Origin of the sequence: uncultured Nostoc sp. (assembly GCF_937863485.1) — a bacterium.
In the GTDB taxonomy this organism is placed as follows: domain Bacteria; phylum Cyanobacteriota; class Cyanobacteriia; order Cyanobacteriales; family Nostocaceae; genus Nostoc.
The window spans coordinates 1-57,671 of the sequence record NZ_CALMFY010000219.1 but is presented as its reverse complement, the minus strand read 5'-3'; the positions used below and the strand labels follow the sequence as shown (position 1 = coordinate 57,671).

At 42.2% G+C, this 57,671-nt stretch carries 57 protein-coding genes, 1 pseudogene and 1 riboswitch (1 of these 59 running past the window's edge); of the genes and pseudogenes, 19 read left to right on the top strand and 39 right to left on the bottom strand.

What is annotated here, in order from left to right:
* A protein-coding gene (locus Q0541_RS30360) for a pentapeptide repeat-containing protein (protein WP_298919940.1) crosses the window boundary here: on the top strand, window positions 1-448 show its 3' portion. 209 nt of this gene lie to the left of the window's left edge; the window shows 448 of its 657 coding nt (coding positions 210-657); the start codon falls outside the window, past its left edge; its stop codon occupies window positions 446-448.
* Between the two features lie 110 nt (window positions 449-558).
* Here Q0541_RS30360 and Q0541_RS30355 read toward each other — a convergent pair whose 3' ends face one another.
* From Q0541_RS30355 to fraC, 3 genes are all read right to left on the bottom strand, one after another.
* A complete protein-coding gene (locus tag Q0541_RS30355) occupies window positions 559-1,338 on the bottom strand; it encodes an ABC transporter permease (RefSeq protein WP_298919938.1) in 780 nt (259 codons plus the stop codon).
* Window positions 1,339-1,581: 243 nt separating this feature from the next.
* Window positions 1,582-2,589 carry a septal junction protein FraD gene (fraD, locus tag Q0541_RS30350; protein WP_298919936.1) on the bottom strand — a complete coding sequence of 336 codons (1,008 nt, stop codon included), beginning with the start codon at window positions 2,587-2,589 and terminating at the stop codon, window positions 1,582-1,584.
* A 52-nt stretch (window positions 2,590-2,641) separates the two neighbouring features.
* Window positions 2,642-3,181: a filament integrity protein FraC gene (fraC, locus tag Q0541_RS30345; RefSeq protein ID WP_298919934.1), complete on the bottom strand. Its 540-nt coding sequence runs from the start codon at window positions 3,179-3,181 to the stop codon at window positions 2,642-2,644.
* Between the two features lie 236 nt (window positions 3,182-3,417).
* Between fraC and Q0541_RS30340 the strand changes: the two genes are divergently transcribed.
* The gene (locus Q0541_RS30340) at window positions 3,418-4,554 is read left to right on the top strand and encodes a cob(I)yrinic acid a,c-diamide adenosyltransferase (protein WP_298919932.1); all 1,137 of its coding nucleotides are present in this window, start codon (window positions 3,418-3,420) and stop codon (window positions 4,552-4,554) included.
* Window positions 4,555-5,807: 1,253 nt separating this feature from the next.
* On the opposite strand, the gene Q0541_RS30335 is transcribed toward Q0541_RS30340, so the two are convergent.
* Window positions 5,808-6,044, bottom strand: coding sequence for a hypothetical protein (locus tag Q0541_RS30335; RefSeq protein WP_298919930.1), 237 nt, complete (start codon window positions 6,042-6,044; stop codon window positions 5,808-5,810).
* Between the two features lie 642 nt (window positions 6,045-6,686).
* On the opposite strand from Q0541_RS30335, the gene Q0541_RS30330 reads away from it, so the two are divergent.
* Entirely contained in the window at window positions 6,687-7,673 is a 987-nt protein-coding gene (locus Q0541_RS30330) for a cyanophycin synthetase (RefSeq protein ID WP_298919961.1), read from the top strand.
* A gap of 68 nt (window positions 7,674-7,741) precedes the next feature.
* Here Q0541_RS30330 and Q0541_RS30325 read toward each other — a convergent pair whose 3' ends face one another.
* The 4 genes from Q0541_RS30325 to Q0541_RS30310 all read right to left on the bottom strand — a co-directional run bounded on the left by Q0541_RS30325 (window position 7,742) and on the right by Q0541_RS30310 (window position 9,770).
* Window positions 7,742-8,089, bottom strand: coding sequence for a hypothetical protein (locus tag Q0541_RS30325; protein WP_298919928.1), 348 nt, complete (start codon window positions 8,087-8,089; stop codon window positions 7,742-7,744).
* A gap of 513 nt (window positions 8,090-8,602) precedes the next feature.
* Window positions 8,603-9,049: a PIN domain-containing protein gene (locus Q0541_RS30320; RefSeq protein WP_298919926.1), complete on the bottom strand. Its 447-nt coding sequence runs from the start codon at window positions 9,047-9,049 to the stop codon at window positions 8,603-8,605.
* Window positions 9,046-9,345 carry a hypothetical protein gene (locus tag Q0541_RS30315; protein ID WP_298919924.1) on the bottom strand — a complete coding sequence of 100 codons (300 nt, stop codon included), beginning with the start codon at window positions 9,343-9,345 and terminating at the stop codon, window positions 9,046-9,048. Before Q0541_RS30315 ends, Q0541_RS30320 begins: the two co-directional genes overlap by 4 nt.
* A 272-nt stretch (window positions 9,346-9,617) precedes the next feature.
* Window positions 9,618-9,770 carry a hypothetical protein gene (locus Q0541_RS30310; protein ID WP_298919922.1) on the bottom strand — a complete coding sequence of 51 codons (153 nt, stop codon included), beginning with the start codon at window positions 9,768-9,770 and terminating at the stop codon, window positions 9,618-9,620.
* Window positions 9,771-9,900: 130 nt separating this feature from the next.
* On the opposite strand from Q0541_RS30310, the gene gatB reads away from it, so the two are divergent.
* A complete protein-coding gene (gene gatB / locus Q0541_RS30305) occupies window positions 9,901-11,376 on the top strand; it encodes an Asp-tRNA(Asn)/Glu-tRNA(Gln) amidotransferase subunit GatB (protein WP_298919920.1) in 1,476 nt (491 codons plus the stop codon).
* 594 nt (window positions 11,377-11,970) lie between these two features.
* Window positions 11,971-13,284 (top strand): bifunctional ornithine acetyltransferase/N-acetylglutamate synthase, encoded by a 1,314-nt coding sequence (gene argJ, locus Q0541_RS30300; RefSeq protein ID WP_298919918.1) that lies wholly within the window; start codon window positions 11,971-11,973, stop codon window positions 13,282-13,284.
* 553 nt (window positions 13,285-13,837) lie between these two features.
* On the opposite strand, the pseudogene Q0541_RS30295 reads toward argJ, so the two are convergent.
* Window positions 13,838-14,542: pseudogene (locus tag Q0541_RS30295) on the bottom strand (TonB-dependent receptor plug domain-containing protein); the annotation flags it as partial.
* A gap of 549 nt (window positions 14,543-15,091) precedes the next feature.
* Between Q0541_RS30295 and Q0541_RS30290 the strand changes: the two are divergent.
* Entirely contained in the window at window positions 15,092-16,417 is a 1,326-nt protein-coding gene (locus tag Q0541_RS30290) for a DUF58 domain-containing protein (protein ID WP_298919916.1), read from the top strand.
* Between the two features lie 87 nt (window positions 16,418-16,504).
* On the opposite strand, the gene Q0541_RS30285 is transcribed toward Q0541_RS30290, so the two are convergent.
* The gene (locus tag Q0541_RS30285; RefSeq protein ID WP_298919914.1) at window positions 16,505-18,103 is read right to left on the bottom strand and encodes a calcium-binding protein; all 1,599 of its coding nucleotides are present in this window, start codon (window positions 18,101-18,103) and stop codon (window positions 16,505-16,507) included.
* Window positions 18,104-19,046: 943 nt separating this feature from the next.
* Between Q0541_RS30285 and Q0541_RS30280 the strand changes: the two genes are divergently transcribed.
* Window positions 19,047-19,505 (top strand): M67 family metallopeptidase, encoded by a 459-nt coding sequence (locus tag Q0541_RS30280; protein ID WP_298919912.1) that lies wholly within the window; start codon window positions 19,047-19,049, stop codon window positions 19,503-19,505.
* Between the two features lie 135 nt (window positions 19,506-19,640).
* On the top strand, window positions 19,641-20,813 hold the full coding sequence (gene moeB / locus Q0541_RS30275; RefSeq protein ID WP_298919910.1) for a molybdopterin-synthase adenylyltransferase MoeB: 1,173 nt from the start codon (window positions 19,641-19,643) through the stop codon (window positions 20,811-20,813).
* A gap of 322 nt (window positions 20,814-21,135) precedes the next feature.
* Here moeB and ftsH4 read toward each other — a convergent pair whose 3' ends face one another.
* Both ftsH4 and Q0541_RS30265 read right to left on the bottom strand, forming a co-directional pair.
* Window positions 21,136-23,007, bottom strand: coding sequence for an ATP-dependent zinc metalloprotease FtsH4 (ftsH4, locus tag Q0541_RS30270; RefSeq protein WP_298919908.1), 1,872 nt, complete (start codon window positions 23,005-23,007; stop codon window positions 21,136-21,138).
* A gap of 92 nt (window positions 23,008-23,099) precedes the next feature.
* Complete coding sequence (locus tag Q0541_RS30265; protein WP_273768049.1) at window positions 23,100-23,285, bottom strand: DUF2949 domain-containing protein; 186 nt, start codon at window positions 23,283-23,285, stop codon at window positions 23,100-23,102.
* Between the two features lie 607 nt (window positions 23,286-23,892).
* Here Q0541_RS30265 and Q0541_RS34660 point away from each other — a divergent pair.
* Window positions 23,893-24,102 (top strand): LCCL domain-containing protein, encoded by a 210-nt coding sequence (locus tag Q0541_RS34660; RefSeq protein WP_366941945.1) that lies wholly within the window; start codon window positions 23,893-23,895, stop codon window positions 24,100-24,102.
* 215 nt (window positions 24,103-24,317) lie between these two features.
* Here Q0541_RS34660 and Q0541_RS30260 read toward each other — a convergent pair whose 3' ends face one another.
* Entirely contained in the window at window positions 24,318-24,761 is a 444-nt protein-coding gene (locus tag Q0541_RS30260; protein ID WP_298919905.1) for a molybdopterin-binding protein, read from the bottom strand.
* A gap of 348 nt (window positions 24,762-25,109) precedes the next feature.
* On the opposite strand from Q0541_RS30260, the gene Q0541_RS30255 reads away from it, so the two are divergent.
* Window positions 25,110-25,907 carry a hypothetical protein gene (locus Q0541_RS30255; RefSeq protein WP_298919903.1) on the top strand — a complete coding sequence of 266 codons (798 nt, stop codon included), beginning with the start codon at window positions 25,110-25,112 and terminating at the stop codon, window positions 25,905-25,907.
* Between the two features lie 29 nt (window positions 25,908-25,936).
* On the opposite strand, the gene Q0541_RS30250 is transcribed toward Q0541_RS30255, so the two are convergent.
* From Q0541_RS30250 to Q0541_RS30240, 3 genes are all read right to left on the bottom strand, one after another.
* Window positions 25,937-26,020: a DUF4351 domain-containing protein gene (locus tag Q0541_RS30250; protein ID WP_298919959.1), complete on the bottom strand. Its 84-nt coding sequence runs from the start codon at window positions 26,018-26,020 to the stop codon at window positions 25,937-25,939.
* Window positions 25,993-26,178, bottom strand: a complete 186-nt coding sequence (locus Q0541_RS30245) for a DUF4351 domain-containing protein (protein WP_298919901.1) — start codon at window positions 26,176-26,178, stop codon at window positions 25,993-25,995. The genes Q0541_RS30250 and Q0541_RS30245 overlap by 28 nt, the downstream gene beginning before the upstream one ends.
* A gap of 127 nt (window positions 26,179-26,305) precedes the next feature.
* Entirely contained in the window at window positions 26,306-26,860 is a 555-nt protein-coding gene (locus Q0541_RS30240; RefSeq protein ID WP_298919899.1) for a cupin domain-containing protein, read from the bottom strand.
* A 289-nt stretch (window positions 26,861-27,149) separates the two neighbouring features.
* On the opposite strand from Q0541_RS30240, the gene Q0541_RS30235 reads away from it, so the two are divergent.
* On the top strand, window positions 27,150-28,595 hold the full coding sequence (locus Q0541_RS30235; protein WP_298919897.1) for an FAD-binding domain-containing protein: 1,446 nt from the start codon (window positions 27,150-27,152) through the stop codon (window positions 28,593-28,595).
* 140 nt (window positions 28,596-28,735) lie between these two features.
* Here the strand turns inward: Q0541_RS30235 and Q0541_RS30230 are convergent, their stop codons facing one another.
* The 8 genes from Q0541_RS30230 to Q0541_RS30195 form a co-directional block, all read right to left on the bottom strand.
* Complete coding sequence (locus Q0541_RS30230) at window positions 28,736-29,674, bottom strand: ABC transporter permease (RefSeq protein ID WP_298919895.1); 939 nt, start codon at window positions 29,672-29,674, stop codon at window positions 28,736-28,738.
* A 75-nt stretch (window positions 29,675-29,749) separates the two neighbouring features.
* On the bottom strand, window positions 29,750-30,811 hold the full coding sequence (locus Q0541_RS30225; protein ID WP_298919893.1) for an ABC transporter permease: 1,062 nt from the start codon (window positions 30,809-30,811) through the stop codon (window positions 29,750-29,752).
* Window positions 30,812-31,035: 224 nt separating this feature from the next.
* Entirely contained in the window at window positions 31,036-32,532 is a 1,497-nt protein-coding gene (locus Q0541_RS30220; protein ID WP_298919891.1) for an ABC transporter ATP-binding protein, read from the bottom strand.
* A gap of 97 nt (window positions 32,533-32,629) precedes the next feature.
* Window positions 32,630-33,685, bottom strand: coding sequence for a BMP family protein (locus Q0541_RS30215; RefSeq protein WP_298919889.1), 1,056 nt, complete (start codon window positions 33,683-33,685; stop codon window positions 32,630-32,632).
* A gap of 70 nt (window positions 33,686-33,755) precedes the next feature.
* Window positions 33,756-34,733, bottom strand: coding sequence for a hypothetical protein (locus Q0541_RS30210; RefSeq protein ID WP_298919887.1), 978 nt, complete (start codon window positions 34,731-34,733; stop codon window positions 33,756-33,758).
* A 142-nt stretch (window positions 34,734-34,875) separates the two neighbouring features.
* The gene (locus tag Q0541_RS30205) at window positions 34,876-36,096 is read right to left on the bottom strand and encodes an MFS transporter (RefSeq protein WP_298919885.1); all 1,221 of its coding nucleotides are present in this window, start codon (window positions 36,094-36,096) and stop codon (window positions 34,876-34,878) included.
* A 720-nt stretch (window positions 36,097-36,816) separates the two neighbouring features.
* Window positions 36,817-37,626: a hypothetical protein gene (locus Q0541_RS30200; protein ID WP_298919883.1), complete on the bottom strand. Its 810-nt coding sequence runs from the start codon at window positions 37,624-37,626 to the stop codon at window positions 36,817-36,819.
* A gap of 1,217 nt (window positions 37,627-38,843) precedes the next feature.
* Window positions 38,844-39,002 carry a hypothetical protein gene (locus Q0541_RS30195; protein ID WP_298919881.1) on the bottom strand — a complete coding sequence of 53 codons (159 nt, stop codon included), beginning with the start codon at window positions 39,000-39,002 and terminating at the stop codon, window positions 38,844-38,846.
* Between the two features lie 116 nt (window positions 39,003-39,118).
* Here Q0541_RS30195 and Q0541_RS30190 point away from each other — a divergent pair, with 116 nt between their 5' ends.
* Together Q0541_RS30190 and Q0541_RS30185 are read left to right on the top strand one after the other, a co-directional pair.
* On the top strand, window positions 39,119-39,364 hold the full coding sequence (locus tag Q0541_RS30190; protein WP_298919879.1) for a hypothetical protein: 246 nt from the start codon (window positions 39,119-39,121) through the stop codon (window positions 39,362-39,364).
* Window positions 39,345-39,626, top strand: a complete 282-nt coding sequence (locus Q0541_RS30185) for a hypothetical protein (RefSeq protein WP_298919877.1) — start codon at window positions 39,345-39,347, stop codon at window positions 39,624-39,626. Before Q0541_RS30190 ends, Q0541_RS30185 begins: the two co-directional genes overlap by 20 nt.
* Before the next feature lie 205 nt (window positions 39,627-39,831).
* Here the strand turns inward: Q0541_RS30185 and Q0541_RS30180 are convergent, their stop codons facing one another.
* Both Q0541_RS30180 and Q0541_RS30175 read right to left on the bottom strand, forming a co-directional pair.
* Window positions 39,832-41,049 (bottom strand): glycosyltransferase family 4 protein, encoded by a 1,218-nt coding sequence (locus Q0541_RS30180; RefSeq protein WP_298919875.1) that lies wholly within the window; start codon window positions 41,047-41,049, stop codon window positions 39,832-39,834.
* A 163-nt stretch (window positions 41,050-41,212) separates the two neighbouring features.
* Entirely contained in the window at window positions 41,213-41,662 is a 450-nt protein-coding gene (locus Q0541_RS30175) for a DUF1636 domain-containing protein (RefSeq protein ID WP_298919873.1), read from the bottom strand.
* Between Q0541_RS30175 and Q0541_RS30170 the strand changes: the two genes are divergently transcribed.
* Window positions 41,661-41,873: a hypothetical protein gene (locus tag Q0541_RS30170; RefSeq protein ID WP_298919871.1), complete on the top strand. Its 213-nt coding sequence runs from the start codon at window positions 41,661-41,663 to the stop codon at window positions 41,871-41,873. The genes Q0541_RS30175 and Q0541_RS30170 overlap by 2 nt on opposite strands.
* 160 nt (window positions 41,874-42,033) lie before the next feature.
* Here the strand turns inward: Q0541_RS30170 and Q0541_RS30165 are convergent, their stop codons facing one another.
* The 7 genes from Q0541_RS30165 to Q0541_RS30135 form a co-directional block, all read right to left on the bottom strand.
* The gene (locus tag Q0541_RS30165; RefSeq protein WP_298919869.1) at window positions 42,034-43,251 is read right to left on the bottom strand and encodes a hypothetical protein; all 1,218 of its coding nucleotides are present in this window, start codon (window positions 43,249-43,251) and stop codon (window positions 42,034-42,036) included.
* 38 nt (window positions 43,252-43,289) lie between these two features.
* Complete coding sequence (locus tag Q0541_RS30160) at window positions 43,290-43,481, bottom strand: CbtB-domain containing protein (protein WP_298919867.1); 192 nt, start codon at window positions 43,479-43,481, stop codon at window positions 43,290-43,292.
* A gap of 18 nt (window positions 43,482-43,499) precedes the next feature.
* Window positions 43,500-43,690, bottom strand: a riboswitch (cobalamin riboswitch).
* Between the two features lie 83 nt (window positions 43,691-43,773).
* Window positions 43,774-44,250 carry a heme-binding protein gene (locus Q0541_RS30155; protein WP_298919866.1) on the bottom strand — a complete coding sequence of 159 codons (477 nt, stop codon included), beginning with the start codon at window positions 44,248-44,250 and terminating at the stop codon, window positions 43,774-43,776.
* A 364-nt stretch (window positions 44,251-44,614) separates the two neighbouring features.
* Window positions 44,615-45,247 (bottom strand): response regulator transcription factor, encoded by a 633-nt coding sequence (locus Q0541_RS30150; RefSeq protein WP_298919865.1) that lies wholly within the window; start codon window positions 45,245-45,247, stop codon window positions 44,615-44,617.
* Entirely contained in the window at window positions 45,244-46,080 is an 837-nt protein-coding gene (locus tag Q0541_RS30145; RefSeq protein WP_298919864.1) for a trypsin-like peptidase domain-containing protein, read from the bottom strand. Before Q0541_RS30145 ends, Q0541_RS30150 begins: the two co-directional genes overlap by 4 nt.
* A gap of 456 nt (window positions 46,081-46,536) precedes the next feature.
* Complete coding sequence (locus Q0541_RS30140; protein WP_298919863.1) at window positions 46,537-47,448, bottom strand: trypsin-like peptidase domain-containing protein; 912 nt, start codon at window positions 47,446-47,448, stop codon at window positions 46,537-46,539.
* 397 nt (window positions 47,449-47,845) lie between these two features.
* The gene (locus Q0541_RS30135) at window positions 47,846-48,688 is read right to left on the bottom strand and encodes a hypothetical protein (protein ID WP_298919861.1); all 843 of its coding nucleotides are present in this window, start codon (window positions 48,686-48,688) and stop codon (window positions 47,846-47,848) included.
* A gap of 102 nt (window positions 48,689-48,790) precedes the next feature.
* Here Q0541_RS30135 and Q0541_RS30130 point away from each other — a divergent pair, with 102 nt between their 5' ends.
* Complete coding sequence (locus Q0541_RS30130) at window positions 48,791-49,660, top strand: uroporphyrinogen-III synthase (protein ID WP_298919858.1); 870 nt, start codon at window positions 48,791-48,793, stop codon at window positions 49,658-49,660.
* 103 nt (window positions 49,661-49,763) lie between these two features.
* The gene (locus Q0541_RS30125) at window positions 49,764-50,063 is read left to right on the top strand and encodes a ferredoxin (RefSeq protein ID WP_298919856.1); all 300 of its coding nucleotides are present in this window, start codon (window positions 49,764-49,766) and stop codon (window positions 50,061-50,063) included.
* Between the two features lie 322 nt (window positions 50,064-50,385).
* Here the strand turns inward: Q0541_RS30125 and Q0541_RS30120 are convergent, their stop codons facing one another.
* Together Q0541_RS30120 and Q0541_RS30115 are read right to left on the bottom strand one after the other, a co-directional pair.
* Entirely contained in the window at window positions 50,386-50,523 is a 138-nt protein-coding gene (locus tag Q0541_RS30120) for a hypothetical protein (RefSeq protein ID WP_298919962.1), read from the bottom strand.
* 113 nt (window positions 50,524-50,636) lie between these two features.
* On the bottom strand, window positions 50,637-51,050 hold the full coding sequence (locus Q0541_RS30115) for an Hsp20/alpha crystallin family protein (RefSeq protein ID WP_298919854.1): 414 nt from the start codon (window positions 51,048-51,050) through the stop codon (window positions 50,637-50,639).
* A gap of 447 nt (window positions 51,051-51,497) precedes the next feature.
* Between Q0541_RS30115 and Q0541_RS30110 the strand changes: the two genes are divergently transcribed.
* A complete protein-coding gene (locus tag Q0541_RS30110; protein WP_298919852.1) occupies window positions 51,498-51,815 on the top strand; it encodes a multidrug efflux SMR transporter in 318 nt (105 codons plus the stop codon).
* Window positions 51,816-51,981: 166 nt separating this feature from the next.
* On the opposite strand, the gene Q0541_RS30105 is transcribed toward Q0541_RS30110, so the two are convergent.
* Window positions 51,982-52,401 carry a hypothetical protein gene (locus Q0541_RS30105; RefSeq protein WP_298919850.1) on the bottom strand — a complete coding sequence of 140 codons (420 nt, stop codon included), beginning with the start codon at window positions 52,399-52,401 and terminating at the stop codon, window positions 51,982-51,984.
* A gap of 244 nt (window positions 52,402-52,645) precedes the next feature.
* The gene (locus Q0541_RS30100) at window positions 52,646-53,269 is read right to left on the bottom strand and encodes a 4Fe-4S single cluster domain-containing protein (protein WP_298919848.1); all 624 of its coding nucleotides are present in this window, start codon (window positions 53,267-53,269) and stop codon (window positions 52,646-52,648) included.
* 193 nt (window positions 53,270-53,462) lie between these two features.
* Here Q0541_RS30100 and Q0541_RS30095 point away from each other — a divergent pair, with 193 nt between their 5' ends.
* Together Q0541_RS30095 and Q0541_RS30090 are read left to right on the top strand one after the other, a co-directional pair.
* Window positions 53,463-54,656 carry an NAD(P)/FAD-dependent oxidoreductase gene (locus tag Q0541_RS30095; RefSeq protein ID WP_298919847.1) on the top strand — a complete coding sequence of 398 codons (1,194 nt, stop codon included), beginning with the start codon at window positions 53,463-53,465 and terminating at the stop codon, window positions 54,654-54,656.
* 458 nt (window positions 54,657-55,114) lie between these two features.
* The gene (locus Q0541_RS30090; RefSeq protein ID WP_298919845.1) at window positions 55,115-55,762 is read left to right on the top strand and encodes an HAD family hydrolase; all 648 of its coding nucleotides are present in this window, start codon (window positions 55,115-55,117) and stop codon (window positions 55,760-55,762) included.
* 68 nt (window positions 55,763-55,830) lie between these two features.
* On the opposite strand, the gene Q0541_RS30085 is transcribed toward Q0541_RS30090, so the two are convergent.
* Window positions 55,831-57,090 (bottom strand): hypothetical protein, encoded by a 1,260-nt coding sequence (locus Q0541_RS30085; protein WP_298919843.1) that lies wholly within the window; start codon window positions 57,088-57,090, stop codon window positions 55,831-55,833.
* Window positions 57,091-57,467: 377 nt separating this feature from the next.
* Entirely contained in the window at window positions 57,468-57,626 is a 159-nt protein-coding gene (locus Q0541_RS30080; protein WP_298919839.1) for a hypothetical protein, read from the bottom strand.
* Window positions 57,627-57,671 lie beyond the last annotated feature (45 nt).

Below are 57,671 nucleotides of genomic sequence, written 5' to 3'. Positions count from 1 at the left end.
GATGCAAGCTAGCTTGCGTGAAGCTAATTTGTATGAAGCATCTTTGTGTGAAGCTAATTTGATTAATGCTGATTTAACACGAGCAAATTTGTGCGGAACTTTCTTATGGCGGGCAAAATTCACAAATAGTAATCTTTGGGGTGCTTCTTTGTGTGATGTAGATTTGAGAGAAGCAGACCTAAGTGAAGCCAAATTAATTGAAGCATCACTGATTGAAGCTAACTTAGTTAGAGCAAATCTCACAGGAGCAAAGCTATGTGGAGCAAAATTACTAGAAGCTAATTTAACTGAGGCCAACTTAACTGGTGCAGACCTGACATGGGCAAATTTAACCAAGGCAAACTTGAGTAAGGCAAACCTTTGGGAAACAAACCTGATTTATGCGAAGTTCCGAAATACTATCATGCCTGATGGCACAATTAAGCAGCCTCAGATAGTGATTTATTAAAAGAGTTAGGAGTGATTCAATTTTAGATTTTAGATTTTTCCTTCAATTTAAAATCTAAAATTAGCAGAGTTAGGAGAGAATAACTTTCTATTTGTTCTTCTGCCCAATGACTAAAATTCGCGTTGTGAAAAGATAAAAATAGCGATCGCTAACAACATGGCACTATAAAGTAAGCCATAGCCAGCATTCATAATCAGTGCAGTTGTATCAGGTAGTGCTTGCAGACCATAAACAGCATCATTTTTCAAATCTAATCGAGATAAATCTGGTAAGATGAGAAACAAACCTTGAGTTAGACGTTCCATACCAGGGTTGTGACTAAGACGACCAAGTTGTACTAAATCTTGAGTAATATTTCCGATTAAATATACTGCAAAGGTTAAAATAGTCGCTAGCAAAGAAGCAGTAAAAACACCAAAGGTAATAGCTATAGCAGTGATTAATGATAACTGCAAAAATAAGAAAATTGCCGCAATTAGAATGCTCACCGTTGGATGAGGAATGTTACCAAATTGCAGAAATATCAGATAAATTGCTGTCATCGTGGCGATAAGTACAGCTAGTACTGCGGATAAACCCAAGTATTTGCCGACGATAATTTCGCTGCGGCTGACAGGTTTAGCAATTAACATTAAGACAGTGCGTTTTTCAATTTCTTTATTAACCAGTCCCGTACCAACAAATATCGTCACAATTAACCCGATGGCATTCATCGCCGCCATCCCAAAGTCTAAAAACATTTTGTCTTCAGTCGTAGCCGCAAATTCAGGAAGGACGCGGAAAGCAGTGGCAAGTATTAAGGCATAAAAACCAATAATATATAGGATGCGATCGCGTACCACTTCCTGAAACACATTCTTTGCCAATACAAAAATTCTGTTAATAGTCATTTATCATTTTTCCCTCATCTTCTCATCTCCCTCACCGAAGTTTAGATTTTAAATTTTGGATAATGGAATTGAATAATTCAAAAGCATTCGACTGAGCGCTCACGCCGTATCCCTACGGGGATCTTGCTACGCGTAGCGTTCCGCAGGAAAGTCAAAGAATTTAAAAATGTCTGTCCCTTACGCGTCTTGTAAAAGTTGCCCCCAAATTTTAATGCGAGAACAAATCTAAAATCCAAAATTGAGTCACTGCTGCGGAGGCGGTGATCCAGCAATTAATTTATTGATGCGATCGCATTCAATTTCTGCAACTGTAATCTTATTCCCTGAATTGTTAGTTGCTGCAACCGGTTCAATCCGACAAGATTTTTTCAAGTAATAGCCCCGTGGGTTAGAACTCGGGCCTATCCAAATACTTAATAAATCTAATATATATCCAGACTTAGTATTAGCTACACGCGGTTCAACGTGCCATAGTTCCCTCTCTTCATATCTCCCCAGGTTTTTTTGAATTACTTCCTTACCCAGAGTTCTTACCCGCTGTTTCGCATCTAGCAACCATTTTTCTACTTCAGACCAAGGTCTTTGAGCTATTTCTTCTACTACTCTTGGTTGAATTTTTTCTAGAATTACAACACCGTTTTGCGGTATTTTTGCTCGTTCTTCTGTTCTGACAACAAAGGCACTACGTTTAAAAGTATCTGCCTGCAAACTGGGATATTGTTGGAACCAATTATCCATCACAAAGAAAAACTGAATCCAGCAACTTAGCAGCATACTACTAGCAACTAAAATTATGATTCTTTGGCGGTCTTCTGGCTTAGGAATTCGAGCTTTAGCGTCGGTGTCATTTCCTTCAATAAATTCTGGTATTGCTGTAATTAGTGCTGAAATTGTCGGCCAAAAAACGATTGTTCTTGATGTAATTACATCCTGTTGATTTCCAAAGGCAAAAACGCTAACTAAGAATCCAGTGATCACTGCCCCGACTGGCATAAAAGTACCAGGAACCCTCAAAGGATCTTCAGTTGTATACCAAGATGTGCCAGCAATCAAAAATAACCAACCGAAAAAGGCAATTATATCTTTGATATAACCTGTAGCACAATATGAAAGTACCCAAGAAAAAATACTCAGATAAATAAATGTCTGCCAGGAATAAGCTTTGGGTGGAACTAATACCTTTCTAATTCCCGCATAAAGCCCTTCAGCAAATTTAAAAACCCCAAATACATCTTTAAATAGCGTATTCATATTCCTCATCACACCTGATTAATCACTATTCTTCCTTTGAAGTAAATTCTTCCTACTTTGAGCGAAACAATAAAATAATGGTGATAGCACTATAACTCACAGAATTCGCAATTAAGGTAGTAGTGACTAAATTGGTACTTTGTAATCTCAGATTGCTAAAACTCCGCCAACGTCGCCGTTGAAATGTTTGAACTTCCTCTTCTTTTTTAGCAAATGATTCATTTAATAATAATAGTAATCCTCTTAAAAGGAAAAATTTCATCAAAAAAGTAGCAAAGAAAACTCCAAAAGCAGTTAAGATGATTAACGTTTGTGCTTTAGGTGATTGAAAATTATTAAAAAACATATAGTTAATTAATTCTGATTTCACCTGGATCGGCAACATTGGTTCTGATACAAAAAATATGATCCAACCAATCACACTAGAAAACAGATTGATAGAAATGGCATAAAAAGTACTGGATTTTTTGTCAAATTTTAGTCGATTGTGGAAAACATATGCTTCGATGGGGATGGCAATCAGTACAAATAAAAAGTCAAACAGAATTCCACCAATGGGAAAAATCCTGGGAAGTATCCAATTTTCAGGCATAAATGGTCAACGGTAAGGGTTAACTGTAGAGAGTATAACTGGGATAGTGAGGGTGATGGGGGAAATTATCACATTGTTCTTGTCCTTTACCATGTTGGTGTGCCAGTATTCCTTTATTGATATTGTTAATATATCAAGCTGATGCTTGTACGGGCGTGGTAGAGGGGCAGTTTCTCAGATGAGAGGACAAGACGTTAGGTAAGATTAAAGATTGCCACGTTATAGCTTTTCGAGAGATGACAAGGAACGGTATTGGTATTCGCACGGCGCAAGTGCGTCAGGAGCGGCTCATTGGTCAAATTCACGTCTACGATGGCGTGGGTAAAGGTAAGTCTCAAGCGGCTTTGGGAGTGGTTTTGCGCTCCATTGGCTTGGGGATAAATACGCCTAGCAATTCTAACCGGGTTTTACTGCTGCGGTTTTTAAAAGGTCCGGAACGTGATTATGATGAAGATGGCGCGATCGCAGCTTTGCAGCGCGGTTTTCCCCATTTAATTGACCAGGTTCGCACTGGCAGAGCCGAATTTTTTGGGCATGAGGAAATTATCCCCTTTGACCGAAATGAAGCGGAGCGGGGTTGGGATGTAGCTAAAGGTGCGATCGCCAGTGGTTTATATTCAGTTGTGGTTTTAGATGAAATTAACCCTGTTCTGGATTTAGGTTTGCTACCAGTGGATGAAGTGGTACGGACATTAAAATCCAAACCCCAAGAGTTAGAAATCATCGCCACCGGACGCGCTGCGCCGCAAAAGTTGCTCGATATTGCAGATTTGCACTCAGAAATGAAACCTCATCACCACCCAACAGCTAAAGCCCTCTTCCTTGAAGGGATTGAAATTTATACCGGTGCTGGGAAAGGCAAGTCTACCAGTGCTTTGGGCAAAGCTTTACAGGCCATTGGTAGAGGAATTAATCATCCCGGGTCTACCCGTGTGTTGATTATGCAGTGGCTTAAAGGTGGTAGCGGGTATACAGAAGACGCAGCGATCGCTGCCTTGCAGCAGTCATATCCAGAAGTCGTGGATCATCAGCGCTGCGGTGGAGATGCGATCGTCTGGCGAAATTCCCGGCAAGAATTAGACTACGTAGAAGCCGAACGGGGTTGGGAAATCGCTAAAGTTGCGATCGCCTCTGGACTCTATAAAACTATCATCCTCGATGAGCTTAATCCCACAGTTGACTTAGAACTCCTCCCCGTTGAACCTATTGTCCAGGCTTTGCTCCGCAAACCCCGCGACACCGAAATCATTATCACTGGTCGCTGCCAAAATCAACCAGCGTACTTCGACTTGGCTAGCGTCCACTCAGAGGTTTATTGCCACAAACACTATGCCAATCAAGGAGTAGAACTCAAACGGGGGGTAGATTTTTAGGCGTTGCTGATAAAGAGTATAAATTTAGTCTTACGCAAAGGCGAGGCAATAACAAATTTATTTACTTCTGGGTAGTAGAATATTTTGCACAAAGCGATCGCGTCCTGCTGCCTTTGCTTGATACAACGCCCAATCCGCTGCGGAAATCATTTCTTCCAAGTCAGAATCTGGCTAAGAAATTTCTGTCGTAAACTCGACACTAATGTAGGACTTACGCAAAAAACCTCTCAAACTCTCATTCCTCCGTGTCGCGCCAGTTGCTTCTCCTAAGGGAGACGCTGCGCGAACAAGTCGGGGAACCGCATCGCCCTTGGCGTCTCCCCTTGGGAGAAGGGCGCACTGGCTTCTCTGTGTCTGGAGTGGTAGCCTGCGGCAAGCCGCTTTGCGTCTACGTTCTTTCATGACCCATGCGTAAGTCCTGAATATCTTTAATGGCTTTAGCAATTTCTTGAAGACAGCGATCGCTAATGTACGGCTGATGCGAATAAACTTGAAGTTAATGACTCACCAACATAAACGCGCAAAGGCTTACTGTTTGGTAAATTATTAAGGGTGGCTCATAAACTTGGATTTGGAAAGGTAGAATACAAAGGTCAATATGCTCGTTGGCAACATCCAGAATTTTTAAGTGAAGCGTCAATCAATTTTAGATTTTAGATAATAGAATTTAGATTGACCCCAGCAATCAAGTTACTTACTTGTCAATTAATTTTAGATTTTGGATAATAGAATTATTCTCGCGTTTAAATTCGCCTGCTCTCAAAGATGCATTAAATTTTGGATTTTGAATCTTCTCTACCAGAGGCTCCGCCAACAATTCCATTATCCAAAATTTAAACATCGTAAATTTGGTGAATTGCAATCTGGAGTTGTAAGCGATGTCTAAGGGCAGGCTACGCCTACGCATTTTTAATTCTTTTATCATGCCCTAACTTTACTATAAGTGCGTGTACGCCGAGAGGCAGACTTCTTGTACCGCTACTTTTAAGCAAGCTACGCCCATGATCACAACAAAAGGGTAGTGGAGATTAAGAGCAAGGGTTATAGGGATTGAATTTTCCTTTCCCCCTTAACCCTTCCCTTTTCACCACAAGAGTGCAAAAGTGCCTTTTGCAAGAGACGCTCATGAACAGAGTCAGGACAAAGCACCCTCTACGCGAACACAATTTAGAACGAAAATCTCTTTCCCTGTTCCCTATCACCTGTAAGCTGTTCCCTATTTTCAAGATAGGTTTATTGCCTATACTTGTACTTTAAATGACAGCTTCTTGGTGTTGACAATCAAAAACAACCATGTAAGAAGCATTTGGTATTTCCTGAGGGAGGTGCCGCATATAGCCATCGGCATCAGAACGGCTGCGGAAGCGAGCAACAATTTCCCGTTGTGTATTAGGAAGTAGACGAGCGATCGCCCAAGAATTGAGGCGTTCTTTATAGGCAATAGCCTGATTGTCTGATTTGGTAGCTTTGTTATCCGTATTTTCTGGCATAATTCTGTTATCCGTATGAAGTTTCATCAAGGGCGTCAATTAGTTTCTAGGTAGGAATGCACTAACGCTTTTTTTTAATGCTGCTGCCACCTTGTTATTCGATTATTTATAGATTGTCAACACTTAACGCTATATTTTAGACCAACTAAGTTGGAATTTTCAGGTGGCTATGAATCTCAAAACCTTAATTTGCAATTGTTTCCAGGACACAACAAAGCTCAAGCAGAAAGTTTAGCTATTGGGTTTGCATGATTTGTATGCATACACAAAAGTAAAGTCCGTATCAGTGGTAAAGCCAACATTAATGTCTGAAAAAGTACTCTTGAAACTCAGCTGAAAATGAACAATAACGTGCCTAATATTAATGGGCGCAGACACACTGTTAAATTTTCTATAAGTGCGCTCAGTAAAGCCATATTGCGGACATTTACGTTTTTTATAGTTAGTTTATAATACTTAGATTTTAATGGTTTCTTTTAATATTAAAAAAATAAATTTTTTCTCAGGTTTTTACCAGAGTTTTAGAGACAATACATAGTGCAATTGTTTAATTTAGAATATCTTGACTAATTGCTATAAAAAAGTTAACATTTCCCCAAACAAATTATAGTTATGATAATGTAAACACCATTTGTAACATCAATAATTCAAAAAGTAGCAGAGGAAATAGGAGCAATAGTTTTAGTAGACCCCGAATGCACCTTTGTGGGACTGATTACGTTTAAAAACGGCAATAAAACCTTTTTTCGTACTACTAGATTTAGTATTAATTCTTCTGCTTCAGCTGCAATAGCAAAAGACAAAGGGGTTTCGAGCTTTTTTCTGAATAAATTTGGCTATAAGGTTACTGAAGGAAAAACATTTTTTAGTGAAGAATTATGCGAAGAAATAGCTAATCCCAGGAATATAGATGCAGGATTCTATTATGCTAAAGAGTTGGGATTTCCCTTAATTGTCAAGCCGATTAATCTCAGTCAAGGAACATTTGTTACAAAGGTTCACAACAAGCAAGAATACTATCAAGCAGCCAAGAAAATCTTGCAAAAAATCTCAGGGTTTATTGTTGAGCGATTCTATAGTGGCAATGACTATAGAATTGTAGTACTTGATGATGAAGTAGTTTCAGCATATCAAAGAATTCCCCTATTTATAATGGGAGATGGTCAATCTAATGTTTTGGAACTTCTGCAACAGAAACAGGAAACTTTTATCAAAAATGGTAGAAAAGAAATTATAGATTTTGAAGATTACAGATTCAAAAAAAACTTGCGAAGACGGAAGCTAAATTTTAGTAGTGTTATACCTAAAAATAATATAGTCTATCTTTTAGACAATGCAAATTTATCGACTGGAGGTGAGGCAATAGACTTCACTGAAAATATCCATCCAGACTTTCAAAAATTAGCAGTAAGTATTACAAAAGATATGGAATTGAGATTAGCAGGTGTGGACATTCTTACTAATGATATAACGTTACCAATGGGAGATTATACAATCATTGAAGTAAATGGCGCTCCTAGCTTAACTCACTATGCTTCATTTGGTGAAGTTCAGACAAAAAGAGTAGAAAGTTTATATCTTAAAATTCTCAAAGCACTTGAAAATGATAATAACAGAGAAAACTATTGATTTTAACTGGAGGCGGAGCAACTCTTGCTCCGCTCTAGAATTATTCTTCAATTCTACATATCTCTTCACTACTTCTTATCTAGTAGCGATTCAAATTCAGCTTGTAAGGCGGTTATATCCGCCAATCTTGCGACTAGTAAATTATCCTTACCAGCATCACTTAAACGTACTTTCCAATAACGAATACTGTCTGAGTTGTTCAACCAAAACTGAATCACGGTATCTACCACTTGATCTAGATTCCAACCCCACTTTGCTGGAACTGATTCCACTGATTCTAGAAATGTATCTAATGTACAAGTATACATTCCTAAGTATTCTACGCCTTGGTGGGGTAGTTTTTGCCCATTTTGCTGTTGGTGATTAAAAAACTGTAAAAGTGGAGATACTCCTACAATATCAAAAGTGTATTTCATCCTAGTACTCCCAGTTTTAAATTACTTGCAGTAAAGCTTTAGTTTTTTTAATATAATATCTGACAAGTAACTAAAGCATCTAGAAAAAGTATAGTTTTTGTCTATATCATAGGCATTAAACCTCAGTCAAAAATTAGCACTAACAAGCCGAGAGTGCTAATATTTAATTAATAGTTTGATTTATTATTAAAGAGTTTGAGGTATTAATAAAGGTGTATGTATATTTTTAATAATTATTTAATTAATTCCCTTACGACGTGTAAAGGCTTGATCCTCCCTAAGCTTCCTTAAAAAGGAGGGAATTAGAGCCAGCCTTTTTAAGGGGAGCCAGCCGTGTGCGGGAGTTCCCCCTGTTGAGCAGACTAGCGTAAGTAAGTTGTGGGGATCTTCGGGGCTAATTATCACTAACCCAAGCGTATTGCTTTAGGCGTAGGGTTGAATTTCATATTTTTATTACCAGTTGAAGATACGAATATTGTTAAAGTTAATCACATCAACTTCTACACTCTGAAGTTAATTTGCTAGCTTGAAGTCATCAGTTAGTACAAGATACTTCCCTTTAGATAAAGTCAGGATTCCACTGTCAGTAAGTCCGAATTTAACAAATTTTTCAGTATTAACAGCATCTAAACTCTTTACGTAGTATTCATCCAAAAGAGCAACATTTTTAGCAAATTGAGCAAATATTGCAAAGCACTGAGAACGTTCAGGTTCACCAAGTTGATTTGCAAGGCTATTAACTTCTGTCAGAATATTCGGAGTTGTTACAAGCTTTTGAAATTTTGCAATAAATACTAGCAAAAGCTCATAATCTTCTGGTATAAATTGCTGGGTTCGATTAAATTTAGTTATTCGTTCCTGATTGACGCTCCCAACTAAGAAGAGAAGTAATATGTTTGTATCAATTAAAACTCCTTTTTGGCAATAACGACGAATAAGGGAAGCAATCAAATCTTTCATACTTGTCTAATTTTCATTGCTTCTACTTTGCCAGTTTGAGAATTTACCTTAAAAAGTTTATATTCTCGTTCATACAACACAGGGGTAGAAGCAAGAGAGGTAGGCATTAAGTCTTCCAATCGGCTTTTAGGAGGTTTTTTAGGAATATCAAACCCTAAAGTAATCAACCAGAAGCTTTTATCTTCAGAAAGTTCAACTTCTTCAAGTCTCAAATCTCCTAATGAAGAACCCATCATTTCTTGTAAGGATTTTATGTATTCATAGGCAGCATTCACTGCTGTTTTGATATCAATCATAATCTTGGTTGCTCCCTGACTTAATTTACCAATTTAATACCAATACGCTTGGGTTAAAGCTAAAACTCTTTGTCAAAGTCAATTTTTTGAACGTAGACCCAGAGTGGCTTCCCGCAGGGTACCACAAAGGCGCAGAGAAGCTATGTGCGTTGGGCGCGTTCCCCGACTTGTTCGCGCAGCGTCTCCCTTAGGAGAAGCAACTGGCGCGACACAGAGAGAAGGAAGAAATCCTTAACTGAACTTTATTGAATTTAATACCTTATTAAAGTAATTTATCCTTGGCTACTGGTAATAGTCTCAACCCAGCGAGGATTCCAGTACCAAGCATCCAAGTGAATGACTTCTAAGCCTAAGATGGTTCCCAGTTCGGGGGCTAAGGTAGATTTACCAGCACCCCCAGAACCAATGATTAAGATTTTCTTCACCTTAAGTTTGCATCTCCCTTTTCAAGCTCAAAAGGGTAAGCATTACTCACCCAAATAACCGTCTTCAGGGCAACTCAATACGCCGCTACAATAGTACCACTAGAAGGATTATTGCCCAAATATTGATATTATGACCACTGCTACGACCGTAAAAACTGAGTATGAAGCGATTATTGGTCTAGAAACCCATTGTCAGCTGAGTACCAATACCAAGATTTTCTCTAATAGCTCTACGGCATTTGGTGCTGACCCAAATACTAACATTGACCCGGTTTGTATGGGTTTACCTGGGGTCTTACCTGTACTCAATGAAAAAGTATTAGAATACGCCGTCAAAGCTGGTTTGGCACTAAATTGTCAAATCGCTAAATATAGTAAATTTGACCGTAAACAGTATTTTTATCCGGACTTACCCAAAAATTACCAAATTTCTCAATATGATCTACCGATCGCAGAACATGGTTGGTTAGAAATTGAATTGGTAGATGCTGAGGGTAACCCCATTCGCAAACGTATTGGCATTACGCGTCTGCATATGGAGGAAGATGCTGGAAAATTGGTTCATGCAGGCAGCGATCGCCTTTCCGGTTCTTCCTATTCTCTGGTAGACTACAATCGCGCAGGTATACCGTTAGTGGAAATTGTCTCAGAACCTGACCTGCGTTCTGGACTAGAAGCTGCTGAATATGCCGAAGAGTTGCGCCGGATTGTGCGGTATCTCGGCGTGAGTGACGGCAATATGCAAGAAGGATCTCTGCGTTGCGATGTCAATATTTCTGTGCGTCCGGTGGGACGAGAGGAGTTTGGCACTAAGGTAGAAATTAAAAACATGAACTCGTTCAACGCCATCCAACGGGCGATTGACTACGAAATTGAGCGCCAAATTGCCGCCATCGAAGCAGGCGATCGCATTATCCTAGAAACTCGTCTATGGGAAGAAGGCGCTCAACGCACAATTAGTATGCGGGTGAAGGAAGGTTCTAGCGATTACCGCTATTTCCCCGAACCAGATTTAGCACCAATTGAGGTGTCAGATGCCCAATTAGAGCAATGGCGCAGCGAATTACCAGAATTACCAGCCCAAAAACGCCATCATTATGAAAGTGAGTTGGGGCTTTCGGCTTACGATGCGCGAGTGTTAACTGAAGATCATCCCGTAGCGAAATATTTTGAAACTGCGATCGCGGCTGGAGCAAATCCGAAAGCTGCTGCAAACTGGATTACTCAAGATATCGCAGCCCACCTCAATAAGCAAAAACTCAGTATTACTGAAATCGCCCTGACTCCCACCAATCTAGCAGATATCATCACTCGCATTGAAACGGGCAAAATTAGCAATGCTCAAGCTAAAGAAAAGTTGCCAGATTTGCTCAGTGGTATTTCTCCTGACAAAGCCTTTGCCGGTCTTGAGTTAATCACCGATCCTAATGTACTGGAACCCATCGTTGATGAAGTAATAGCCGCCAATCCCAAAGAACTGGAAAAGTATCGCAACGGTAACACCAACCTCAAAGGCTTCTTTGTCGGACAAGTTCTGAAAAAAACAGCCAAACGTGCTGATCCTAAGCTGACTAACGAATTGGTGGAGAAAAAACTGAACGCCTAGTAGTCTGTCATAGTCAACAATGCTTGGTGAGGGGGGCAGAGGAGTAAGAACTTTAGATTTTGGATTGAAATTTAATCTAAAATCATCAATTCCATTATCCAAAATTGAATTGCCCCATGCCCCAAGTAAGTATTTTCCCGGTGCTTCTTCACAGAATCTTCACAAAAAAACTGGTGACAACCCGCATACATAAAATGATATAGTGTGGTAAGTAGATGCACCCTGATGATCTGGAGAGCTGCCTAAGTGGCTCTCTTTTTTATTTTATTTTTGTGGTATTTACGGATAAAGTCATAACATTATTAGAAATAATTTAAAGAAATAAGTATTAACCCTGATATCATCAAGGAATTGGTGTGAAAAAAAGAATGTATGGTAATGATCTGGAGAGCGACCCAAGTGGCTCTCCTTTTTCGCTTTTGTCTTTCGTCATAAGAAAGGTAAAAACAATTATGCTAATCGCCAACTCGTGCATTATTATTGCCATCAGTAAATCAACTCACAACAAGTAGAAATACTTGAATTTTAAATTTTGAATTTTGAATTCCCCAAAGCGGGTCAACCTATCCAAACTGATAGTTGTAAGGAAGAATAATGGCAGATTGGCAAAAAATAACAGGTGGCATCACAGCACCAAGGGGGTATCAGGCGGCGGGAATTACCGCAGGGTTGAAACCTTCGGGGTTGCCAGATTTAGCTTTGATATTCTCAGAGGTGGAAGCGATCGCAGCTGGTGTGTTCACCACCAGCCAAGTTAAAGCTGCCTGCGTAGAATATTGTCGCCAACGCTTGCAAGCCAAACATAGCGCTCGTGCCATCCTCTGCAACGCTGGACAAGCAAACGCCGCTACAGGGACTGAAGGCTACCTTGATACCCTAGAATCGGCTATGGCAGTAGGACAAGCACTGAATATCCCATCTGAATCTGTGTTATTGGCTTCCACTGGCGTGATTGGTCAAAGAATTAAGATGGATGCTTTGCGAAGCGGGATTCCCAAGGTAATAGCAGCACTATCAGAAACAGGCTCAGATGCCGCCGCCAGAGCGATTATCACTACAGATTTGGTAACAAAATCCATTGCCCTAGAGACAACTATAGGCGATCGCCCGGTACGAATTGGCGGTATTGCCAAAGGTTCCGGCATGATTCACCCCAACATGGCAACCATGCTGGCATTTGTTACTTGTGACGCAGCCGTTTCATCAGCCCTTTGGCAGCAGATGTTAGCAAGGGCAGCCGATAGAAGCTTTAATTCGATTACCGTGGATGGTGATACCAGCACTAACGACAGCTTAATTGCCTTGGCAAATGGTCAATCTCGCACCCCAGCAATTACAGAATTGGGCGCAGAAGCAGAGAAATTAGAGGCGATGTTAACAGCAGTTTGTCAGCATTTAGCCAAAGCGATCGCTCGTGATGGTGAAGGCGCAACCTGTCTAATTGAAGTGGAAGTAACAGGGGCTCATGATGAACTTTCAGCTCAACAAATAGCCAAAACTATCGCTGGCTCATCCTTAGTTAAATCTGCAATCTTTGGACGTGACCCCAACTGGGGACGCATCGCCGCTGCTGCTGGACGTGCAGGTGTGCCCTTTGAGCAAGAAAACCTGCAAATTAAGCTAGGGGATTTCTTAATGTTAGAAAATGGGCAACCTTTAACCTTTGATCGTGCAGCAGCAAGCGCTTATTTGAAACAAACTGCTGCTGATTCTTCCCTACCCAAAGACTTCATTGCCACCAATAATAGTAATGATTTATCCTTTGATAGAAGCACTATCAAGGCTCAACGAGTAGATAATCCGGTGATCATTACAGTCAGCGTTGGCAACGGTCATGGTGCAGGTAAAGCTTGGGGTTGCGATTTGAGTTATGACTACGTGAAGATTAACGCTGAGTATACTACGTGAACTACTCCCACTTGTTTACAACTTGCTAGCCCTAAGTCCCTATTCAAGGAACTCAAGGCAAAAGTAACCGGATGTTTTTCTGAAAGTAATTTGCACAGGTTATCGAAGGACATTGATGATAGACAGGAATTTCACAAGGTATTGTGATTATAAGAGTGGAGAGAGGTAATGGTGGCAATGCCTACGGCAACCCGTACCACTTCTCCTTCTCCTGACACAGAGGCTGCGCCAACGGAGACGCTAGCGCGAACGTAGAAGCAAGCTACGCATAGCGGCGACCACAAAAGAAGCGGGAACGCCCCTTCAGAATTTGCTCAGTTCTCCAAGGGCGATCGCCTACGTTATTCTTGATAGCAATACCTACGGTAAGCTACGCTAACGCCTAATCGCCTCAGCAACCCTTGAGGGTGGAAACTAAGATTACAGAAATTATCAGCAAAGAATTTATTTAATAAAAATGCATCTCTTGCGAAAAAAGAGTTAATCTCTTAACCATTTTGACCAAGAAATTGAAGGATAACTTTGAATAGTTGAAAACTTAGACAAATCAAGATTATAGTGATTCGATGCCAAATTCTAAGGGGCGATCGCTGACAATTCTAAAAGCTTGCTCAGGGGAAATTTCTGGTCTTCTTAAAAAGAAATATTCTCTGGCATCAGAACCATGCTCATCCTCAGCTAAGTCGCTGTTAAAGAGATAATTTTTATACCCTTGAAACGACGAAAATTCAAAGGCGCTACGGATCTGCCAGTTAGAGCTAAAGCGATGTTCGAGATCATAGCCAAGGCGAAGCACATTTGTATCGCTTGTACTATTTGGCTCGTTTGTGTTACGATTGCGCGGGATTTTGCCATTCGGATTGGGTAGGACACTTCCTTCAGCAGGAATACCTATAGCACCATTCTTTTGGGGTCGCACCTGATATTCGCCTGAGAAAGTAATCTTGGTGCGATCGCCCAGTTGCCAGGAAACCACAGGTGCTACAAAGTAACTCTGTTGATCGTAGAAATCCAGGAAACTTTCGGTCGTTTGAGCCGCGAGGTTGAGACGATACAACACCGTTTTGCTGGGATTGAGGGGACCTGTCAGGTCTATGGCACCGCGATAGAAATTGAAACTGCCCGCAGAGGTTTCCACCGCGTAGTAAGGTTCGCTCAGGGGTTGTTTGGTGACATAATTAATCACCCCTCCCAATGAACCCTGACCGTAGAGAACAGAGGCTGGTCCTTTGAGCACTTCAACCCGGTCGATACCAGCCCTATCAAAAGCCGCATATAAATTACTTTAGTCATTGATAACAGCACAACTTATTGCGATGTAACTGTGTTGAAGAAGAATTCAGTAGTCAGAATTAATCAGTGGGGGATTCAAACCTGCCACTGTCTCGTTGACCACCAAATCATAGATTTGGTGGGGGTCTTAATGACTGACAAATAAAAAATATCCCATCCCTGCGGGACGCTACGCGAACGCTTTGAGGGCAGGGGCAGGAAAAGTCGTAGCGAAGTCTAGAAATTGGATAATTTATTTTTTGGAGTTTCCTTAAACCCATTTATTCATTCGCCAGTCGGACTCCAATTCATACTGAATTCTGACGACTGATGCCTTTATTCTGTTTTGATAATTTTATTAGGCGATGCACTACCCCTACAATATAAGCAAGCTACGCAAAGCGTCTGGTAGACAAGGCTGGCTACGCCTACGCATAGAGTACCCGCCAAGGGCAATGCCTTTGGCAACCCCTCTGGTGTACATGATGAGGTAGGTTAAGCTAATCGTCATTCTCCTAACTTCTCACTTTAAAAAATGGTTCCTTCCAGACGAGTTTATTTATTGTTGGTTTTGGGTATAGTGATAGCCCCGATTCTATCCTTATTTCTCGGCATTAGAGCAATGATCGCCATCACTTTGCTATTTGATGCGATCGTTCTCGGATTGATGGTTGTAGATGGTTTGCAGGTGCGGCGTTCTCGCGTGCAAATTAGCCGCGAATTACCGTCGCGATTATCGATTGGGCGGGATAATCCGGTGATCCTAAAAGTAACATCGCCAAATGTCAATGCCCTAATTGAAATCTGCGACTACTATCCAACAGGGTTTGGCGTATCTGCACCCACACTCCGGGCTATTGTTAAAAGTAACAGCACCCAAGAATTGACGTATACCGTCAACCCTACACAGCGGGGAGAGTTTCCTTGGGGAAATATTCAAGTCCGACAGTTGGGACTTTCGGGATTAGCTTGGGATGATTGGCAAATTTCCCAAAGTCTGCCAGTGAAAGTTTATCCTGATTTAGTGGGGTTGCGATCGCTGACAATTCGTCTGACACTGCAATTATCAGGATCAATGCGCCAATCTCGCCAAACTGGTATTGGTACAGAGTTTGCCGAACTGCGGAACTATCGCACTGGTGACGATTTACGGTTTATTGATTGGAAAGCTACCGCCCGTCGGGTTGGGGGCTATGGGAATGCAACGCCACTGGTGAGGGTTTTGGAACCAGAACAGGAGCAAACTTTACTGATCTTGCTTGATCGCGGACGGTTAATGACAGCAAAAGTGCAGAATTTGCAGCGATTTGACTGGGGTTTGAATGCAACTTTGTCCTTAGCTTTGGCAGGTTTACATCGAGGCGATCGCGTGGGTATTGGTGTATTTGACCGCCAGATGCATACGTGGATTCCCCCAGAACGTGGTCAACATCATTTGAATCAGTTAATTGATCGCCTGACTCCAATTCAACCAGTGTTATTTGAATCTGATTATTTGGGGGCGGTGACAAATGTTGTGCAACGTCAAACTCGCAGGGCGCTGGTAGTGGTGATTACCGACTTAGTTGATGTCACCGCTTCTACAGAACTCCTGTCCGCACTCTCCAAGCTAGCACCCCGCTACCTCCCATTTTGCGTTACTCTGCGAGATCCGCAAGTTGATCGTCTGGCACACACCTTCACAGATGATGTTACAAATGCTTATGCCCGTGCAGTGGCACTTGATTTATTAATGCAACGACAAGTAGCATTTGCTCAGTTGAAACAAAAAGGTGTATTGATACTAGATGCACCAGCAAATCAAATTGCCGATCAGTTGGTTGAGCGATATCTGCAACTCAAAGCGCGAAATCAGCTTTAGCTAATTGCATTGATGAATCGAATGCGAGGTGCTATTTTCAGCACCTCACAATCCATGTCTAAAGTGATGAAAGAGTTTTAATCACGATTAAACAACCACAAAATTGTTTTTGTTTAATGACAATCCAGCAGATAGTTGTGCAAACTGTACCTTAGCAAACCCACACGCACTGCCATCTTGGTCAAAGTACAGTCCACCTGTAGAAGTATCATAGATAAATCGTTGAGCGATCGTCGTTGCAGATGCTCCGAGGGTAAACTGACTTGTCTGAAGTGAATCGATTGATAACCCGCCACCAAAACCAGCAGCCGATACCTGAATGATTTCATTAGTAGCATTGAAGTCATAAAGACGATCAACACCTTCGTTGTAACTATTGAAAGCAAAGGTATCAGTACCATTATTTCCATAAAGGGTGTCATTACCAAAACCACCTGTCAGGATATCGTTGCCATCGCCCCCAGACAGCAGGTTCTTGCCTGTTGAACCGCTGGCACTCAAGGTATCGTTATCAGCACCACCGTTGAGAGTGTTATTGCCACCGCCACCAGTGAGGATATCATTGCCATAATCACCATAAAGGGTGTTATTACCAGAGGCATTAAAGGCAAAGAGAGTATCATTGCCATCGCCCCCAGAGAGTAGGTTATCGCCTGTTGAACCCCTAGCATTCAAGTTATCGTTACCTGCACCACCGTTGAGAGTGTTATTGCCAGACGAGCGAGAGTCGTAATCGTTGCTTGGGTAGATGAAGCTGTGGTAGCCAGAGACGGAGAGCGAATCATTGCCAACGCTACCATCCAGTAGGTTATTGCCTGCTGAACCCTCAGCACTCAAGTTATCATTACCAGCGCCACCGTTAAGGGTGTTCTTCCCAGACGAGCGAGAGTCGTAGTCGTTTGAGTAGCTGTAGCTGTGGTAGCCAGAGACGGAAAGAGAATCATTGCCATCGTCCCCAAAAAGCAGGTTATCGCCAACGAGGGAGTCATTCCCCGTACCACCAATGAGGGTATCATTTCCCGCACCACCAATGAGAGTATCATTCCCTGCACCACCTCTGAGGATGTCGTTGCCACTCAAGCCGTCGATGTGGTCATTACCCCCCTGACCATTGATGACATCATCTGAGTTATCTAAACCCGTAATATTGTTAGAGAGGTCATTGAGAAAGGTCACCGTGTTCTTGATGCCGATGCTCGGATCAGTAGAGTTAGCATCCAGGACATTAAAGCTGTCGGTGATGCTAGTTTGCCCATCAAACAGAATATTACCGATAGCTGGTCTGGCTCCAGAAGCTTTCAAATTCTCCAAGTTTTCTAATTTAAAGTTTTGCAGGATGACTCTTGTACCATCTTGCCCTTCAAAGGTGATTTCCAGATTGCTGCCATTCTGGGCAAGCAGCAGATTTCGGGCAGTAAAGCCAGTACCCTGGAATTTGATGGTATCCACTTCCGCAATCACTGCTACTGTGGGATTTATACCTTTACCAATGCCAGCGAAATCGGTGATTGTATCAGTAGCGTCACCCAAGTTGTAAACAAATTTATCCTTGCCGCCTCCACCAATCAGAGTATCGTTGCCCTGATTAGCTGTGATAGTATCATTCCCGGCAAGACCCTTAATCGTGTCCGCGCTATCGCTGCCCAGTAGGGTATCATTACCGTTGGTTCCAATGATATTTGCCATAATTTTTACCTACCTCAATCGATTTTTTCAGTAACTTAAGTTCTCAATCTGCTGTTAGTGCTGTTTTAGGGAACAAATAACTCGCCAAAATTTGACATTTTCGGCATAGTTTAACGTCACCCTTGAGGGATCAGTAATATTTCTCGAAGATTCACCCTTTAACTGGCTTGTAAATAACACTTGTCAACTATTGAGGACTATCTAAATCTTAGACACCGTACACAATTATCAGCGTGTGCATTCTAGTCAAATACATAATTTCAGGCTTTTTTTTAATTATCTTTGATTCAGTAACTTCGGCATAGCCTAAACCAGCCATCCCTGAAAAAACCTCGTCAAAAATTCAAGCTTGAATGCCTAAAACTCACACTTAATAGTTGGTTTTGTTGTCAATGCTTAAGTCTTACTGTCTTAAAAATAGCGAACAATTGACTCTTAATAGAGAAAAGATATTTTTATGGCCTCGTTGTGAGCTATTGCCCGTGGGCGTCTAGCTTGAAAATAGGAACATTTAAATAACCCGATAATGACTAGATGTTAGCGTATTTACTTAGACATTTATACTGATTTCAGCAGAATCTTTACATATTCTTGATATTATTTGCTGATAAGTATATGTATTAGTACTTCTCTTCGTGTAACCTTCACATTTTTAGAGTTTATAGGCAATTATTTATTTGCAGAAAGCAGCAGGCAAATGCTCAAAGGACTGATCAAAAATATACATATTTGATTGACTTTTGATCGCAGCGAGACCTTTCCTGCGGAACGCTACGCATAGCAAGATCCCCGTAGAGGTACGGTAAGTAAGCTTTTCTATCAGAGGCGACACCAACGCTAGCGCCTGGGTTGGGCGTAGATGCACCTATGATCTTGATCGCCTGACAATATCTTAATATTTAAGCAAGAATCGCTATAGGTTACCAAAATTACAAATGCAGAGATGATCAGACTGAGCCAAGAACACTTGCAAACCATCCGCACTCATGCCGAAAGCACTTACCCTGACGAGTGTTGCGGTATAATTTTAGGCTATCTAGCTAATGGGGGCAAAATTGTGGCAGAAGTCATGCCAACAGAAAATGCCTGGAATACAGATGCGGCTGCTGAGTTTCCAGGGGAACGCACAGCAGAAAATAAAAGACGGCAATATGTGATCGCACCCGAAGTTATGCTAAAAACACAAAGGGAAGTACGCGATCGCTCATTGAACATTATTGGCATTTTTCACTCCCACCCAGATCATCCTGCTATCCCTTCAGAATGCGATCGCCTATACGCTTGGCAGGGATACTCGTATATAATAGTTTCCGTCCAAAACGGCAAAGCTGGAGAACTCGAAAGCTGGAGCCTTGATGATTATCATCAGTTTCAAGCAGAGGCAATTGAAAATATAATTTAACGGCTTAGTTTAAAGACAGTCACTCCTAGCGGTTTTCGCCGCCACCACGGATGAAAACTCGTCTTCCCCACTCGTCCTATGAAGATACAGTTTTTCGATAGGATTAATATTCCGCTCTCCCACATGATAACTACTATGCTCAATCCCAATCTGGATGAAATCCAGTTGACCAAAGACGATTACGAACGCTACTCCCGACACCTGATTTTGCCGGAAGTAGCACTAGAAGGACAGAAGCGCCTAAAAGCTGCTAGTGTACTGTGTATCGGTACAGGTGGACTAGGTTCACCACTACTTTTATATCTGGCGGCGGCGGGTATTGGACGCATCGGGATAGTCGATTTCGATGTTGTCGATACTTCCAATCTGCAACGCCAAGTAATCCACGGTACATCCTGGGTGGGTAAACCCAAGATTGAATCCGCAAAAAACCGCATTCACGAGATTAACCCCTATTGTCAGGTTGATCTCTACGAAACTCGCTTGACTTCCGAAAACGCCTTGGAAATCCTCCAACCTTATGATATCGTGGTAGATGGTACCGATAACTTCCCCACCAGATATCTAGTTAACGACGCCTGCGTATTGCTGAACAAGCCCAACGTCTACGGTTCAATTTTACGCTTTGAAGGGCAAGCTAGTGTATTTAACTACGAAGGTGGGCCAAATTATCGCGACCTTTTCCCAGAACCACCACCACCAGGAATGGTTCCTTCTTGTGCAGAAGGTGGCGTATTAGGAATTTTGCCAGGAATTATTGGTTTAATTCAGGCAACCGAAACTGTCAAAATCATTCTGGGACAAGGTAATACCCTGAGTGGACGGTTGCTGCTATACAACGCTTTAGATATGAAATTCCGAGAGTTGAAGCTGCGTCCTAACCCGATTCGCCCAGTCATTGAAAAACTGATAGATTACGAACAATTCTGCGGAATTCCACAAGCTAAGGCAGAGGAGGCAAAACAGCAGATGGAAAGTCAAGAAATGACCGTCAAGGATTTGAAGGAATTGCTGGATAGCGGTGCAAAGGATTTTGTACTGCTGGATGTCCGCAACCCTCATGAGTACGACATTGCTAAGATTCCTGGTTCAGTCTTGGTGCCCTTACCAGAGATTGAAAATGGCAATGGCGTTGCTAAAGTGAAGGAAATGTTGAACGGTCACCGCTTAATTGCTCATTGTAAGATGGGCGGGCGATCGGCAAAAGCCCTCGCCATCCTCAAGGAAGCCGGGATTGTCGGGACGAATGTCAAAGGCGGAATTACCGCTTGGAGTAAAGAAATCGATCCGTCAGTTCCGGAGTATTAAAAAAAGGTGAGTTCGACGGGTTATATGGTGTTCGCCTAATCAGCAAAATCAAAAGACCTCTCTCTGGTTTTACTACGCAAAACCGTCCCTTTCCGACTTAGAGAGGGAAAGACTTGAAGTTTAGTTGAAGTCAGGGAGAGGTTGATTGAACTCAGGTTAAAAATGTACAGCCCACTTTCGCTAAAGATTAAATATTGCTATGAGTGGCATTTCTCAAACGCATAGGCGGCTTCGCCTTCTTGAGGGGTAGGAACGCAGAGGTTTAATGCAAAAGAACGCAAAGTTTATCTCTGCGTTCCTCTGCGTTTAAAACCTGACTTTCTTAATTATGAAGAGCTACACGTTTAACTTGACTCAGCAGACTGTGCAGTTTTTCCCCTTCAATGACTTCTGTTTCTAGGAGTTGAGTAGCGATCGCTTCTAGCAAGTCTCGATTCTCTCTAAGAATATTTAGGGCTTGTTCGTGGGCTGTTTCCACGATTTCCTTGACTTCGCTATCAATAGCTTTGGATGTGTCTTCACTCACCGCCCGCCGGGGATTAGCCGCACCATTACCCAGGAACATTGGTTGTTGTCCTTGTTGGTAAGCCAGTGGTCCTAAGACTTTGCTCATACCATAGGCTGTTACCATCCGTTCTGCTAAGTCGGTTGCTCGTTGCAAATCGTTGGAAGCACCTGTTGTAATGCTGTTAAACACAATCTCTTCGGCGGAACGTCCTCCTAACAGAGTCGCAATCTGACCGCGTAATTCTTCTTCATTCATCAAAAAGCGGTCTTCAGTAGGTAATTGCAGAGTGTAGCCCAAAGCTGCCATCCCACGGGGAATAATCGAAATCTTTTCTACACGACCGTTTCCTGTTGTTAGCGCCCCTACCATTGCGTGACCAACTTCATGGTATGCAACAATCTTTTTCTCAGTCTCGTTCATCACTCGACTCTTCTTCTCTAAACCGGCGACTACCCGCTCAATTGCTTCGGCAAAGTCTTCTTGAGCAACACTTTCACGGAGATTGCGAGCTGCCAATAATGCCGCTTCATTCACCAAGTTTGCCAAATCTGCGCCAGCAAAACCGGGAGTACGAGTGGCGATCGCTTTTAGATTGACATCATCTCCTAATTTTACCTTTTGAGCGTGAATCTTGAGAATTGCTTCACGATCAGATAAATCGGGACGGTCTACCAATACTTGGCGGTCAAAGCGGCCTGGACGCAGCAATGCCGGGTCTAGTACTTCGGGGCGGTTGGTAGCTGCTAGCACAATTACCGTTGCATCCCCAGCTGCGAACCCATCCATCTCTGTTAGTAATTGGTTGAGGGTTTGTTCCCGCTCATCGTTACCACCGTAGAAGCCGTTACTGCTACGAGACTTACCGATCGCATCTAATTCATCAATGAATACAATACAGGGAGCCTGTTTTTTGGCCTGCTCAAACAAATCCCGCACTCTGGAAGAACCCACACCGACAAACAATTCTACAAACTCCGAACCAGAGATGCTGAAGAATGGAACTCCTGCTTCTCCTGCTACGGCTTTCGCTAAAAGTGTCTTACCTGTACCTGGAGGGCCAACCAACAACACACCTTTGGGAATCCTAGCGCCAATTTGCGTAAAGCGTCCTGGAGTCTTGAGGAAATCCACAATTTCCACTAACTCAGTTTTCGCTTCTTCTACCCCAGCCACATCTGCAAAGGTGATTTTAGCTGATTCACCTTCAACATAAACCTTAGCTTTGCTCTTACCAATGGAGAGAACACCTTGGGGACCACCGCCACCACCACCACGGGCGAGAAAGAACTGCCAAATGCCAATAAAAATCAGTGGTGGAATCACCCAACTCAAGAGGGTTGTAATCCAACTATTCTTAGGTGGAGGTGTAGCTGCGAACTCAATTCCTTTTTGTTCTAGCAGTTTGGGTAACTCTAAATCGAAGATTGGTGTAGTTGAAAACACCTGGCCCGGCTCGGCATTTTCTGTTTTTAGTTGGTAAAGGATCTGGTTTTGACCAACAGAAACGCGGCTGACTTCCCCTTCCTGTACTTGATGAATAAATAGGCTATAGGGAACGCCAGCAGGACCAGAAGCAAATAAACCAGGCAAAAATAAATTTAAGAGCAGGAATAGCCCTGATACTGCCAACAATATATTAGCGATGATCCGAAACCGAGGTGACTTAGGCTGTTCTTTAATTGCCATAAATGTTGTTACCAATCCTTAGAATGAAAACTGTTGAGAATGTGACTTTCTGGGAAAGTCGGCATATTTGCCATCTGAATAGTTGAAGCAGCTTATACTGTTTCCAACCAATCAAAAATTTGGGCTAACTGATCCAGTGTTACCAGCCCATACTGCCAAAGGGTCATGGCTAGAAAGTTGGGGGTCTGCTCACAATGTCGCAAACCAAGAGAAATTGCTCCACTAGAAATACCCAACTCTTCCTCTAAAAAATGCACCAATTGATCTGTAGCTTTCATAGTAATGTTAAACAATGTTAAATAAGTCTTATTTCTGAGAGAGCTTGACTTGTGTGATGTAATGTCCAAGCTGCATCACAAAGTTGTTCAGTTTGTCTTGATCGTCAAGGATACTACCACTTCTCATAAATTCTCCTGTTTAGCAATGTTTGCAGTCTTTTTTTATTTATGTAACTAAACTTAACAATTAAATTAATCTTTGGGAACTAACGAGCAAATACGGTTTACCGTACTCAAAGAATTAAAATCACTCGAAATGAGAGAAAACGCAGAGATTGGAGACGTAAAGATAAATTACCGTGTGATGTTCATTTTTCACCAATGATTTCTATCTTTAGATAGATATATACACAATCTGGAAAGTAATGTGTTTATGACGGGTTGTTCAGTGACGTAAAAACTTTACCAGAATTACACCTAGCATATTGACACTGGTTAGATATTCAAATGAATATCTAATTAAGTCGGTGAACAAAATTCAATGTATATGAAGAAATATAAATTGGAAGTAGAAGTAGGGTGTGTTATGCCGTAGGCTAACGCACCTTGAATTGTTGACGGTGCGGCGCTTGGCGACAACGCAATGCCCTTCTCCTGACGGGGTTATATTTACAAGGTATGGGGCACTGACGTTTATACCGACGATTCCTCAATTTGCAATGCGGCTGTACATGCCGGACTAATCACAATTAGAAATGGCGGACAAGTGAGAATTAGAATTCGTCCGGGAGCAGGGTCTTACTATGGGACAACTCGTAATGGAGTGAACAGCCGAAACTACGGTAGTTGGGGAGGAAGTTTTATTTTTGTTAGATGATGACTATTCAGTAGTTTACTAGAAAATTCCTATGGCAAACAACGGCTTTGCCTTAGAACATAAAAATTAAATTGTTGAAATAACCGTGTTCATTATAGCTTTCACAAAGCTATTAAACAAAATATAATCAATTGATCTTGCAGTTTTCCAAAATTAAAAATGTTAGTGAGGAAACTTCATCCTCTTAATATCCAACGCCAAAAATCAATGTTTTTTTATTCTCTGGCAATCACAATATCGTTAGACTTAATCACTGCATAAGCTTCTTTTCCTTCAGATAGTTCCAACTCTTCTGCGGAAGCTCTGGTGATAATAGAGGTTAATTCTACTTTATGAATAATCTCTAGAGTCACCTCACTATTAACTGCTCCATAAATAACTCGTTTAACAACACCTTTAAGAATATTGCGAGAGCTAACTTTTAGTGATTTCTTTTGAATAGTACTTTCTGTCTCAGGTTTTTGAGTGTAAGTATCTTCCTGTTTTTCCTGTTGACTTGGTGGTGAGATTGGTGCTGGTGAGTGCTGATTGAGACTACGCACGAGTTCCCGCAGAATCTCAGTCTTGGTACGTTGAGACTGTTCACAAAACTCCTCCAGAATCTTCCGCTCGTCCTCTGAGGTTTGAAATGTGACCCATCCCTGTTCTTTTCTTGGCATAATAATATTATCAATTTTGGCTATCTTGGTAAAATTCTAGCAAGTATCAATTCAACATGTCGTTTTAGTAATAACATTTTTTTTGTCAGAATTTTCGACATTTTTAGCGAAAATTAACCAACTAATCTGATACAGATAAGTAGATAAATATTTTTTTTGTAGGTGGAAAATATTTTGTTACTTAAGAATGTCTAACGTCACTACATCAATACCAACTATGATGGTATAAGATTGGACTATGGTATTTGTTGAGATAGCGATGCGTACACAATGATAATCTGGCAGAAAAAACCGTTGGCGATCGCGTGAGTGCCATAGGATTATTTAACGTGAGTTCACAGCAGGGGGATGAAACACCTAAAATCGCGTTCTCAAGACCTGCGGAGTTTATTTGAGAACAATATCACCATTGAATACGTGGCAGAACCCCTCAAATCTATGTCAGCAGATGCGGAGGTGAAAAAAGTGCTGCATTGGATGCAGGCACAAAATTTTGATGTTATCGGCGTTGAGACGGGAGATATTATTAGCGGTTATGTAGAACGCTCTAGTTTGATTCAAGGTAAAGAAGGCAAGTGTAGCGACTATCAACGAGTGTTTCATCCAAAAGAACTAATTGCCATTTCTACCCCACTTATAAAGTTGTTACCAATTTTGCAACAAACTCCGCGATTGTTTGTCTTGGACTGCAATCAGGTAAGTGGGATTGTTACCTGTGGCGACTTGCAGAAAGCACCCGCGCGAATGCTATTGTTTGGCTTGGTGACGCTACTAGAAATGAATTTGCTGCGGCTAGTGCGGATTTACTATCCCCAAGATTCTTGGCAAAAAATCCTCAAACCTGAACGCTTAGAAGTTGCTCAACGGCTATGGCGAGAGAGCCAAGAAAGAAACGAAGCTACCGATTTGTTAGATTATTTGCAATTTTGTGATAAGCGAGAGTTGATTTTAAATCAACCAGAACTTCTCCAGCAACTGGGACTAAAGTCCAAGCGGTTTGGCGAACGCTTCCTCAAGTCTGCGGAACAGTTGCGAAATCGATTAGCTCACGCCCAAAATTTAGTTAGTGGTTCCTCTTGGACAGAGTTAATTTCTTTAGCAGAGGCGATGGAAACGCTATTAATTCGCTGTGAAGAAGTTGAGTGAAAGGGTCAGTTTTCTTTAATACTATTGAACTAGCTTGTTAAATCCGCTGCTGTTGAGAAATCTAATAGCGCCTCGCTTAAATCCTCTAATTGAGTAAGAGATAATGCTTCAATCTGCGATGTCTACGACGGGCTACTCGGCGTCGCAATTCTGGAGCAACTATACCAATTCGCCGAGGAAGTAGGCGCATGACTACTGATAACGCCTCTTCTCGTTTCCCCTGCTCAATTCCTTGTCTAATAATTCTTTGATAGACTACAGATTCCTGCATAAGCTCCTCTCGCAATAAGCTGCTGATTAAATTGTTGTCATATTTTAACCCTGCAAGCAACTGAGTACAGTTTAAAGTCGAAGCACTAAGTAAGAAATATCACAGTTTGCAATCATAAAATTGAGCTTTAATGCGGCTTTTTGAGCGAATCATTCACTTGAGTTCCTGTATAATTTGGAACCCAACCTTCGGCGATTGCAAAATAGCGTACTGCTTTGAAATTCAACGATGCAGTTGGGCTGCACCAATGCTCAACGCCGGCGGGGATATAGAGATAGTCTTGTGCCTGAACTAAAAGCTGTACCTGGCTGCCATCAGGTCGCACGAAACCATAGATCATCTCTCCTGCCAACACATAGAGGGGTTCAGCCGCAGGATGAGTGTGGTAACGACCGTAGGTTGCTATCAGGTGGTGAAGATTGAAGGAACCTGGATGCACATTTAGCAAATCACACCAGAGAGCGCCATTTTCTTGCTGAATAAATTCAAAGACGCTGTTATGGAGTTCTACACAATAACGTTTCTCAGACTCCGTTAAAACGTCCTGGTCTAGCAGGTTGGGGAAGAGGAGCGATGTTCCTGGATCGTAGTGTCTGAGTTGAATGCCAAGAGGGGCAAGTTCACGAGCTATTTCGCCTAAATCACTCTCAATTGTGCCGTCGTCAAGTAGTAGGTTAGCCATGACAAAAAGACTAATTAACTGTTAACAAGAGTATACTCAACTTTAAGCTAAAAAGCCACTATTCCCGATTGACAAACCGGGGTTTAATTTCTTCGTGACTTTTGACTTTTGACTTCCCCGTTCGCGCAGCGTCCCGTAGGGAAGGGGCTGACTCCTGTCAATTCACTCCCCATTACCCCTTATTCCTAGAGAAACCTTCCCCATTTACAGAATAAATTTATCGCCAGAATGATGCTCATTGGTACCACTAGCATCTAAGCTAGTACGGGTGAACTATATCCAGTATGGAATGTCTGACTTAATTCTGTTTTGGCATCGGCGCGATTTACGCATTTCTGACAATACGGGACTGGCTACGGCAAAACAGCAGAGTCCGAAAGTGGTGGGCGTGTTTTGCCTTGATCCGAATATTCTGGAACGGGATGATGTCGCTCCTGTGAAAATAACTTATATGATTGGCTGTTTGGAGAAACTCCAAGAGCGATATGCCCAAGTTGGTAGCCAGTTATTAATACTCCACGCCAATCCTATACAAGCGATACCAGCTTTAGCAGAGGCAATAAATGCCAAAGCTGTTTTTTGGAATTGGGATGTAGAACCTTATTCGCAAGAACGCGATCGCACCGTTATAAATGCCCTCAAAGAAAAAGGTATTCAGTTTCTTAATCAAAACTGGGATCAAATCCTCAACTCCCCAGATGAGTTACGCACCGGTGGTAACAGTCCTTACACGGTTTACACCCCCTTCTGGAAAAATTGGATTAGCAAGCCGAAGGCTCAACCAGTAGAAACACTGCAAAATGTTGAGGGGTTAACGGCAGCTGAACAGGAAATTGCAAAACTTGCAGGAGCGATCACATTACCTTCAGCGAAAGATTTAGGATTTATTTGGGATGGAGAATTGATTATTCCACCCGGAGAGGCGGCGGCGCAAGAACGGCTAGAGGAATTTAGTGCTAAAGCGATTACTGAATACCAAGAACAGCGCAATTTTCCCGCAGTTCATGGAACATCGCAACTGAGTGCAGCTTTTAAATTTGGCGTAATTGGCATTCGCACCGTTTGGCAAGCCACCATAGAAGCCCAAGAAAACAGCCGTAGTGAGGAAACAGCAGTTAATATTCGCACATGGCAACAGGAATTAGCTTGGCGAGAGTTTTATCAACATGCAATGTATAACTTTCCCGAATTGGCTGATGGTGCTTTCCGTGACACCTTCAAAAACTTTCCTTGGGAAACTAACGAAGAATATTTCCAAGCTTGGTGTGAGGGGAGAACAGGCTACCCGATTGTAGATGCAGCAATGCGCCAGTTAAACGAAAGTGGCTGGATGCACAACCGTTGTCGGATGATTGTTGCCAGTTTCCTCACCAAAGACTTGCTAATTAATCCCCAATTGGGAGAAAAATACTTTATGCAAAAGTTGATTGATGGGGATTTATCTGCCAATAATGGCGGTTGGCAATGGAGTGCTTCTAGCGGCATGGACCCCAAACCTGTGCGGATTTTCAACCCAGCCAGTCAAACACAAAAATTCGATCCAGAGGGGGAATATATTCGGCAATGGGTATCAGAATTGCGGTCTGTAGATCCAGAATATTTAGTTACTGGTAAAATTCCACCTTTAGAACGTCATGCTGTTGGCTATCCTGATCCAATCGTGGATCATAAAATACAACAACAGCAGTTTAAACTGCGTTATCAACAGCAAAAAACCGTTAGTAGAAGTGATTGAGATAACTTTTGACAGATGGTTGAAAGGTGATGTTACTTTCTTGCCGTTAGATCAGGGGTCAGCCCCTTCCCTACGAGACGCTCTTGCGTTCGGGGAAGTCAAAAGTCAAAAGTCAAAAATATTCGTCGAAGGAACGTTTTTTAGTCTGAGTGGCGATTTTCTCCAAAGTAGGGAGTACCTAAAGCTTTAGGGGGTGTAGATTTTCCCAACTTACCCACTAATGCCAATAAAGCGATCGCATAAGGTAGCATTACTAAAAATTGGTAAGGTATATTTGCCCCTAGTGCCTGAATTCGCAGTTGTAAAGCTTCTGTAGCCCCAAATAGCAAACAAGCCAAAGCACTACCAAAAGGATGCCATCTGCCAAAAATTAATGCTGCGATCGCAATAAATCCCTTCCCAGCACTCATCCCCTCGGCAAAAAATCTTACCTGTACCAGAGTTAAATAAGCACCTCCTAAACTCGCAAGAGTGCCACTAATCACCACAGCGATATAACGGACAGTTTGTACCGAAATTCCAGCCGTGTCAGCAGCTTGAGGAGATTCTCCTACTGCTCGCAATGTCAGTCCAAAGCTAGTTTTAAATAAAATGTATGTAGTTAAAATAACTAGTATAAATAATAAATATACTAAAATATCTTCTTGAAATAGTAGTGGCCCAATCAGGGGAATATTGGCTAAACCAGGAATAATAATTGCCCCGATTCCAGGTAACTGCTGTGTACTACTGCCATTAAAGACTAACCGGGCCAAAAACGATGTTAACCCAGATGCGACAAGATTAATTGCTAGTCCAGACACCAATTGATCGACACGCAAAGTTACACATAAAACAGCATGGAGTAATCCGACTAATCCCCCAGCAATTAAGGAAGCAAGGATACCAAGCCAGGGATTTCCAGTGGAGAAAGTGGCAGCAGCACTAGTAAAAGCACCAGTAAGCAACATCCCTTCCAAGGCGATATTTAACACCCCCGACCGTTCTGAGTACAATCCTCCAAGGGCAGCAAATCCCAAGGGGACAGCTAGACGCAAAGTAGCTACCAAGTAATCAGAGAAGAAGTTGAGATTATTCATAAAGTTATTTTTAAACGCAGAGGTTCGCAGAGGGAAGCGCAAAGTTTCGCAGAGTTTTGTCTGTGTTATTCTGCGTTAAACATTTGCACTTTTCTGGGTTTTTACTCTGATCTCTCTTTCGATTGCGAAACTGATAGCAATAAACAACACCATAAAACCCTGAATCGCATAAACCACAGTTACCGGCACACCTGCACTACGCTGCATCACATTCGCACCACTACGAAGCGCCGCAAAAAACAAAGAAGTCAATACTACACCGACAACACTACCACGACTTAAAAAAGCGATCGCAATGGCATCAAATCCATAACCTGGTGAAACTTGTTCAAATAGCCGATATTTCAACCCCATCACCTCACAACTCCCAGCCAACCCAGCTAAACCACCCGCAGCCGCCATCACCAGCATAATAGTACGTTCAACAGATATGTGGGCATAACGGGCGGCAATTGGGTTAAATCCCACTGCCATAATTTGATAACCTAGAGGCGATCGCACTAACAATACCCATAAAATACCTGCGGTAATTAAAGCTAATAAAATACCTGCATGGGCGAGGCTTTGTGGTAATATAATCGCTAAACGGGATGTTTTGGCAATTAATGGCGAATAAGGACTAGGCGCACCTGCTGCCATTAATGGATTTTGTACGAGGTAGCTAACTAAATTCACGGCGATATAGTTGAGCAACAACGTAGTAATTACCTCATTCACTCCGCGCATTGCTTTGAGATAACCAGGAATCCAACCCCAAACTGCACCAAAGAAAAATCCTGCCAAAAGTGCTAAGGGGATATGAATCACCGCAGGTAATCCTTGCACATATAACCCAATTAAAGTACTTCCCAATGCACCCAGATAAATTTGTCCTTCCCCACCGATATTGAATTGCCTAGCCCGCAATGCTACTAACACGCCTAAACTGGTGAACAATAGCGGTGTCATTTTGGTGAGGGTGTTACCAAATCCAAAGTAGGTAGAGAGAGATTCTTGAAATAAGATGCTGTATGCAGTGATGGGATTTGCCCCAGCAATTAGCATCAGGATAGCACCGACGATCAGGGCGGAGGCAATCGCAATTATCGGTGATAGTATGGGCAGCAATCTTGGATGAATCCGATTAATTAGTGTCATTTATATCTCATTTTTTTTATTCCTATGAATCCCAGCACACCTCTGTACTGGGGCATAACTGGGAATATAGAAAATTGCATTTTGAAACTTTCCTGAAGCGATCGCCTTCTGTGCATTTATCAATAAACCTCATCATGAGTACCAATATCGATTAGCACTGCAATTGCTGCTTTCACTCCAGGATCAATTTTGCTATACAAGTTTTTCATTTATTACCTCTGTAATTAGACTCCAAAAAGATTTGGTATTTTATTCCCTATTTGTCCTCCAGCCATTAACAAACCAATTTCTTCCACTGTCGCCGTCTGTGCATCCAAAATAGCCACAAACTCACCTCTGTAGATTACGGCAATGCGATCGCTCATTGTCATCACTTCTTCTAACTCAGTAGAAATATACAAAATTGCGGCACCGCGATCGCGTTCTGTTAATATTCGAGAATGGACGGCTGCTGTCGCCCCTACATCTAACCCTCTTGTGGGTTGCATGGCGATAATTAAAGCTGGTGTTTGCGCCAGTTCTCGCGCTAACACCACTTTTTGTTGATTTCCTCCCGAAAGCTGACTTACCTTGATATCAATCCCATTCGCCCGAATATCAAACTCTTGCATTGCAGCTTGGGCACGATTGGCGATCGCTTCTTGTTGTAACAAAAAACGGCGACAAAATGGCAGATATTTAAAAGCTTTTAAAATCAAGTTTTGGGCGATGCTAAATTGCAACACCAATCCCATTGTCTGCCTATCTTCTGGGATGTAGCCTACTAAGAAATGGTTGTGTGTAAACTCAATTTTACCCTGCTTAATAGTCCGCAAAAGAGCAATCGCATCAGCTAATTCTCGCTGTCCATTCCCATCGACACCAGCAATTCCTAAAATTTCCCCCGCCCGCAGTTCAAAAGATACATTATTTATAGCAGGAATATTTCTTTGATCAGCAATTTGTAAATTTTGCACCGACAGGATGATTTCTCCTGGTAATCTAGGACTTTTATTTAACTGTAAACCTACTTCCTGTCCTACCATTAATGTTGCTAACTGCTGAGGTGTGGCTGCTGAAGTTGATGTTGTTGCTACTACCTTTCCCTGGCGCAAAACTGTTACTGAATCGCAGAGATTCATTACCTCTTCTAATTTATGACTGATAAAAATAATTGTGTTGCCTGCGGCTGCCAATTGGCGCAAGATAACAATTAATGATTTTACTTCTGGGGGTGTCAAAACTGCTGTAGGTTCATCAAGAATCAACAATTTGGCTCGACGGTAGAGAACTTTGAGAATTTCTACGCGTTGTTGTGCCCCAACAGATAAGTTTTCAACTTTGGCAGTGGGGTCAATTTCTAATCCATAAGCTTGGGATAATGCGGCGATTTCTTGCTGTTTATATTGTAGATTCAGCCGCCAAGTTTTCTCTGTTCCTAAAATAATATTTTCTGTGACAGTCAATTGGGGTACAAGCATGAAGTGTTGGTGAATCATGCCAATACCGAGTTTAATTGCCTCATTTGGTGAGGTAATTTTTATTGGTTGTTCTTGAAGGTAAATCTGACCAGCATCAGGTTGATAGAGTCCACTAATAATATTCATTAAAGTACTCTTGCCTGCACCATTTTCGCCTAGTATTGCATGAATGGTTCCAGATGCAACAGAGAGACTGATATTGTCGTTAGCAAGAAAAGAACCAAAGCGTTTGGTAATATTTTTTAAGCGTAAATAGTTCATGCTCACAAAAATGATAGCTCGGAGTCAGGACTTCAGCCCAAATTTTAGGACTATAGTCCTGACTAGGAAAATTTTTTAAGATATCTGGATGCTAAACCTATGTTGTTTTCTTCACGCAGCGTGTATCCTTACCAGCCTCTTTGCAGTCTTCAAAAACGATTTTTTTATTAACAATCTCTTGCTTTGCATTCAATACCCTTTGTTTAACTGCCTCCGGTATGATTGCCCCGAATTTTCCTAGAAATAATATATCTGTTTTTTCTAGCCCAATTGTATATATTTGTCCTTTGATTTGTTTTTGTTTAGCTAATTCTGCTATATATGCTATGGCTAAATCTAAGCGTTTGACAGCGCTGGTTAAGACAGCTTTTGGTGCAACGTCTAATTGATCATTTGTGTTACCAAAAGCATATACCCCTTTTTCACCTGCTGTTTGTAAGACGGCGGCTGAGGCATTATCTAACCATTGATAGATGACATCAGCACCGGAAGAAATTAATGCGATAGTCGCTTCCTTGGCTTTGGCAACATCATTCCAATCACCCGTAAAAGTAGAAATAATTTGGATATTTGGTTTAACAGACTTTGCCCCTAATTCAAATCCCCGCAGTTCTCCCTCGGTAGCGGGAAACTTCTCTCCAGCAATATAAGCTAATTTATTAGATTTAGTGACAGAAGCACCGATAATGCCACACAAATAACTAGCTTGTAGGTGATCTATTCGTAAAGAAGCAATATTCTCACCTTTGAGATTACCATTTACTCCAACAAAAAATGTGTTGGGGAACTGTGAGGCAACTTGTTCAATTGCGGCATCAAATTGTCCGCCATGCGCGAAGATAAGATTGTAGTCTTTACGAGCAAAATCTGTTAATACTTCTGTTTGATCTGCTTGTGCTACTTTTTCTACATAGGCGGTTTCTGCACCTAGCTTTTGTTTTGCTAGATTAATACCTTCATAACCAGATTGATTCCAGGCTTTGTCGGTAATCATTCCAGGGAGAGCGCTCGCTATTTTAAACCCTTTAGCACCACCCGTTGTTGTCGCTGTTGGTGTCGTCGGCTTACTACTGCAAGCTTGCACCAGTAAGCTGGTACTAAACGCCGCTGAACCAAACAAGATAAATTCACGCCGACTAAAGTTTGTTGTCATACCTCGCCTTCAGATAAATAGCTATTTTGCAATGACTGTGGGAACCATAACTAATTAGCCGGACATAATGTTACCTCTTGACAGGTAAACGAGAAATTGTCCATAAGATCAGCAGGAAGATTAAGTAAATTGCCCCAACCAGCCCAAACTCAATTAGAGGAATATAGGTTACTTCGTAAATTCTGCCCAAGCCGCGTTCAGTCAGTCCATAAATGGCCAGTACACTCACTAAAAAGGCACCGTAGATAGTACGTTTAGTCGAGATACCCACAGGTAGACCGTGAAGTTGAGTAAGCACCAGAATGCCAAGAAAACCAAAGAGAAATGTTGGCCACTTGCTTTGTCCTAGCATCAACGACACAACGACACTGTGTAAAAGCACTGTAATTTCCAAAGTGAATGTCCACCAACGGTTTACATGGGTGCGGTTAAAGATCAATGACGATTGCAGCAGAAGCAAGAACATATAGAGAAAACCAATTAAGTGCCCCAAAGTCGCTTCCATTGGATGATACCAGAAGGTGTAGATAGCGGCAAAGGAGAAAAAGTAGCCGTGGTACAGCTTGATAATTTGCAAAAACTGTTGATGGAATGGAACAGAATTGCCGAAAAACAAACCGCGTCGAGGCGTTTCTAAAATCAGTACGAAGACCAGTAGGAGTACAACCGCACCTTGGGAAGCCCAAATTGAAGTATCTTGAGCTAGAGCATCGTACCAAATATAGGTCTGGAGAAAGTGTAAAGCGATGAATGCACCATTAATGGCAAGCATAAGGTAATTAATCGGGTGCAACGCTGATTTGTATTTCAACTGCGATCGCTGCGCCCACAAGATACACGCCCAGATGCTAAACTGATGCCCAAGGTACATGACCCAAGCTGTCGCTCGACTCCAAAAGGTCGGATTGGGAAGCTTCCAGTAGTACCAGTTTAATCCTTGATCAGGAAGTTTGATGATGCTTGCAGGAATGCTCCCACCGATCCAAATTGCATAGGTGAGGAGGATGCTTACAAAGATGCCTAAAAACAATACTCGGCGACCTGTCATACTAATTTTAGATTTTAGATTTTAGATTTTAGATTTGGGATTAAAAGTCTTTAGTACAAGGCTGTTCAAAAAATTATTAAGCTTGGTTATCAAAGTTTTCTGAATCCTGAATCCTTACCTTTTTACTTTGAAACCAGGATTTTCAGGCGACACGTTCTGTCTTTGATTCAGATGCGTTTTTAGTCACTCGTAAACTAAGAGTCAAAGCTACTAGCACTATTAAAGATCCACTCAAAAAAGGAGCAGAACTCCCAAATTTCATAAAACTAGCCCCTGCCCACGTTGGCCCACCAATGCGTGCCAACGCAGAGCAAGAACTGGCAATTCCTAATATTTGTCCTTGTTCTTCTGGGGGTGTCATCTGGGAAATCAGGCTGTTCAATATTGGTTGACTGACACTAATTCCCCATGCTACAAGCGTGCTGGACACCAACAATAAAGTTAAGCTTTGTGAGAATCCAATTAGCAGTAATCCTAAACCTAACCCTAATATCCCCAAGGTAAGTAACTTTATTTCACCCAAGTATTTCTTGAGGAATCCGATCAGTCCTCCTTGAATGATTGTGCTGACAATCCCCATGAAGGCAAAAAGATAACTAGTTTGTTGAGGGCCCCAGTTTAATTGCTGCTTAGACCATAAAGCCAATGTCGAGTCCATAGCCGCAACAGCAAAGGTTACTGAAAAGTAGATGCCAAGAAGCATACAGAACTGTGGACGCTGTGACAGATGTAGCAAGTTCAGCCTTCGCTGACGGTAGCGATCAGCTTTGATTTTGGCTTTAGTCTCAAAATTTAGAGATTCTGGAAGTAACATCAAAGCACAAAGCAATGCCAATAAAGATAATCCGGCTGCGAACAACGAGGGTAGATGGAAGTTAGCGTTGTCCGCATCAGACCCAATCAAAAGACCTCCAATCGCTGGGCCAAGAATGAAGCCAAGACCAAAAGCTGCTCCGATTATGCCCATGCCACGAGCTCGATTAATTGGCGTGGTAATATCTGCTATGTATGCTTGAGCAGTAGCAATATTCCCTGCCATAATCCCGGCAAGACTACGAGCAATAAACAAAATCCATAATGAGTTGGCAAAGCCTAACCCAGCGTATGCAATTACAGAACCTAATAAAGTAAGTAATAAAATCGGACGACGACCGTAGCGATCGCTAAAACTACCCCATAATGGTGCAAATAAGAACTGCATTAAAGAATAAATAGCTATAAGTAGAGTCGCTTCATTAGGTTTTGCGCCGAATTGTTCAGCATACAAAGGTAGTATCGGCAGGATAATTCCGAAGCCCAGCAAGTCTATAAATACAGTTAAAAATAAGACGAATATAGCCCTGCTATTATTTGTACTCTCCATAAATGCAATTCCATTTTCTAAAAAATATGTGTAACTTAGATTAGTTTTATGGACATTAGGGAACACTTAATAATAAAGATTCCATTGAATGCAACCAGTAATCAGTTCAAGCAAAATGCATTAATTTGAGTGTGGTTGAGCAAAATAGCGTGGAACAAACCTATGATAAAAATCAAGCCAATAATACTACTAATGAAAGCAACTATGAACTCGTGCTTCCGTATAGCTTTTTGGATCTTAGCGTCTATAATGCTTTCTAATTCTTTGTATGACATTGACTTTAATTTGGCTAAAGATAAGAGTTATGTGGAACTTACGTCTGACAGAAGTTTGAGTATGTCCGAAACCTCGAACTTATTCAATGAAAGCTATTTCTTCAACGTTGTGGGAGTGTCAAAATAATTCGTAATTGATAATGACGCTTGCGGACTCGCTATCGGTACTCTAACGTAATTCGTAATTACAATCAGTGTTAGGCGATTTCCGGAAAATAAATTACCCGATAGACCGATTGAGTCAGTTCTGATTCTCTGCTGGGAAAAAGACTGTTCTAACTGGCCTGGTAATTTCTTATTCAGAAATAAATGTCCTTAGTTCTGGACTCATCACTGATAGCGACACGAAAAAGGCAGTTCGCTTATCCCAATGGGAAAGCAAGCTAGTAAGAGCGTCTCATAGAGAGATTTTGGTCTGGGCTGCTGTACACCCTTCAATTACAAATTAGTAATTATTTGGCCAAGTGCGTTGGCGTAGTTTCAAAACAGCACCTGAAATACCAAAAGCTAATATCGCCAAGGTATAAGTTGGTTCGGGAACTGCAAGAATACTTAACTGATTAATGGCCAAACCGTATTGTGGCTCAGAACTGCTAAAAACGAGTCGCGAAATGTTTGGAGTATCACTACGAATCCCCAAGAACACTGCCGAATTATCTAATGCTAATGACGAAGTACTTAGAACGGAGAAACTACCCAACAGGTTATTGGTGTTATCAAAAGCGGTGATAAAAGTTTCAACTTCTAAATTACTAATGTCTACAGCTATCTGAGCACCAGCGCCAAGAACTGGCTGGGCAAAACTAATGCTAAATGGTCCTCCATTCCCCTGAGGACGAGGATCAGGAACACCAGGAGGAAGAGGTTGAAAACCTGTTGGATCTATACCTCCGAAGAGAACAAAATCTCCTTGAGCGAAGTTAGTCCGAATGCCAGGTGAAGGTAAAGTTTGAAAGACAAACGGTGGAGTAATCTGAGGGTTATTAGTTGGAGCTATATTTATATCTAACCCTAAACCACCTTGTGATCTTGCTAAAAAAGAGTTAGGTAAAAAAGTATAAAAGTCAGGAGCGGAGGGATTGAATACTTTACCTAAACTTCCCCAATCGACTTGATCATTGCTTCCCAAAACAGCGCGATCAGTTACTAAAAATGTAGCTGCTTTAACTGGTAATGAAAGAAGCGTTATTATAGCTGTGATTGCTGGTAGATATTTGACAGATAACTTAAATAATTGATTGCTCGTAAAGGCCACAAGCCTTCCTCCTTAATTTTATAGAAAAATATCATCAAAATACAATAATTCAACACCGAGGATGAGGCAATGCATTGCTCTGGTTGAGATAGTTGTTCGCGTAGCGTCTTTGACAGGAGAAGCAACTGCTATATTCAACAGTTATGTTGCCAAAACTTCTTGAGGGCTAGGTGGTGAGAGTTGACATTCATACTTTTACCAGCCTAATCCCATTTTTACAACACAACTTTTACCCTGAGGTACAAAGACAATTACTTGTGTCTGTATCACTGACCAGGAAAGTTATTAGCAGAGATAGTTTCAGCTTACAGGTCAGCTGTGGCAGATACCCCAGGCAAAGATTGGGACACATCTAAGTAGTAGTGCAAAATTAAATATACATTTGTCATTGTGAATGAATTGAAGTGAAATAAAGGAATCGCAAGGGTTTGGGATTGCTTCGCTACATTAATGGACATAATAATATATACCTTTGTAGTTTTACGGTTCAAATATATTTGAACGTTGTAATATTTGCATATTACAACGTTCCGAATTATAAAATTTTGATGAAATATACCTAAACATAATTAATCTTATTTTATATATGTAGTGAAAGAAAAATGCATAAAGATTCAGGTTTCTCAAAAATTTGTTATTGTGTCGGAAATATTGAGAAGCAATAAAATTGTGATCTATGCACTATACAAAATAATCGTCTTATGTATCAACGTAAATAGGTTGTTTTAGCCTTTTGCTAAGGGACTTCCAGTTAAAAAAACGTCCCATCCCTGCGGGACGCTCCGCGAACGTAGGGGCGCAAGGCCAAGATCCCCTACAAATGTACAAATAATTTTGGATAATTTATTTTTTCTCAGTCCCCAATCACCTTTTATTCGTTGCATAGATGTAGCCCAACCCATGTATGGCTAAAAGGTAATTGAAAAATTTAACTAGAAGCCTTGAAAACCACATCTACTATTTTGGCTTCTGTGTCAATGCGTCAGCCAGAGGCAGTTCTTGGCAAAGGCGAGGCAGAACAGCGCTCAAATATCAAAAGATTTCGCCCCTAATGGCGGCGGCTCGTATCGAAAATCCTTTTTCTCCGTTATCCCCTTGCTTCTTTTTCTCAAGTGGCGTCCCCAACAAGATGAATCAAGTCTCTTAATTCTGGGTGCGATCTGTTGACATCTATATTTATACGGCTTATTATTTATTAGGCATTTGTACTCAATTTTTTAGAGCGATCGCTTGTCTTCTCTAGCAGAGGTTGCGCCAACGACACACTGCGCGTAGCAAAATCCCCAAAGAGTTACGCCAACTTCTTCTGGTGCAGCGATCGCACCCAGATCGAAATTGTCTAGCTCTGTGCCTAGTTTACATAATTTTGGATACATTACCGCAAATGCGCTGATAGTTTATTTTGCCCTCTTCATAAATTCCGCAAAAACACCGTTACGCTATTTGTACTTGTGATCAAAACTTAGAGCATCCAGTTTATTAGGGCGTGTTTATGACCAACCCTGTAACGACGGTTATCCAAGTCAATCTGGAGATGGCTCTAGAAGTAGCTCAAGAGTTGGAGCTTGCTCCAGACACTGAACTCAGTACTTATTGTTTAGAGATTTTACAAGAGATAGGATGTCCTAGTACTGAACTCCCAGTTAACTTACAAACTCGCGATCAGCAGCTAAACTTTATCACAGGCTTTGCATCTTATGCATTTGGGGAGGTACAAAGTGTACAAAGCATTAATTGAAGATATCTTCCATGATCCAGAAAAAGCAGAAGAAACTACTTTTCCCGCTACAGATAAAGATTTGTTAATTTTGACCGAAAAATTTTTAGGGTTTGAAATTCCTTCAAAGGTTTTCTTGCAAGCTATAGCCATTGCTGATTACGACGGTGCTGCTGCTTTTCGTTACGTTGATAATTATTTGACTACCCTCAAAAATAAGAATAAACCTAAGCATAAGAAATTACTTGTGTTAGGAGCTTCGACTCGGTTTGACAATAATTGACGTGCTTCTTCACGAGCTAACCCTGAACCAATACAATTTAGATAAGATAATTTGCACAACTGAAGTAGAGACGTTGCAATCCGACGTCTCTACACACATTTGTCCCACACCGACAAAAAAGAACAATTAGAATTTATCTAGAAGCTAGTGGTGGCATCTTTATTAGACTAAGCACTTTTATCTGTGTGCTAATTACGAATTAATATTACTCTCTCCTCAGACAAACTTGTTCATAGCTTTTACCAGCGATATCCCAAGTGAATTCTGTTTCTACCAGTTGTCTGCCGTTGTGAGACAATTGCGATCGCAGATGTGGATGCTCAAATAGTTGACTAATAGCGGTGACGTACTCTGCCGGTTTATTCGCTCGTAATGCCCGTAAAGAATCACTAGCAACATCTACGGCTAATCCTTCTAAGCCGCGATCGCTTGCCACTATGGGTACACCAGCTGCCATTGCCTCTAAAGTTTTATTTTTAATCCCAAACCCAGTTCGCATGGGTACAACGCAGATGGTGGCTTGATGTAAATATTCTACCATCGAAGGTACACGCCCAATCACATTAATTCCTGGTTTTTGATCAAGTTCTAAAACTTCTGGGACTGGATGAGAACCGACAATATCGAAAGTTGTATCAGGATAAAGTTTTTGGATTTCGGGCAAGACTTCGTTGCTGAAAAAGCAGACAGCATCAATGTTTGCCAAATTATCCATTGCACCGATAAAAATTAAGCGGTGTCCTCCTAGATCGGTGCTACGGTTCGGGAAAGAAACTAAATCTACGCCATTGGGAATAACTGTAATTTCACTATTGCGATTAAACTCTTGTAGTTGAATTTTATCTTCTTCTGTTGTCACTACAATTGCCGAAAATTTAGCACAGTAGCTTTGCTCATAACGACGCAAAAGTGGCAAATTAATTTTGTCTCTGAGGGAATTTTCCGAAATACCTGTTGCTAATTGGTTGCGACAAGTTGCGTAAACAGAACTATGAATATTAACTATAGTTTTTAGCTGTTTCTGAAAATGCGATGGTACATAAATTTCATTGACGCTATGTTCGCAGGTAATCACATCACATTTTCCCGCTTCCACCCAGTTATCAACCCACGTTTGCATCTCAATTGAGTAGCGATTGAGTACGCTTGGCGGTGTCCCTTGTTCCAAAAATCTACTAAATCGCTGTATTTTCTTCAATATTCCGGTGGTTCCAGAATCTGGCGGACGTTCAAAAACGGCTAGATGATCCACACAATCGCGTAATCCTGCTACTTCTGCGTCTGTCACATCGCTTTCGCGTTGAGTTGCGAGGGTAACAGTATGGCGTTGACTCAGGTATTTAAGTAAATTAAATGTCCTTACTTGAGTTCCCCCGCGCGTTGGTGGGTAGGGAAAGGTGGAAGATAGCATTAAAATGTTCATAAAAGTGATGAATCAAATGTGATACATACACCATGACCTCATAGAAGGCTATATGTCACGTCGCTTTTCTACCAGACGCGCAAGGGACGCTCCGAATTCAAAATACAGGCATTACAATCGCCATAAATACCACCCACCAAATCGCCGACAAGACGATTCATGATCAGGGAAAATGATTTGCAATGTCCGCTTTTGAAAGTTCCGTCGGCATAGGTGGAATCCGGGCGATCGCTCCGGCTCTGAGAAGTTCCGGGCGCTTGGCGTAGGGGAGTAAACCATCCGGCTTGGCGTGATACTGACTAGCACACTCAAGTACAGCAGTTGCTGTCTTCTCTACACGTTCAGCATCAGCAGGTAGATCGCCGAATAAGTAGGTGTGTTTGTTAAAACAGACGAAAGCAATTGCACAAGCCTGCTCACAAACACCCATACATTCAACAGGTTGAATCGAAAACTCGTCTTGCAACACCCAGTCATCATATAGGGTTTGTAATTTCTCTAGCAGCAGTTCACCGTCGCTTTTAGCAACATACTGTTTTGTCTGATCACTACTTCCACAAATTGTGCAGACGAATATAATGTGTTGATGATTCATGTGTCTATAAAAATTCATGTCGAACACTCAATGGTATCCGACATGGATTTTAGGCAATCAGCCTGTTTGGTTATTGGGCAAAGAAACTAAGTACAGCATTTCATTAATTCGTAGCGAATTAAATTTAGCAATACCCTGCAATGCCAATGCGTCGGGATACATTGTTAATGCGTTGGCTGCATTGTTAATGCATCGGGATACATTGTTAATGTGTTGGCTGCATTGTTAATGCGTCGGGATACATTGTTAATGCGTCGGCTTGCCTTGTTAATGCATCTCAATGCAATGCCAATGCATTTCAAGGGAATGTTAATGTATTCCCCTGCATTAAAAACGCTACGCTTTTGGGCAAAACTGTTTGATATAGCAATAACGCCCTTTGACATTGACTAAGAAACACTACGCTTCCAAGTCATCCCACTACGCGGAGTCTGCCGATGTCGCAGCCACAGTCCCAGCAGCAAACCAATTACCACAATTCCGGTGAAGTAAGTCAGCGAAATCAACCGCACAGACATCGGCGGAGCGACACCTTCGACTGGAATATTCTCTGCAACTTGGAATGGCTGAAATTGCCGGGTTGCGTTTGCAAGCGGTGCAACCTCGACAAGAATACTATGGGGGGCACCGTCAAAGAATTCCTGCTCCCACGCCAATTTTCCGTTGCTGTCTGGAGTCCCCTGATAAGCAAACGCCACCCAATTATTTTCGAGTTGGGTAGTTGTTACCTTCAACACTACATCTGTCACAGGTTGGTTGGTTTTGGGATCACTAACGCTGACCTGCAATTTGGCAGATTGACCCACCGTTGCACTCTGGTCACCCGATAGTTGCATATAAAGTCCTTGAGACTGCAATTTGGCGGGCTTACTAGAGGGCGGAACTTCTTCTCCCATGCCTGGCATCGACATATGATGGTGCGATTCGGCAAATTCCGCGCTGATGTTGACCCAGAGGAGTGCAGCGATCGCTACCACAATCAATCCACTCAACAACAATCGCACCTGTTGCGGGGCAATTTCTCCCGGTTGAATCGCTTGTCTACCCCCAATCACCCAACCTCCCAGTAGTCCAACTGCCAGCAAAATCACAACCAGGATGCCAAAGTAGCGATACTTTAAGGGATTTTCAGGCAACGTCAGCGTCAGCTTCTGCTGAATCGGCTCAAACGCATTGGCAACGAGCGGAGTAACTGCTACCTGGAGTTGATACGTTCCCCGGATCGGCAGGGTTTGTTGAACCTGCAATTGACCTGTAGGTGCATTGCCCTCAATGTCCAGCAACTTTGTCCCCTCGACGATCGGAAAATCTGTTGTGAACCAGGGGTTTTTAGGATTGGTAAACAATTGCAAGTGGATTTTGGCATCCTTTAAAGATTGCCCTTGAGCATCTACGGCTTGCAGCATCAGCTGCACTGGCGGATTGTAGTGCCCTGATCCCAACACTGTGGTGGCTTCAGCCTCAAGGGGTCGAACCTGATTAATCGGTGGATTTGTTGTTAGCCGCACTGATGGTTGAGGGGATTGGGAAAGTCCGATCCAACCATACAGGACGATTCCGATCATGCAAATCGCACCGATCAGCTTAGACCACTTGAGTTTTTTCATTTGATTTCTTCACTCCTGCTAATCATTGACTCAATCAACTAATGGCAACTGACCATCAGTGTGTGGTGACGCAGAGTATGAGTCGTGTCATGGATCACAGGGGATGTAGTGAAATAAACTGTCCACAGAGTCAAAGAACACAGTGCGACATAGAGCGCTGATTGTACAGGTACTGATAGCACCCGACCGGCAACTTGTTGCTGAACTGAACTAGAAGATTGAACCGTCATTTTGTACCTCGCAGATCAGACGATATTAATTGATTCGGCAGGCATTCTGACTTCTCCAGTCAGCAGTGAGCAGTAAACAGTAAATAACTGAAAACAGATGACTGATAGCTGAAGTTTACAGTTGCGGGACAGCGGTAGAGTTTCACTACACTTTCCCTGTTTTTTCTCACGGGGTAGCACCCGTCAGAACCGATTCGTGGAGTTAGCATACACGAACATGTAATATCTTACAAGAGTTTATAACAAATATTTCAGTAAATCGAAAACTTTTTTTTTCAAGAGCGTAATGGTATTAGAAAGCTGTGACAGCTGCCTCAGCTACAGCTTGATCCTGTTCACCGCTACCACCACTAACTCCGATCGCACCAACTATCTGCTGATTACGTTGAAGTGGTATACCCCCGGCAAAGATTATGATTCTTCCTCCATTTGAGGCGTGAATACCATAAAATTGTTTTCCTGGTTGAGCATCCTCAGCAAGGGATTTGGTAGAGAGATCAAACGCACGAGCAGTAAATGCTTTGTTAATTGAGATATCGATACTTCCGATCCATGCACCATCCATCCGAATATGAGCAACAAGATTCCCGCCAGCATCAACAACCGCAAGATTCATTGGTTGTCCGATTGCACGAGCCTTCGCTTCTCCAGCCGCTAGTATTCGTCGTGCGTCATCCAAAGATACAGAAGGTTTGTCAGAAGTCATGGTAATTCTTTCAATCGGAGAAATGTGTGCGTTGAGGGGCGTGTCATCAATAAAGGATATCATGAGCAGAAATTCTCGGTGTACCCTTTGAAGACCGGGAAGACTTCAAGCGCTCCTTAGGAACGTGGATTAAATAAAATGCAAAACTTCATCCTCTATCTTACTTCCCTCTCCTTTACAAGGAGAGGGATTGAGGGTGAGGTAAGTCAGGGACATAAATTGTATGTTATTTAATTCTTATTCCTTATACCAATTCTGTATGAAGATGCGCCAAACGAAATGAGGAACGAACCGCAAAGGACGCAAAGAACACAAAGAAAGAAAGAAATAAGAAGCTAAGAAAATTTGGCGCAGCCTCACAAAGAAATGGTATTAGACGGGATCTTAGCTGATGAGCAATTGCATCCAACTTGATAATCACTACAGATCACAGCATAATCAAACCCAGTCGTACACCCACAGCAACAGCCTCAGTGCGGCTGGAGACACTGAGCTTTTGAAAAATGGATGAGAGATGAAATTTGACGGTATGCTCAGAAATGTGCAAGCGTTTAGCGATCGCTTTATTTCCCAACCCTGACCCAAGCATTCCTAAAACCTCTATCTCTCGTGGTGTCAAGGTTTGTACAGGATTCGCCACCACTTTTTCCCGGATAGACAGTAATTCTATAGCATCCGGGTGCAGCACCAGCAAACCAAAAGCGATCGCCTCCACAGCAGCGACAATTTCTGACTCTGTGCTACTACTGGGCAATATCCCCCGGATACCAGAACGTAATGCCGTCTCTAAATCAATGCTGTCGAGTTCCTCAATAATAACGATCATTGCTAATGGGTATTGCTCCTCTTGAATAAGCAGCAATTTTTCCCACACCGATTGTTGAAGATTGCTGCTCAAATCTACCAGCACCACATCTGGTTGTAATTGCCCAACTTCCCTTGCCAATACATCCAAATCGGATGCACTCCCCACAACCGTCAGCCGAGGATTGGTAGTTACCACAGCTGATAACCCTGCCCGGACTACAGGGGAAGTAGCAACTACCATCACTCGGATCATGTCGCCTCCACAGCAGTTTTCCCAGCTTGCACGGCAACATAAATCACGAATTGCTGCCCACCGCGTAGGAGTTGTAGCGGCACAGATCCCTGACTGTCACGCAGATATTTAGGTAAGTCATTCATGCTAGTGAATAATTGCCCCGAAACTCCAATTAAAACATCGCCGATTTGCACACCAGCAGTTTCCGCCACACTGCCAGGTAAAATTGACAACACCAATAAACCCAAGCTACGCCGATTTAAAAGCACAGGTTGCAGTGTGACTCCCAGTTGCGGACGACTATTGCCCTGTAAAAAACGCTCAACGGTGTTGCTGGGAACTGCCACAGCCAAACCATTAACAATCATGGTGTTAATTCCCACAACAAGGCCTTGACAGTCGGCAAGTGGCCCCCCAGAATTTCCAGGATATAGCCGCAAATCGGCCATAACAGCCCGCGGATTATTTGCATAGATAATGCCAGTTGTCACAGCACCACTATCAGCAAACGGATTACCCACCGCCACAACTAATTCACCCACTCGTAGCGCCTCAGAATTGCCAATGGTTGCAGCAGTTAAATCAGTGGCGACAATTTTCAGGGCTGCTAAATCTTGCTGTGGATCAAATTGTGTACGCACCGCATCAAATACTCTTCCATCTGCCAATTCCACAGTTGCGCGGTTGCTAGTTGCCACATGGGCATTAGTGATAATTAGTCCGTCAGGTTGCCAAATTACACCGGAACCGACTCCCAAAGAGCCGCTTTTCACTTTGACAGTGCGATCGCGTAGTTTAGCAGCTACCTCTGTCAATTCAGCAGCGATGTTAGTTAATGTTGTGTTTGCCATGTTATACAATCTTTGAGCATGTCAAAGTAGAATCAGTGAACTGACAATAGTTTTTAGTCGGGTTGAGATAATTGAGAATGCTGCAAGATATCAGTCAACCTAACTTTGGAAAGCAAATTCTGACAGTTCCGAGTTGAAAGCTTGAACGTTCGACCAAAAAGGTGGAAGTTCCGAGTTCAGAAGCTCAACGTTTGAGCAAAAAGGTGGAAGTTTCGAGTTGAGAAGCTCAACGTTCGAGCAAAAAGGTGGAAGTTCCCAGTTCAGAAACTTAACGTTCGAGCAAAAAGATGGAAGTTCCCAGTTCAGAAACTTAACGTTCGAGCAAAAAGGTGGAAGTTCCGAGTTCAAAGGCTCAACCTTCGAGCAAAAAGGTGGAAGTTCCGAGTTCAGAAGCTCAAATGAATAGAAAATTGAGAAAATCTTCACAGAGCTAGTTAAACCCATCCCAAATTGGGATTATTCCTCCTTAGTAGGTCGTTCGCCAACTGCGATCGCTAACTCAACTAACACCCCACCCCGGACAACTTGGACGTTGACAGCTTTACCAATGCGATCGCTACTATTGAGTAGCCCCAGCACATCACCTGTATCGCCCACAGTGACGCCATCGAACGTTACCAAAACATCGCCAAGCAGCACACCTGCATTGTCAGCAGGCCCAGAAGGCTCAACATTAACGACAATTACTCCAGTTGCAGAAGTTAAATTAAGAGCAGTTTTCAGGTTTTTTGGTAAACGTACAGGTTGCATTCCCACACCCAAGTAGCCCTTGGAAATGCGCCCTTTTGCTACTAATTGGTCAACCACGCGATCGACTGTAGCAGTGGGAATAGTTAGAGCAGTACCACGCCGCCCTGATGTATTCATTCCTACCACAAAACCCGCAGCATCTACGAGCGGCCCACCTGCAAAGCCAGAGTAAAGGCTGATATCTGGGCGGATGAATTGGTCAATATTCCCGCCATTCATACTCCGCCAACTACCGCTAACCATACTCACCGCACCCATCGCCGCCCTTAAGTCACCTTCGCTACCTCTTGCCAGTCCTAACACCAGATGACCAACTTTGAGCGTTTTGGCATCGCCAACTTTTGCTACAGGTATTTCGACATTTTCTAGTTTAAAAACAGCGATATCGGTGCTAGAGTCATGACCGACGAGTGTTACTGGTGCAGTGCTTCCATTTGATAGAGTGATGGTGATGTCGTCATAGCGCTGGAGGGACTCATCAGAGGTAACAATGATGCCATGACGCCAGTGAATGCCACTTGAGGAACGACGTGTACCCCCATTCACAGCAACCACAGCACTCCCAGTTTGTTCTACGGTGTCAGCTAAACTGTTGGACAGGTCTAGTAATGAAGACATAAGATTTTTGTGCAAACGTTCTTAGATATTCATATCGTGACGTTTACTCAACACAGATAGCATCGGAAAAATGGGGAGAATTCACCCTAGAAAAATGGCTAGGATTTATATAAGTTTTTTGGCGTTGTGAATCAAGATATAAACCGCGTCCACCTTGAAAATTGTAGTTCTTTCCGTATGAACAGAAAAAACCCTCATCCCCCAGCCGTTTCTGACAATATTGCCAGAAGCAAAGCCAAAAATAAGTCCCTCTCCCTACTTGGGAAAGGGATTTAGGGTGAGGGCAAAAACTACATTTCTCAACATAGATCAGGTTTAAATAATTTTGTGCAATACAAATGGATGAACGAAAATCTGCAAGGCATTATCGCTTTGAATCTACCGCTTTCACAAAGAGCTACTTTTTTGCCTTCAGCAAGACAGCCATCCCGTCATAATCGCCGGTCGTAATCTTTGGGTTATTCACGATCGCATTATCTAAGTTGAGATACCCGTTTATCTGGTACTCTGTTTTTATATTAATGTTCTTGGCAAAATCATCCCGCGCCTGATTGAAGGAGACGAACTGGTGCTTAATTTTTGAAAACGGCATCACTTTCTCACGGCTGAATGCGCCGATGAAAACATACGCCCCTTTGTAACGATAAGGTCCGAAGATCCTGCCATGATTATTGTTGAAGATATATAGCTCGTTTGAAAAAGCATGATCTTGAGTTTGCGGGACTTGTGCTTGAAGTTGCTCGTCGATGTATCCCCAATAACCACTTGAGTGCCCTTCACGACTGGGATAACCTGCTGCCGTACAAGCCGCGATCAGTCGATTCTTGGCTTCTTCGGGCGAATTTGCCACTGGATCGACAATGATGATATTGATCGGTTCCCTCAGGGTCTTCCCCTGGTAGATTTCACCTAACCAGTCAGCCGGTGTGAAATCTGGATTGAGCATCCATTTCCCGATTTCGGGGAGAACCGTGGGCTGTACCACCTCATCAGGCTTGGGTCGCAAGTTAGCAACAAGTTTTTCACTTATCGACTTACCAGTGTCAGTCTTTTGAGGGTTGGACGCTTGGTGGGCTGAGGCGATCCGGGAAGAGATAGCTACGGTGAGTACCAACAAAGAGGTAAACCCAAGCAAAGTAGTTTTTACGCCGATCACTGAAATAATGATGCCACCATGATTTCGTTTGTAAATAGGATCAGACGAGCGAGGCGATACAGTAGGGGCTTTTGGTTTTGACAAGTTAAAGAAGTTCATTGACGAATTAAAGAAGTTCGTTATTATGTTTAATCGATACGCGCTATAAATTGAGCAACGCCCATTCTAAGGTGGAATAGCAATGAAATGGAAGACGAACAAATGCACACCCAATCAACAGAAATCGACCTGCTCACTCCATCTAAAGAATTACCTCTATATGGCAAGAGAATTTTAGTCACAGCACCGAGAAATTATGCTTATAGGTTAGCTGAACAAATCATCAAACAAGGTGGTTTACCTGTTTTTATGCCTACTATCGAAACCTGCTATTTATCAAACTACACTAAGTTAGATGCCGCTCTGGGTCGCATAGAGGAATTTGATTGGATTGTCTTCACCAGTAGAAACGGTATCACTGCATTTTTTCAGCGGATGAATGATTTAGATATTCCCGTATCTGTGGTACAAAAATGTCAATTATGTGCTTTAGGAGAAGACGCAGAAAGCTTATCATCTTTTTGTGGCGAAGTGGATTTAATCCCAACAGAATCTAGCCCAGCCGGAATTGTAGCAGAACTAGCGAAACTACCAGAAATTCACAAGAAAAAAGTGCTGCTTCCGGCTCCAGAAGTTCTTGGTTTGCCTGAGCCTGATATTGTACCTAATTTAATTACGGATTTGCAGCAATTGGGCATAGAAGTAACTCGCGTACCCACATATATTACACAGGGTTTAGACACAAGTATCTATGGTGTTGAATTGAACCTGATGCGTCAAGGAATGATCGATGTAATTGCCTTTAGTAGCACGGCGGAAGTAGAAAGCTTTTTGACAATGGTCAACTCGCAAAGCGATTATGAACGTTGTATTATTGCATGTTTCGGCCCTTATACAACTGCCAATGCCCAAAAGTTGGGTATGAATGTCTCTACCGTGTCCAAGGATTATAGTTCATTTGAAGGATTTGCTGAAGCGATCGCAACATTTTTTACTCTCACTTCCAGTTCACACTAAGCGCTTGGTGATGTAGAGTAATCAACCACATTTAACTCTAGACTAGCTGCACATAAACCCGTAGTATCGAACATAGGGTTTAGATTTAGCTAGGAATTTTAACATGGCAACTTACAAGGTCACATTACGTACCCCAGATGGAGAAAAAACAATTGAAGTTCCTGATGATGAGTACATCCTAGAGATCGCTAACGAGGAAAATGGGCTGGACTTGCCCTATTCCTGTAACGCTGGTTCTTGCTCTACCTGCACCGGAAAGCTGATTTCAGGTACAGTTGACCAATCAGATCAGAACTTCTTAGATAACGATCAAATGGACGAGGGATGGGTTCTCACCTGCGTTGCCTATGCCACTTCTGACTGCGTTATCGAAACCAATCAAGAAGAAGCGCTTAAGGCTTAACTAAGAGATGTGGATTTAATAAAGAGCAAGTTTTGTTGGGTGCGTTAGAACATTCACCCTAGCGCACTTCAAATCTGAGGTGCTGTCGTACTCAAGGGCGATAACACACTCTACTAGATTTAAAATTTTGCACTTTCGTAATAAATCTGGATAGGCTGAGTAATTCACATTAAAAAGCGCTCTCCAAAAGGAGAGCGCTTTTTATTTAGTTTCATAGATAGTTAGCAGATATCAAGCGGAAATTAGCCAGATGATGCTAGTACCGCAAGGCGGAAGTCAAAAATCAAAAGTCAAAAGTCAAAAGTATTATGGAATAAGTTCTTTAGGGCTTTTCAATGGTCTGCTTATTTACGCCGTGCTGTACTAGATTAACTTTGACAACTTTATTCTTTTCTTCTTCAGCTTTGGGTAGCGTCAGGTTCAAGATGCCATCTTTATAATCTGCCGTGACCAGAAACAAAAAGGTACAAGCCCCTAAATTTATTTATGGAAAAATAAAAAATGTATTTCGAGATACGTAGTACAAGAAATACTACGTCAGTTGACTCAAGCCCCTAAATTTATTTATGGGGTTCAAAATTTTAACTTTTGACTTTTGACTTTTGACTTTTGACTTTTGACTTCCCCGTAGGGGTTGACGTTAGTATTTTGAATCCGAGCAGGTAAAGGAATTACACGTTGGAATTTACCATAATGGAATTCGCTTTTGATCACTCCTTTATCTTCAGATTTCGTTTCAGACTTTCGCTCACCACTAAGGTATACAGCATTTTCTGTAACTTGCAAATCCAGGTCTTTAGCTTCAATTCCTGGAAGTTCTAGTTTTAGATGAATTGCATCTTCAGTTTCTTTTAACTCAGCAGCGGGAACTCTGGATAAACCTCTATCCAAAAATGCAGTTGGCAAAGTATCTTCATCAAATAAGCGATTGATTTGGCGTTGTATTGTGTCAAATTCTTGCCAAGGGTTCCAACGGATTAATGTCATATCTCTACCTCGGGTAATCAGTATCTTTACTGTCCAAATAATTGAGGATTTGATTCCTTCCTTTGTTCCCATAGTATTGAAAAATAAAAGTGGTTTAAATTCGGTTTTTATCACCTGATTTAGGAAGATTCCCGAACCAAAAATTTCTTTAATAAAAAGTCCGGTAATTTCAAATAGTGTGTTTTCGATAAACTTTACAAAAGTAGACTTGAAATATAGCAACTCTATTTAAAACGTTGGTACAAGCGTTACCTGCACCCCTACTCTTAAAGTTTGTATGTGTAGCGTATCCTACAAATTTTTAGTATGTTCATGCGATTAATGATAATAATTTAACTTTTGACTTTTGACTTTTGACTTTTGACTTCTCTGAAAGGGTTGACCTCTTGTATTTTTTGAATTTCACAGAGATAATAAGAGATTCCTAACAAACTGCTGATAACAAATATGTCAACAAGTTGGATTTACCTTATTGCAGCAATTCTTTTTGAGGTTTCAGGCACAACTTGCATGAAGTTATCGCAAGGATTTACTAGAATCCTCCCTTCGATATTAATATTTGTCTTCTATGGACTTTGTTTTACTTTTTTGACCTTTGCTCTTAAGAGACTTGAAGTAAGTGTGGCTTATTCTGTCTGGGCTGGATTGGGAACTATCCTAATTGCTATCATTGGTATTATCTGTTTTCGTGAATCTGCCACATTCATCAAACTTATGTCAATCGCCTTAATAATCATCGGGGTAATTGGCATAAATGCAAGTTGATGGGGGATAGGAATTAGGCGGCTCATGTATCATCAGGTTTACTAAAACATCCCACTACAAAACCCACTTTAGTGCATGTGAAAGTTAAGTAGTGGGAAAGTTTTAACATATTCAATTCTTGGTGCTGGTCAGCCGCCACCAAACTTCACTGAGTTGGAGCTACTAGCTAGTAGCGATCGCGTTTCAAGTCGTAAATCACTTTCTCCAAATACCAGTCCAACGACCTCCCAGGATTCAGCTTTTGTTGGTGTTTGAGTAATCTGGTGGCAATGTTTCCGTTGCCAGAAAGTAAAGCAAGCAGTTCGTTTTGTAGATTTTTGCTTGCAGCACCTGGAAGATAGTCTACCTCTGGTGCATCTGACTGTAGTTCTGTCCTGTTGAGTTCTATCTGACTTTGTAATTGCAACTCTTTCTGGCGTGTTAGAGCAATTAGCTTCTCCAGTTCGGACTGCTTCTGGAGTAGTTCTTTCATTTGCTTGTCCAGTTGACGCTTTGTCTCCACTAATACGGCTTTTTTATTGTTTAGTTGGGACTGGATCTCGCGTACTTCTAGTAATTTTTTCTTTAAATCTGTTAAGGTTTGCATGAGATTGGATTGAGCCGGTTGTCAATCCACCATGCAGGAATTCTCCATTTAAAAGCATCGGAGAATCCCCGCATTTGTTTTTGAATTCGCTACCTGGGCGATAGTGGTATCACCCCTGATAAAGTTGCACTCTGGATCGGCGATACTGTTCAGATCGTCTTGCAACACTACTGTCATCCAGAAGTGGTTAACGCTGAATGCCCTGATTTTTAGCTGCTACTCAATTGCTACTTAAAAATTACTTTTAAGTCAACTCCAGCCCACCTTGATAGCCAGTAACAATGCGTCCACCATCCTTGAGAATGTGGACTTCTATCTGGTCGCTGGCCCAGGTAATCTGATCTTGGAAAGCCGGGTTTAATACACGAACTCGTTGATTGCTAGAAGAAACTGGAGAGTTGGGAGAATTAATTGCCAGAGATTGGACAAAAGGCCCGTCAATCAGGATATCGAGTTGTTCTAATAAAGCTTGGGAACCTGGCGGCGCAGATTGGGACTGTAGTTGCTTCAGAGTAAACCCAGAAAAAGACATTACATTTAACCCAGCAGCTTTTACCTGACGAGCTAAAGACGCCAGTGCAGTTGCTTGCCAAAAGGGTTCTCCACCAGAGAAGGTTACACCCGTGTTGCGGGGATTGCTGAGAATGTTCTCGGCAAGGGTCTCAACAGCAATCAATTGGTTGGCTTCAAATGACCAAGAGTCAGTATTAAAGCAGCCAGGACACTCACGAAGACAACCTTGTACCCAGACGACTGCACGACAACCAGGGCCATTAACTTCTGACTGATCAACGTAACCCATAATGTTGAGATAGCCAGAGGGAATTTCCATGAGTGCTAGCGATGGGTCAGTTGGCTTAATTTCCATCTCTTTAACTCCTTTTAGCCGTTGCCTGTTAACCGTTAACTATAGCGAATCCTCAATTAGATAACCGCGACAAGTGGACTAAAACTAATGACTAATCTCTCAAAAACTTTATGAGATTTTGAAAAGTCCGCTTTAACTGACTAGACTGAAGTTAGTTGCCCAGCTAGCATTAACCGTCCCATAGATATAATCGATGACTCAACAAACTTCTAGAATTTGTATCCTTGGCGGAGGCTTTGGTGGTCTGTACACAGCCTTGCGCTTAAGCCAGTTACCTTGGGAATCTACGCAAAAACCCGAAATTGTTCTGGTAGATCAAAGCGATCGCTTCCTATTTTCTCCTTTACTTTACGAATTACTCACTGGTGAACTGCAAACCTGGGAAATTGCCCCACCCTTTGAAGAACTTTTAGAAGGCACAGGAGTGCGTTTTTATCAAGGGCTTGTCTCTGGAATTGACATTGACCAGCAACGGGTAAATCTACATGAAGGGCCAGAAATCCCTTACGACCGATTGGTGCTGGCGCTAGGAGGTGAGACACCGTTAGATTTAGTCCCTGGTGCAACATCCTACGCCTACACATTCCGCACAATCTCTGATGCCTATCGTTTGGAAGAACGCCTGCGATTTTTAGAAGAATCCGATGCTGATAAAATTCGGGTAGCGATCGTTGGGGCTGGTTACAGTGGTGTAGAGTTAGCTTGTAAGTTAGCCGACAGACTAGGTGAAAGAGGACGCTTTCGGATCATTGAAATCGCTGACCAAATTTTGCGAACTTCCCCAGAGTTTAACCGGGAAGCAGCAAAAAAAGCTTTAGAAGCGCGTAGCGTATTTCTTGATTTAGAAACCAAAGTCGAATCAATAGAGCAAAATACCATTTCCCTAGAGTACAAAAACCAGTTAGACACAATTCCGGTGGATTTGGTAATTTGGACTGTGGGAACCAGGGTTGCGCCCGTAGTAAAATCTCTTCCTCTCAAGCAAAATCAGCGTGGTCAAATCAGCATTACATCCAATCTGCAAGTCCTTGATCATCCAGAAATCTTTGCCTTGGGAGATTTAGTAGACTGTCATGATGCTGAAGGACAGCAAGTCCCCGCCACCGCACAAGCGGCTTTCCAACAAGCTGATTATACTGCTTGGAATATCTGGGCAACTCTGACTAATCGCCCCCTCCTTCCCTTCCATTACCAACAGTTAGGAGAAATGATGGCACTAGGAATAGACAACGCCACTCTCACTGGTTTGGGAATTAAACTAGATGGACGCTTGGCATCCATCGCCCGGCGGATTGCCTATTTATATAGGTTGCCAACTTTAGACCATCAACTCAAAGTTGGTTTTAATTGGCTAGTCCGTCCGATCATAGAAACACTTTCTCGGTAACTTTAAGGTTGGGCATTGGTGAGCCAGTGCGTTGCGGAGGTTCCCGACGCTCGTGACGCTCGTGACGCTCGATGACTCGCTAACGCTGCGCTATCGCCTTTGGCGTCTCCCTTTGGGAGATGACTCGCTACCGCTTGGCTATCCGTTGTTCGCGTTGGCAAAGCCTCTCTAAGAGTTGCGTCTTTGAACAGGAGAAGCAACTGGCGTCATGGGGCAAAACAGTTTTGCTTTTTTGAGTTCCCAGTTCTGAGTAAAAAAGTGAGATTCCCCACTCAGCACGGGCTAAACCATAGCTATCCGCTAACAGCACTCCTGAGGGGCGTTGGTAAAAAACCAAGACGTTTACGATGATTTGCTTTATTTGCGCCAACCTACTTAGCAGATGTTAAACTGCTACCCACAGAAGCTCTCTAACAAGCCAAAATCTAAAATTCAACATTCAAAATCTTCAAACTTTGATGGAACAACCGAAAGTTATTTTTTTAGATGCTGTGGGCACACTCTTCGACGTTAAAGGCAGTGTGGGCGAAGTTTATGGTCAGATAGCCCAGGATTTTGGCGTTACAGTTTCAGCCGAAAGATTGAATACAGCCTTCATCAAAAGCTTTAAAGCCGCGCCGCCGCCGATATTTCTAGATGCAGAACTGCAAGATATTCCCCAGCGCGAGTTTGATTGGTGGCGGATAATTGCCTTGAACACTTTTGAAAGTGCTGGTGTTCTCAAGGAATTTTCTGACTTTTCAGCTTTTTTTAGCGAACTTTACATCCACTTTGGTACAGGCGAACCGTGGTTTATCTATCCCGATGTCTTACCAGCTTTGATCAACTGGCGGCGGTTGGGAGTTACTTTAGGGGTGCTGTCCAATTTTGATTCCCGGATTTACTCAGTATTGCAAAGTTTGGGATTGAAAGAGTTTTTTAGCTCCGTTACCATTTCTACCCAGGTACGTGCAGCTAAACCTGATCCTCAAATTTTTGCCATTGCCTTAAAGAAACATAAATGTTCTCCAGAGGCAGCATGGCATATTGGCGATAGCATTATAGAAGACTACCACGGAGCTAAAGCCGCTGGCCTCAGAGGCGTTTGGATCAACCGGGGGAAATGAGGGGATACTTTCAATTCAGCAACGCCAAATTTTTAAAGTGGAATCTCAGGGTGTATCAGTCAACAATTTCAAGCACATTTGTTTAAAAATTGTTTGGCAACAATTGGACTCCAAAGCACAAGCAACACAACTCCAGAACCTAAAATTAAGAACTGAATCTTGTTTGCAAGTCTTTGTTCGGTGTAGACGGAATTATTAACCTGCGTCCAGGGTACTAAAGTTTTGCCCCAAACCAAAAAATCATCAATTACTAGCAATAACCCCAAAGCATAGGACTTTTCCTCACCCCATACTAGCGGTAATCCCAAAATTTCAGTGATAGCGAGCGTACTCTCAAACAACTGAGTATCTTGATAAGCATGTGCTGGAGCAATGCTGACAATTGTACTGGTTGGGGCAATGCCAAAGATAAGTGGCCCAGAGTCAACATCTGCCTGGCCATCAGCGTTGAGGGGATACTCCCTCACGGGGAAAAAGCCTAAGACTGAGGGAACAAACTGTTTGCGAAACTGAGCATACTGCTGTTTTGCAAACTTTGAATCTAATTCTAGTAAAAACGGCAAAAGATAGACTTGACTAGTACCTCGTGTGCCAATCTTAATTTCACCAGTCACAGCGTCAATTTTGTGAGGAATTAAATTTGTTTGTGGGTCAAGATGCTGGCGAGTATAGCTAACCCAACGCTGAATTACTGGCTGATAATTACTATCAAACAATTCATCGTGTAAAGCTAAAGATGCTAAAGCTACGGTTTGGTCACAAGGCCAAGCTTGTCCGGGATAAGCATCAATGGTTACAGTGGGACTTTTTGTAAACGCCTGGGCTAACTCTTGAGATTGGGCACGAAATTGAGTAATATCTTGGAGCGATCGCTCTTTTGGTGACTGAATTTTTAATAGTCCACCCAACAACCGATTACTCCAACCTAAATAAAAGACGCCATTGGCAACTTGGGTATCTGCTGTAAAAGGTGCGCGTCCTTCGGGTGTATCTACTTGAGATAAAACCCAACGCACCTCTTGAATTGCTTGTTGGCGAAGAGGTTCGGACTTTGAAGACAGAGCAACATTCACCCAACTGTAACCATAGACTATATGGCTAAAAAACCATCCTTCTGGGAAAAACGCCTGCATCGTTTTTCCTTCACCTGCATTTAACCGTCGTTTGATGTTCTTTAATTGCATTAGTGCATCAGGACTAAGTTTTCCAGGTGTATAATCTTTGGCTGACACTGTTAACAGGCAAAAATTAACTCGGAGTACAAGTAAACTTATAGCAATAGTTAAGAAGACATAAGTCCAATAGCCAAATTTCTGCAATCTACTCATATTAATTATCTATAACAGGTTATTTATACTGTAATTTCTCAAACTGTCATGAGAAATAAGGGAGATGGTGAAGAGTTAGGGACTTCCAAGTAAAAAAAGATCCCATCCCTGCGGGACGCTACGCGAACGCTTTTATGACAGGGGAGCAGGGGGCACTTAGGAATAAGAATTAAATAACATATAATTTATGTCCCTGACTTACCTCACCCTCAATCCCTCTCCTTATAAAGGAGAGGGAAGCAAGATAGAGGATGAAGTTTTGCATTTTATTTAATCCACGTTCCTTAGCTGGGGGATGGAACATCGTTTTTATTCCAGAAATTGGATAATTTATTTTTTGGAGTTCCCTTAGAACTTGAAGCATTAAGTTCAAAGACTCATTCATCCACCTCAGAACTCCGTTCATCCACCTCAGAGACTCGTTCATCCACCTCAGAACTCCGTTCATCCACCTCAGAACTCCGTTCATCCACCTCAAAGACTCGTTTATCCAACTCAAAGACTCGATCATACACCTCAAAGACTCGTTCATCCACCTCAGATACTCATTAATCCACAGCAGAGACTCATTCATCCACATC

Coding starts and splice junctions, on each gene's coding strand:
- fraC (WP_298919934.1), bottom strand. CDS start 3,181: ATGCCTGAAAATTGGATACTTCCCAGGATTTTTCCCATTGGTGGAATT.
- Q0541_RS30175 (WP_298919873.1), bottom strand. CDS start 41,662: ATGAATTTTTATAGACACATGAATCATCAACACATTATATTCGTCTGC.
- Q0541_RS30220 (WP_298919891.1), bottom strand. CDS start 32,532: ATGAACTATTTACGCTTAAAAAATATTACCAAACGCTTTGGTTCTTTT.
- Q0541_RS30165 (WP_298919869.1), bottom strand. CDS start 43,251: ATGAAAAAACTCAAGTGGTCTAAGCTGATCGGTGCGATTTGCATGATC.
- Q0541_RS30260 (WP_298919905.1), bottom strand. CDS start 24,761: ATGCCAAGAAAAGAACAGGGATGGGTCACATTTCAAACCTCAGAGGAC.
- Q0541_RS30255 (WP_298919903.1), top strand. CDS start 25,110: ATGAAACACCTAAAATCGCGTTCTCAAGACCTGCGGAGTTTATTTGAG.
- Q0541_RS30105 (WP_298919850.1), bottom strand. CDS start 52,401: ATGCAAACCTTAACAGATTTAAAGAAAAAATTACTAGAAGTACGCGAG.
- Q0541_RS30095 (WP_298919847.1), top strand. CDS start 53,463: ATGACTCAACAAACTTCTAGAATTTGTATCCTTGGCGGAGGCTTTGGT.
- Q0541_RS30100 (WP_298919848.1), bottom strand. CDS start 53,269: ATGGAAATTAAGCCAACTGACCCATCGCTAGCACTCATGGAAATTCCC.
- Q0541_RS30155 (WP_298919866.1), bottom strand. CDS start 44,250: ATGATATCCTTTATTGATGACACGCCCCTCAACGCACACATTTCTCCG.
- Q0541_RS30140 (WP_298919863.1), bottom strand. CDS start 47,448: ATGTCTTCATTACTAGACCTGTCCAACAGTTTAGCTGACACCGTAGAA.
- Q0541_RS30280 (WP_298919912.1), top strand. CDS start 19,047: ATGATCAGACTGAGCCAAGAACACTTGCAAACCATCCGCACTCATGCC.
- Q0541_RS30245 (WP_298919901.1), bottom strand. CDS start 26,178: ATGCAGGAATCTGTAGTCTATCAAAGAATTATTAGACAAGGAATTGAG.
- Q0541_RS30180 (WP_298919875.1), bottom strand. CDS start 41,049: ATGAACATTTTAATGCTATCTTCCACCTTTCCCTACCCACCAACGCGC.
- Q0541_RS30225 (WP_298919893.1), bottom strand. CDS start 30,811: ATGACACTAATTAATCGGATTCATCCAAGATTGCTGCCCATACTATCA.
- Q0541_RS30130 (WP_298919858.1), top strand. CDS start 48,791: ATGGAAGACGAACAAATGCACACCCAATCAACAGAAATCGACCTGCTC.
- Q0541_RS30340 (WP_298919932.1), top strand. CDS start 3,418: ATGACAAGGAACGGTATTGGTATTCGCACGGCGCAAGTGCGTCAGGAG.
- Q0541_RS30320 (WP_298919926.1), bottom strand. CDS start 9,049: ATGAAAGATTTGATTGCTTCCCTTATTCGTCGTTATTGCCAAAAAGGA.
- gatB (WP_298919920.1), top strand. CDS start 9,901: ATGACCACTGCTACGACCGTAAAAACTGAGTATGAAGCGATTATTGGT.
- Q0541_RS30145 (WP_298919864.1), bottom strand. CDS start 46,080: ATGGCAAACACAACATTAACTAACATCGCTGCTGAATTGACAGAGGTA.
- Q0541_RS30090 (WP_298919845.1), top strand. CDS start 55,115: ATGGAACAACCGAAAGTTATTTTTTTAGATGCTGTGGGCACACTCTTC.
- ftsH4 (WP_298919908.1), bottom strand. CDS start 23,007: ATGGCAATTAAAGAACAGCCTAAGTCACCTCGGTTTCGGATCATCGCT.
- Q0541_RS30290 (WP_298919916.1), top strand. CDS start 15,092: ATGGTTCCTTCCAGACGAGTTTATTTATTGTTGGTTTTGGGTATAGTG.
- Q0541_RS30190 (WP_298919879.1), top strand. CDS start 39,119: ATGACCAACCCTGTAACGACGGTTATCCAAGTCAATCTGGAGATGGCT.
- Q0541_RS30115 (WP_298919854.1), bottom strand. CDS start 51,050: ATGACATTAATCCGTTGGAACCCTTGGCAAGAATTTGACACAATACAA.
- Q0541_RS30205 (WP_298919885.1), bottom strand. CDS start 36,096: ATGGAGAGTACAAATAATAGCAGGGCTATATTCGTCTTATTTTTAACT.
- argJ (WP_298919918.1), top strand. CDS start 11,971: ATGGCAGATTGGCAAAAAATAACAGGTGGCATCACAGCACCAAGGGGG.
- Q0541_RS30355 (WP_298919938.1), bottom strand. CDS start 1,338: ATGACTATTAACAGAATTTTTGTATTGGCAAAGAATGTGTTTCAGGAA.
- Q0541_RS30170 (WP_298919871.1), top strand. CDS start 41,661: ATGTCGAACACTCAATGGTATCCGACATGGATTTTAGGCAATCAGCCT.
- Q0541_RS30110 (WP_298919852.1), top strand. CDS start 51,498: ATGTCAACAAGTTGGATTTACCTTATTGCAGCAATTCTTTTTGAGGTT.
- Q0541_RS30285 (WP_298919914.1), bottom strand. CDS start 18,103: ATGGCAAATATCATTGGAACCAACGGTAATGATACCCTACTGGGCAGC.
- Q0541_RS30210 (WP_298919887.1), bottom strand. CDS start 34,733: ATGACAGGTCGCCGAGTATTGTTTTTAGGCATCTTTGTAAGCATCCTC.
- Q0541_RS30325 (WP_298919928.1), bottom strand. CDS start 8,089: ATGAAATACACTTTTGATATTGTAGGAGTATCTCCACTTTTACAGTTT.
- Q0541_RS30230 (WP_298919895.1), bottom strand. CDS start 29,674: ATGAATAATCTCAACTTCTTCTCTGATTACTTGGTAGCTACTTTGCGT.
- Q0541_RS30195 (WP_298919881.1), bottom strand. CDS start 39,002: ATGTATCCAAAATTATGTAAACTAGGCACAGAGCTAGACAATTTCGAT.
- Q0541_RS30125 (WP_298919856.1), top strand. CDS start 49,764: ATGGCAACTTACAAGGTCACATTACGTACCCCAGATGGAGAAAAAACA.
- Q0541_RS30265 (WP_273768049.1), bottom strand. CDS start 23,285: ATGAAAGCTACAGATCAATTGGTGCATTTTTTAGAGGAAGAGTTGGGT.
- Q0541_RS30335 (WP_298919930.1), bottom strand. CDS start 6,044: ATGCCAGAAAATACGGATAACAAAGCTACCAAATCAGACAATCAGGCT.
- Q0541_RS30240 (WP_298919899.1), bottom strand. CDS start 26,860: ATGGCTAACCTACTACTTGACGACGGCACAATTGAGAGTGATTTAGGC.
- moeB (WP_298919910.1), top strand. CDS start 19,641: ATGCTCAATCCCAATCTGGATGAAATCCAGTTGACCAAAGACGATTAC.
- Q0541_RS30085 (WP_298919843.1), bottom strand. CDS start 57,090: ATGAGTAGATTGCAGAAATTTGGCTATTGGACTTATGTCTTCTTAACT.
- Q0541_RS30160 (WP_298919867.1), bottom strand. CDS start 43,481: ATGACGGTTCAATCTTCTAGTTCAGTTCAGCAACAAGTTGCCGGTCGG.
- Q0541_RS30235 (WP_298919897.1), top strand. CDS start 27,150: ATGTCTGACTTAATTCTGTTTTGGCATCGGCGCGATTTACGCATTTCT.
- Q0541_RS30315 (WP_298919924.1), bottom strand. CDS start 9,345: ATGATTGATATCAAAACAGCAGTGAATGCTGCCTATGAATACATAAAA.
- fraD (WP_298919936.1), bottom strand. CDS start 2,589: ATGAATACGCTATTTAAAGATGTATTTGGGGTTTTTAAATTTGCTGAA.
- Q0541_RS30215 (WP_298919889.1), bottom strand. CDS start 33,685: ATGACAACAAACTTTAGTCGGCGTGAATTTATCTTGTTTGGTTCAGCG.
- Q0541_RS30150 (WP_298919865.1), bottom strand. CDS start 45,247: ATGATCCGAGTGATGGTAGTTGCTACTTCCCCTGTAGTCCGGGCAGGG.